The organism is Varibaculum cambriense DSM 15806, from assembly GCF_000420065.1.
GTDB classification, from domain to species: domain Bacteria; phylum Actinomycetota; class Actinomycetes; order Actinomycetales; family Actinomycetaceae; genus Varibaculum; species Varibaculum cambriense.
In genome coordinates, this window is sequence record NZ_ATUF01000007.1 from 1 (window position 1) to 57,506 (window position 57,506).

A 57,506-nucleotide genomic window follows, 5' to 3' on the forward strand; every position below is an offset into this window, starting at 1 on the left:
TGTCCTGGGTTTTGTTCCTACTCGTTTTTGAGAGGATTAGGGATATGTCTAAGAGGTATTCTCAGGAGTTTAAGGATCGTGCGGTGCGGTTGCTTTCTGATCGGTAGGCTGCTGATCGTTCGTGTTCGCAGTGGCAGGCAGTCCGTGAGATCGCTCCAAAGCTGGGGATCGCAAACGAGTCACTGCGCCGCTGGTATGAGCGGCATCTTGTGAACACGGGTGAGCGGCAGGGGATGGACCCGTGAAGAATGCGAGGAGGTCAAACGGCTCAAACGCGAGAATGCGGAGCTGCGCCGGGCGAATGAGATTTTGAAAACTGCTTCGGCTTTTTTCGCAGCGGATCTCGACCGACCGGCCCGATGATGATTGCCGATATTGACGAATATAGGGGTCGTTTCGGGGTCGAGCCGATTTGCCGGGTACTGGGTGTAAGTCTGGAAGGAGGGTTTATTACCTCTTGCGGCTACCGGCTAGCGAAGAGTAGACCAGCAAGCGCCAGAAGCATTCGTGATCGCATTCTTGCTGAAGAACTAGGCGAGATTCACGCACACAATTTTGGCGTCTATGGTATTCGCAAGATGTGGCACGCAGCCAGGCGCGCGGGCTGGGATATTGGTCGTGACCAGGTCGCTCGACTCATGAAAATCGCTGGGATTGCTGGTGTTCGCCGGGGACGCACAGCAATAACAACCAGACCCGCTCAAGTACCAGATTCTCGCCCGGATTTGGTGAATCGGCAGTTCACGGCCAGTAGGCACAACAAACTGTGGGTTGCTGATATCACGTATGTTCGAACCCTATCCGGGTTCGTGTATACAGCGTTCGTAACCGATGTTTATAGCCGAAAGATCCTAGGCTGGGCGACGCGATCCTCAATGAAAACCGAGGCTCTACCGCTGGAGGCGCTCGAGCAAGTCATCCAGGCAGCGAAACAAACTCTCGTGAATCTTACGCATCACTTAGATCATGGCTCGCAGTACACGAGTATTGCCTATAACGAGAAACTGGCTTATTACGGGATCAAGCCCTCCACGGGGAGGGTGGGTGATTCCTACGATAACGCGCTAGCCGAAGCGGTCAACGGCCTATATAAGAGCGAGCTGATCTATTCACAATCATGGGCTTGTTTGACCGAGGTCGAGTTCGCCACCATGAACTGGGTTCACTGGTGGAACAATGAGCGCCTACACGAAGCGCTCGGATACCGCACTCCAGCCGACATCATCGATAGGTATAATTAAACTCGGGTCAGCGAGCTGACCCCCGTATAAAAAGCGGAACAAAACCCAGTACGCTTCATCGGCTTCTTTCTTCACGTTGATGTTCGTCGAAGAGGTAAGCCAGAAGTCGAGACGGAGGTTTCCTCTTCGTCCATACGTAATAGGGTGGGCTCAGTCTTCAATATAGGCTGCGGATTCCTGGGAGAAGCCTGTGTACTGTGAATAGCGATAGCTAGTTCATTGGCGGTGCCGGATTTGATGTAGTCGTACTAGTTGTTTGGGAAGCTCTGGATATAGTGGATCTTCTTGTATTTATTGGAAAATCGCAGGAAATAGAGGGAGAGGCTGAAAGGCTCTGCTCTTAGCTGGATGCCTTGCGATTTTGGGCAATATTTTATGCGTATTGATGATTTCTCTTGTTCACGGGTTCGTTAGGCGTTTTCGCGAGGCAAGATCGCTATCTCTAAACCGGCGAGTACGACTTCTATGATGATTTCAAAGTATTCCTGGCTCATGCGGTCTTCGTTTTTCGGGTTGGCTAGCGGAATTAAGTAGCCCTGGATGATGTCAGCCAGCGTTGTGGAGCAGGCAGCTAGGGGCTGAAGTTGGGTAATCATTTGGCCTAGGTCGTGGCGCTGTTCCTGCTTGGTTGGACTGCGCAAGTTGCGAGCAGTAATGCTCCACAGCATCGTGTTGATGATAATTGAGTATGCGATGTGAATGTACTGGCTAAAACCAGCATCCCGTAGTTTTTCGTAAGCCACCTCCAAGATTGGTATAAACGCGGCGTTCATATGTCCATACATCAGTTTGTCGGTGACTCCGGGGAATTCAAGAAAGACGGGCCTGACTTTTTTTGCTAGGGAGATGAACCAATCTTTCCATTCCAGCTGCTCGTCCGGCAGCTCGATGGTGCTAGTGATCTCGCCTATTACAGAAGCGGTAATGGCGTCACGGTTTTGGTAATGGTGGTAGATGACAGAGGGAACTACTCCCAGACGCTGCGCAAGGTCACGAATCGACCATTTTTCTAGACCGCACTCTCGGGTCAGTTCCATTGCGGTGTGCATGATCTTTTCCTGCGTCAGCCAGGCGCGTCTACCCGTGTTTACCCGCTTGTCTTTATTTCCCACGAAAACAGCATACCCTCAACCTCGACAATACTAGAACATTGTTCTAGTATTGTTTCAGCTTGATTGGCTGCTCACTTTGGAAAGGATGTTTTAATGTGCGCCACTAATGAACGAAACCAGAAAGTCGAATCAAGAATAACGGGACTGTTTCCCCTGTTTTTGACGGTGTTACTGGCATATATGGGGCAAATGATTCTTAATCCAATTCTGGCTCCGCTATCGCGCGAAATCGGGCTGAAGGAATGGCACATTGGCGCCACCATTTCGTTAGCAGCCATAATGTTTTCTCTTACCTCCACCAGGTGGGGACGGGTCTCATTGCGATGGGGATCTCGGCGTATCTTGCTTATTGGCATGCTTGCCGGAATCCTGGCTCTAAGCGGATTCGCTATGGTGGTGTGGCTAGGATTTAAGGGTCTGCTCACCGGCATAGCGTTGATCATAGGAGTAGTTATAACTAGGGGCGTGCTGTACGGCGGTGCCATCGCATCAGTTTCCCCAGCCGCGCAAACCTACGTTGTGACTCATACCTACAATGAGACGCAACGGGTAAAAGGTCTGGGAGTCTTGGGCGCTGCACAAGGATTCTCTTCTATTCTTGGAGCCTTATTGGGCGGCAGCCTTGCAGCTATAGGAGGTTTCATGACGCCCTTGCTGGTGATGCCTCTGGTCATGCTTTTTGGCGTTGCCGTTTTGCTGCTAACATTCAAACCCACAGGTGGCGAAGAAAAAGTCGCTCAACCGGCAAAAGTTTCCTATTTTGATTCAAGAGTATTCGTGTTCCTGGCTTGCGGTTTCCTAATGTTTACTGCTTTTTCTACCGTGGCTACACTTTTCGGCTTTTTACTGCAGGATGTTTTGAAGCTAGCGGCCGGCGCAACAGCAGGGCTCACCGCTTTGTGCATGTCAATAATGGGGGTGGTGATGATACTGGCGCAGGCCTTGGTGGCTCCAAGGTTAAACTGGGGTGCTAAAAAACTCTTTAGAAGAGGATTAATAATCGTTCTTCTCGGGTTACTACTCTTGGTTTATCCACTAAATCTTGGACTGTTCATCGTGGCCAGTATCTTGACAGGCTTTGGTCTAGGCCTGGCGATGCCTGGCTACAACACGGCGCCTACTTTGCAAATGAAGCCCGAAGAGCAAGGTGGGCTGGCCGGGTTGATTAATGCTAACAATGGTGCAGCCTATGTAGTGGCACCGATAGCCTCCACCGCACTTTACGGACTCTCTCCGTGGCTACCAATGACATGTTGCACAGTCCTGATAGCTGCGGCAATTTTGCTGAGTTTTTACCATCCCCAGTTCCGCGAATAATCTCTTTATGATTAGAAGCAAAAACCATAAAAATCCCTGCTAAAGCGGTGTTGACTTCAGCAGAACTATGATGTCTAGTCGCTACGAGATTCAAACAAACTCAAACGTCTCAAAAACCCCATGCAAACACGGGGTCATTCAGCTCAATCGCTTGTAATGGTGTGTATATTCCTCTTGGGAATGACCCTGAAGCTATTGAGAACACGTGGTGCTATATAGGCAAGACAGAAAACTTTGTAGAGCGTTTAGGCGATCATGACAAAAAACGAAACTGCAGTGGGAAAAGGTCGGGTTAATATCCAAAAGTTATTATTGCTAGCTTGCAACGATCTTTTAACGAGGGACATTGGGGTTATTTAGAAGCCCGTCTGGTTGAAATCGCTAAGAATACTGAGCGCTGTTCTATGCCTGATAACAAGCAAACCCCTCGGGTTAGGAAGCTTTCTGAAGCGCAACGAGCATCAGCCGAGTCGTTCTTAGATAATGTGAAGCTGATTTTGCCAATCCTGGGAGTCAATGTTTTGCGTTCCCCAGAAAATACTGTGCAACCAGATAACGCTCAGATAGCTTCAGCTCCTGTTTTCCATCTACATAGACAAAAAGATGGGATAGATGCCTCGATGCAGCTTATCGATGGCGAGTTTTTCCTCCTCAAGGGATTAATAGTGGTTGCGAATTGGGAAACCAGCAAAGCCAGAAGCCAGGCAACGGTTAACTCCTATACGGCTATCGCTAGTCGTCACCAAAAGCTAGTTAGTGATGGGTTAATCCGCATAGAAAATAAGCGGGGCGTGGTCACCCGGGATATTGCTTTTACTTCTCCTTCTGCCGCAGCTGCCATAGTGTTAGCTACTTCTGCCATTGCTGGAGCGGGTTAGGCTGGTGCGAAAATAGCTGTATGACTAAAATCGGAGCTTCGCATTTGCCTGTGTTAGGTGTAGGTCCGATATATGTTTCGGGTATTTTTACCGTTACGATTGCAGCGAGTCTTGTCCATTTTTTAGGCTGGATCGCAAACGGAACTATCGGAAATAGTTGGGTGCATAACCTCATGATTGCGGCGGGTCTGGTGGTGATGGTAGTTGCGGTAATCGTGTGGGTTTCAGCTGTTTTTGGCTCTCACATGGTCGAAAGCGTTAAAACTGGTCAGCTTATGACTAGCGGGATATACGCTTGGGTTAGGCATCCCGTATATTCTTCCTTCCTGCTATTAAACTGCGGTCTGCTGCTCATACAAGTGAACTGGTGGCTACTAACCCTCCCGTTGATTTATTGGGTCGCGTTGACTGTTTTGGTGAAACACACTGAAGAACGCTGGCTTGAAAATGAATTCGGGGATGAATACATCCAATACGCTGCCCGCGTTAATCGGATTTTTCCTTGGCCGCCCCAACGCCTCAACAAACCCCGCGAATCATAAACTGATCCACTAGCGGGTGTTGCGGCGCAAGCGGCAAACAATGCTGCCGGCGGCCCCTAGCAAGCAAGCTAGAAGTGCGATTTGGCCAACCAAACTCCCGGTCTGAGGCAAAGTGGAGATCTGGGTTACCTGAGTAGGCTCAGTTTTCTTCACTGGAGCAATTATAGGGACTGGCTGCACAGTGGGGTGCTTACCAGAATGCTCTGTGGGCTTAACGGAAAGCTGGTTTCCAGGTTGGTTATCAGCGCATATGCGGATTTCTTGGTCGGTCATATTCCGCGATTGACTCTCAGTTTTTTCCTTCGCGTTTGCAGTATCTAAAACCCATTCATGTTTATTGCTATCCCATTTATGAGGGGTAGTGGTGATGGTCCTACTTTGGGATACCTTTCGATCGGCACAATTTTTAGCCCCCGGGTGATTGTTATCAGCCCAATTAGAAGTATCAACTTTAGCTTCCGGTTGCTCTGGGCGAGCATTAACATTGAGAATTCCTGCGGTAAATTCTAGTGAATATGCTCCGGTTACTGCGTCTTTAAGTTTTAAAGTTCCTTGCTTAATCGCAACCTGTCCCGCCGGGGTCTCTGCCCCATAATCAGCGCTTAGGGTACCGGTTAGTAGATCTTTGCTATGAGCCGTATCCACCTGGTAATCAAAGACTGGCAGTGGTTCGCCTTGCCAAACCTGTGTCGGAGTTGCCGTTACTTTTACTATTTCATTAGGGCGAATTAGGTAGGTGGCCTTATCCGCAATTTTGTCTTTAACCGAATCCAACATGGCAGAAACTGTTTGCCCATCACCCGGGGTAGCGTTTAACACCGTGCCATTGTCAACATTACGAATATGGTAAGGGCCGGCTATAAACTTAAACCAGCTAGAAATATTACGCTTTAAAGCAGCGCCTTTGATCCGTACACTCGTGCGCCCCTCAGTAGCGAAAACGTCTGCGACGGTCTCTTCCTCAACCTGGCTAATATCCCAGCCAGATACGTCCAAATTTTCTATGCTGCTGGCTCCGGCAAACATATTGTGCATATTGGTAACTTTGTTGGTCTTCCACTTTGACACATCTGGTTTCGCGGCAGTGGCCGCAGCAAAAACACTTTCCATCTTGGTGACTTGGCTGGTATCCCATTTGGCGACATCTGGGGTGGCAGCAGTAGCTCCGTTGAACATGTCGCTCAAGTCGGTGACTTGGCTGGTATTCCAGTTTGATACATCTGGATTAGCTACTTTCGCACCCTGGAACATTCCATTCATTCTGGTGACTTGGCTGGTATTCCAGTTTGATACATCTGGATTAGCCACTTTCGCATTCTGGAACATACCGCTCAGATCAGTAACCCGTTCGATGTTCCAGTTAGAGGTGTTCGGACTCGCGGCAATTGCTCCGTTAAACATGCCATGCATATCAGTGACTTGGCTGGTATTCCAGTTTGATACATCCGGATTAGCTACTTTCGCACCCTGGAACATTCCATTCATTCTGGTGACTTGGCTGGTATCCCACTTTGCAGTATCTGGATTAGCTGCTTCCGTAGCGCCGAACATTACACTCATATTGGTGACCTTGCTGGTATTCCACTTTGCAGTATCGGGGTTTGCGGCTGGCGCTTTATAGAACATGGCGCTCATGTTGGTGACATTTTCGGTGTTCCAGTTAGAGGTATTCGGGTTGGCAACCGCAGCCGTATGGAACATTCCGTTTGTAGTGGTGACCATGCTGGTATCCCACTTTGAAGTATCGGGATTAGCTGCTTTGGTGGCGCCGAACATGCCGCTCATACTGGTCACCTTGCTGGTATCCCAGTTAGAGGTATTCGGGTTCGCCAGCGTCGCCTTATAGAACATATGGCTCATCGTGGTGACTTTGCCGGTATTAATACCAGTATCCGGAAAGTCGATGCTGGCCTTGTCACAGTGGGAAAAAAGGAAGCTGGAATCTTGTGGGAAATCTATGGTGGTGCCCGGATCAGGAATAAATTTTATTTCCATTGGCTGCGGTTCGGCTGGCTTGGCGTTGCCGTTTGCATCTTTAACAGTTCCGCAGAATCTACTATTGGGCTCATTGTAGATAGCCGGAGTTTTAGACATCCATTTGTCTCGATCTAGCTGGCCATGCCCGCTGACGGTCAGGGTCTTGGCTGTCGGATCCCAGGAGGCAGTGAGGTTATCTCCTACACTGGTCGTTTCGGTATCTGCTGCATGGGCTACTGCAACTCCTAAAGAAGTTAAGAATAGGCTGGCGGCAGCAGAAATAGTGCCCGTAATAAACAGGAGACGAGAAATAGTAGTTTCCCTAAAATTAGATGTATACCTCATGATTTCCCCCAAATCCTTCAGTGAATTCATCAATGCCGAATCACTATAAAAATAATTGGCATTAATCTCTAGACTTTTTCCTTAAATATTGAAGTAATAGCCATTGCAACGACCTCTAACCAGAAAATACTTGCAAATAATTCCGGGTATGCTACCTACCTATTCCGAACTATTGTGCGGATATTTTCCATCCAGAGGCCGCCTGACGCTCATCCCAAAAATCTCGGTAAATCCCCTCGCAATTTACAAGTTCATTGTGGGTACCAACCTGAGCCACTTGCCCCTGATTGTTTAGAACCACAATCTGGTCAGCCCGAGTAATCGTGTGGAGTTTATGCGCGATTACCAACATGGTGGATTGGCGACGTAATACTTCGAAAGAGCGCAGCAGATTTGCTTCATTCTCGGCATCCAGAGCGCTGGTAGCTTCATCGAAGAGCACGATCGGAGCATTTTTTAAAATAGCGCGAGCAATCGAAACTCGTTGGCGTTCCCCTCCTGATAATGCGCAGCCACCTTCACCAACGTTTGTATCCCAACCATCGGGAAGTCGGCTAACAATATCGTTGACACCTGCTAGTTCTGCTGCATGTAGTAGAGCCTCTTTGCTCGCATTGGAGTTACCGATACGGATATTTGCTTCCAAAGTGTCATCGAAAAGATAAACATCTTGGAAAACCATTGAAATCTGGCTCATTAAATCTTCGGTCGTTAGTTCTCTGACATCTCGACCTCCAACGAGTACTGCACCCGAGTTTACGTCCCAAAATCGGCAAATCAAGCGGGCAATAGTGGTTTTACCTGCGCCCGAAGGGCCTACAAGTGCGGTCATAGTGTGGGGAGCGACGGTGAAACTGACTTTGTTTAGTACCTGCTTATCATTCCCGTAAGCAAAATCAACCTCTCGAAGCGCAACTTGGTGGGGTAGTGGTTGGGGTAGCGAGGTTTCTGGCTCGGGCAGAGGGCGTGCATCCAATACTTCGTTAATAGTCGCCATTGTCGGGCCAACCGCCAGTAGTCCTGTTCGACAATCAGAAATCGTGGAAAGGTAATGAGTAATTTCTAGGCTTATCCCAATAACCGCCACCACTGCCAAGGGAGCAAAATTTCCGGTAAAAGCAAGATGAACGCTGGAAATAATCATTACAACGCAAATTGTTTGCGAGGCAATACCGCCGAGGAAATTTCCGATGCATTCTACCCATAGTCGGCGAGCGGATCTGCGACGATTTTCTGCTAAAGCCGTGGCCATTTGGGGGTAAGTCGTCTGATCACATGCACGGAGCATGGCTTGGCAGGTAGAAAATTCTACAATCCGATCAGCTAGTTCAGTAGCCGCCGGTGCCGCGTAGGCGCTGGCGGCACTGTCGAGGTAGGTTAGTGCCCACATCAAGACCAGGTAACAAATTAGGCACAACGCAAAAATTGAGCCCAGGATGGGATACCACCAGAGCAGACCAGCAAGCAGCGTCAGCAAAGTGACGGTTGCGGCAGACAGTTCCGTGAGCAAATGGGCACTCAGGTTTCCGAGCTCATTGACAGTAGCTGCCCCTAGACGGGACAAACGCCCGGTAGTATCAGTGGAGAACCATCCCAGGGGCAGTTTTGCCAACTGATCCCCGACGCGGCGATGGACAGAACGCATCACCGAAAACGCGCCTTCGTAGGAGAACCGATCTCGTATGTAGATACTGATCGCTCCGATAATCGCCGTGACGAGCAGGGTTAAGATCCAGAGGTTAGCGTTATTGGCGGTTTCTTCCTGCCTGCTAGCCCAGGTATTTGCGAGCTGAATCAGCGCAAGTAAGCCTACCCCCTGCGCAATACCGCTGATGATCCGAGCTGCCCAGCTGATACTCCTGCTGTGATTTTGAGAGTTGGCGCTGAGGCGGAAATTTGTTCGAATTATGTCGATAGCTCCCGTTGACTTAGCCATTTCAGTTTCGTCCTCCTTCCGTAAACTCAACATTAGATGCCGACCACAGGCGGCGGTAGAGTTCTATATTTTGTAGCTTCTGGTGATTACCGCAGGCCACCAGCTCTCCTTTATCAAGGAGGACGATTTGATCGACGTTCTTGACTGAATCTGGGCGGTGATCAATAACCAGAACAGTACGTCCGGCCATCAGATGGTTAATAGCTTTTTGGATTTGTGCTTCACATTCCGGATCTACCATGGCTGCTGCCTCATCCAATATGAGTATCGGCGCATCCAATAGTAAGGTTCTGGCGATGGCAATCCGCTGAGCTTGCCCTCCCGATAGCTTCAGATCTTCCCCGACGACGGTGTCATATCCTTTAGGTAGTGCCATGATTTCGTCATGAATCTGTGCCTGGCGAGCAGCGTTAATAATCTCGGCTTTATCTGCATCGTGTCGCCCGATAGAGATGTTGTCGCGAATGGAAGCCCGCAAGAGCTGCGCATCTTGCAAGACGAACCCGAGATGATGGTAGAGGTCGCTTCTACTAAGTTCTTTAAGGTTGACTCCACCGATTAGTACTGTTCCCGTATCGGGATCCAGGAAGCGGGCGGCCAATTTGGCTAGGGTGGTTTTCCCGGCTCCTGATGGCCCCATGAGAGCGGTTACGGTACCGGGCGCACAACGTAAGGAAACATTATCCAAAGCTAGCGTATGGCCATAGCTGAGCGATACATTTTTAAATTCGATGCTTGCGTCTTGGGGTAAATGCAGTGACTGATCCGGGCAGGAGAGGGGCTTTACCCCAAGAAGATCAAGAATCCTTTTGGCCGCGGCACCTGCTAACTGGTAATTCCAAGCAAGCTGGGTTATCAGGTTAATTGAGGAGGGCAGCGCGATGGCAATTAAACAACCGGCAACTACTTCTACCGGACTAACCCAATGTTTGGAGACGAACCAGGGGCCGACAATCCCAAATAAGAGAACTACCAATGGGGTAGAGGTGAGGGCGGCGGTCAGGGAAGCCGCATGCACCATTGGCCGATTCCATTCCTCCATATAGTCACAGGCTTCATTGGCGCTGTGGGCATACTTGCGGTGTGCTTTTCCGGTGATCCCAAAAGTTTTAACCACCTGGATGCCTTTTACGAATTCCACCATTGCGGAGGAAACCTGATCAAGTTTTGCATCAAGTTCTAAGGATTTATCGCTCATTCCTCGCATCATCACTGCGTAGGCAATGATGTAAATCGGCACCGTAACAATTACTAAAAGTCCGAGTCTTAAATCAATAGTGAAGGTATAACCCGCGCAAAATATGGGCACTAGGGTAGCGATCAGTGAATCCACGGGGCGGTGTGCTACCAGCACATGTAGATTCTTTACATCGTCTTGCAGTACTTTACGCACATGGCCGGAAGTGTTATCGCTAAACCAAGTTAAAGGAGCTTGCCCCAGAAAATGAATAATTTTTTGCTGAATACTTGCCGATAGGCGATTATCGGCAATATGGGTAACCAGCAAGCCCACAAAATAGGCGAATAGACCTCCACAAAATGTTCCGATTAACACCTTTACCCAGAACATAATGACGCTTTGGTTGGGCGATACGCCATTACCTAGTGAAGTCAGGAGTTCGTTGCCGATCCCCACTAAAGCAACGAAAGGAAAAACTCGCAAAATAGCGGATATAACCGCCATCACTTGACCGACTCGCAGCGCCATTTGCACGGGAGCTAATAGTTCTCGTAATGCAGCCCTACCTTGTTTGCTGCGCAGCTTGATATTTTCCGCTGTATCTTTTCCTGGTTCGCTAACTTGGTGATCAGTCACTTGGCATCCTCTTTCATTGTTTCTCTTGGTCAGGCGCGGTAAGTTGCACGTTTATTTCGTTATCGAGGGGCTGAAGCAATAGCTGGTAATCGGCAACTTCATTGATGAACTCCAAGTCGTGACTAATAATCAGGATCGCTTTGTCCTTTGCGGCTAGTGAGCGAATCTGAGAACTGATCGATAGTAGGTGCTGGTAATCAACCCCCGAGGTGGGTTCATCGAATACGTAAAGCTCTGCCTGGCTCGCCAGGGCGTTGGCAATAACGAGACGTTGTTTTTGTCCTCCGGAAAGAGTCATTGGGTGCCGTTCAGATAATCCTTGCAACCCCAGATCGCCTAGAAGCGCCTGCACCTGCTCTTTACTAAGATTGTCATTTCCTAGTACGACCTCTGCCGCTACCGTTTCAGCAAATAGTTGCCGGTTTACATCTTGCATTACTAGCACGCTGCGTTTTTGTCTGTCTGCCGCTCGGCAGGATTTGCCGCTAAAACTAATAACGCTGCCTCCTTCCGGGTGAGCTAACCCGATGAGGGTACGCGCAAGAGTAGTTTTGCCTGCTCCGTTCGGGCCGACTAGCGCAACTACTTTTCCCTTCGGTAAACATAGGGAAGGAATATTGAGGACGCGGTGTTTGCCGTAACTGAACCTTAAATTTTTTGCGGTGATACCGTCCGCCTGCTGATCAGGAGTGGTGTTAACGCACATTTCCGGTTTTTCCAGGGTACGCAACCCTAACTCTTTACGCTGTTTAGAAGACAAACTAAAAAACTTATCCGCAGTATACAAATGCTGGATTCGTCCTTTATCCATGATCGCGACTTGATCTGCGAGACCCTTTAGAGGGTAAACGCGGTGCTCGGCTACTACCAGGGTCCAGCCCGCGATTTTTAATCTTTGTAAGACTTCGCTGAATGCGGAGATTGCTTCAGGGGAAAGATTAGAGGTGGGCTCGTCTAAAAGCAGGATTTGCTGCGGTCCGGCAACTGCTGCTGCGCAAGCAACCAGCTGCAATTCACCTCCGGAAAGCTTACGTAACTCGTTGCCTAGCAGACGCTGAATGCCCCAGGCGTTTACAGCTTCCGCGATCCGGTTAGCAGTTGTTTTGGGAGTATCTCCGGCATTTTCGCTCGCGAATGCTAACTCTTCTAGTACATTTGCCGTAAAAAACTGGGAACGGGGATTTTGAAAAACTGTCCCGGCGGTACGCCCTAATTCTTGGATATCTGTTTGCACGGTATCGAGACCAGCAAGGGTAGTGCGTCCGCTGAGATTACCCTTATAAAGTTCGGGTATTAAACCGTTCAGAAGTTTTAAGAGGGTCGACTTGCCTGCTCCGGAAGGACCGGTGATTAAGGTACAGGATCCTGTAGGGAAATCGAGATTGATATCGCTGACTGCGCTAACGTGAGCTGATGAGGTTTCTTCGTCCGGGTTGAACTGGTAATCGAAGGAGACATTGTCGATTAAGGTGCTCATTTGAATCCGCCCGAGAGTATAGCTAGATGGTCTGAGTAGGGGATGAGAGCAATCAGGGCGATTAGCGTCAGTATCCAGAGGGCATCCAGTCGGTTGAATCGAAGCTGTTTCAAAGTGCTTGGGCAAATAGTGGACCCTAAACCGCGCACCATGCCGGCGGCGGTCATTTCATCAGCGGTTCGGGCGCAGGATGCCAGTAAGGGAACTAAAACCATTTCTAGAAAATGGAGGGGATGTAAGAGGGCGCGCCATCCCATTTGTAATCCCCGCAGGGACATTGCTTCTCTTACTGCACGGTATTCCCGAAATACTGTCGGTATGAATCGTAATAGCACTACCAGGGGAACGGTTACAGCTATCGGTATGCGTAAGCTGCGAAGACCGGCTACGAGTTCTCCGGGTACGATAGTTTTAATCGCGTAACCTGCCAGACCGCCAACAGTGCAAATCCTTATCATCCAGTAGCCTAAAACCATTAGGAACGCGGTGAGGGCGCTTGGCCAGATTCTGGGGAAAAGATAGATGCAAGCGACCCAGGTTCCTTCCACGGCGAGAAAACCTAGCGCCCATGAATAGCAGCGTGACAATAGTAAAGCCAAGAGCGCAATACCGGCTACCAGGAAAGTGATCACTATGGGTAGTCGCGACATTACCAGGGCATTTAATACGAATATAACCAGTATTACGGTGCGCGGATCTGGCCGGGAATGCCGTTGGTTAGCTGCTAAGATTTCAGCGCTGGTGACCTGATCCTGGTGATAGCTTGCTGCTGATCCGGGGGTGCTAGTTTGGCATTGAAGGCTCATTACTTTGCGATGCCAGCTTTACGGAAGTGCCGCGCCATTAGAGAATTCCCGAAGACTCCGCCGATAAGCCCGAGAATGAAAACTCCCACGCCCCAGGCCACAATCATCCATGGTGACAAGAACCAGCGTAATGAATCTGCATAGGCGGTCCCCATAGAGTCAGCAATATATTTGTAGTAGCCCTGAGCGTCAATGAATACCGGGAACCAGGGCAGCACGTACCAAATGGACATGACGGCGTATCCTAGGACCCGAAAAACCGCTGATTTTTTAGCGAAGAGGAAGTCGGCGGCTAGTCCCAGCAAAGGTGTAAGCAGGGCAACAATCCAGGGGTGCCCGGTAATTACCATTAAAATCCCGACTAGTAGTCCCATTAATGCCAGGGCGCCAATCTTTGGCACCCGCGACTTAAATAGCATGACTACGGCGCCGTTGGCGATAAGGCCTAAGGCATAGCCCACAAACATCATTGCCGGATTAATAATGCCTAGCATCCCAGTGCCGAAAACTAGCACAAAATAAATTGCGGTGAAAACGCCAATGTTGATGAAGTCGCGTGTTTTCATGCGATAAGTCCCTTCTCAATATTTAATTAGGTAAGCCTTGCCTAACAAAAGGGTAGCGTGGGTGCCCCCTGCTTAGTCAAGTAGCGTCCGGGTAATCTAGCTGACACATAGGCAGGGGGAGGGGAGGTAAGGGAGTAACTAGCCCACAGATGGCTCGCCTATTAGCAGATTTACTAGCCCATACTGCAGCGTCCCAGGTTTTGTTCCTATTTATTCCAGGCAGGACTTAAATCCGGGTTTGCTTCAAAAGTTTCGGGTATCCTAAATTTAATGTTCTACTACACGAAATTTTAGGAGTAATAAATATGGATAACATTGCCAAGATCCTCAGCGATGCCGGGCTGGAAAATCCCGCAGTAGCTGAGTATGTAGCGCATTGGGCCGGAATTACCGAACCCGCTGCCATCGAAGTCATTTCCGCAAAGGATGACGACCGACTCATCGCCGAAGGCCTAGCCACCGGTGAAATCGCACCTGCGGGTGATGGACTCTACTACTCCCGCTCCTACTACAAGGACACGGCGCGCAGCGAGGAACGCACCGTCGTCGCCACCCACAATCCGCAAGAAGCCGGAATTTACAACAACTGGCACGACGCCACGGAAGTAACTGCCCGGCAGTTGGAAAGCATGAAGGGCGCCTCCCGGAGTAAAACAATGTACGTGGTGCCCTACCTGATGGCACCGCCGAAATCGCCGCTAGAAAAGTGGGCTCGCGGGGTGGAACTTACCGACAACCTCACCGTGGTTCTTCACATGATCCGCATGGCCCGGGTTGGCGTAGAACACTTAAACAATTTGGAAAATCCGGCAGAATTCGTGCGCGCAGTGCACGTGACCGGCGACCTGAAGAACTTGGGGCAGGGCACCGATAAGGATAAGCGCCTGTTTGCCACGGTAGCCGACGAACGCACAATTTTGCACTTCGGTTCCTCCTACGGCGGCAACGCGCTGCTCGGAAAGATCGCCCACGGTCTGCGCCAAGCTTCTTACGACGGCTGGGCCTCCGGGGAATTCCTTTCCGAACAGTTCATGCTGATCGGGATTAAGGATAAGCTCAAGGATCACACCTACTACGTGTGCGGTGGTTTCCCCTCAGCTTCCGGTAAAACCAACCTCGCTATGATGCTAGCTCCGGACGCCTTGGGTGACCGCTACGAAGTTTACTTCTACGGCGATGACATCGTGTGGCTGCACGTTGGCGAAGACGGCAAGATTTACGGCATGAACCCCGAATACGGCGCGTTCGGCGTGGCAAAGGACACCAACTGGAAGTCTAATCCCACCGCCATGGACGCCATCAAAGAAGGCTCTAAGACGCTCTTCACCAACGTCGCTTACAACCCCGAAACCCAAGAGCTGTGGTGGGAAGGTAAGACCCCGGACTACCCCGAAGACGTTACTGGCTGGCGGGATTGGAAGGGCGAAAAGATTTCCGACCGCCCGGCCGATCGACAGCGCTGCGAGGCCAAGGGCGACGAGTGGGCGCATCCCAATTCCCGCTTCACCACATCTTTGGCTAACGTGCCCAACGTGGCTCCCGATTACGAAGAACCGCAAGGGGTGCCAATTGACGCCATCATCTTTGGCGGGCGAGTAAAGGACCGGGAGCCGCTTATCCGGGCAATCACCGACCTAGCCGAGGGCGTATACGACGGTTTGACCCTGGGCGCCCAAGCCACTTTCGCGGCTGAAGGCAAGGAGGGCGTGCTGCGTTACGATCCGATGTCGATGCGCCCCTTCATGTCCTACCCCGAAGGGGACTACGCGACCCACTGGTTGAAATTAATTGGCTCCGCGAAGGAACAGCCCATTTTTGCGCACGTGAACTGGTTCCAGCGCGATCCGGAAGACGGACACTTCCGCTGGCCTGGCTACCGCGACAACCTGCGAGCGCTGCTTTGGCTGCTAGATGTTAAGGAAGGGCGCGCTGAGGGCGTGCAAACACCGGTAGGTATTTTGCCGAAGAAGGAAGAGTTGAATCTGGATGGCTTTGAAGGTGACGACGCCGATCTGGATAAGCTTCTTTCCATCGACACCGATCTGTGGAAGAAGGAGATGGGCTACCGCCGCGAACACCTTGCACAGTTCAAGAATCTACCTGAGCAGATCTGGGCCGCGCACGAGCGCATAGAGCAGGCGTTTAACGCTTAATTGGTCTCCTGGTTTTGCACTAGCGACGGGTGGATTTTCTCTAGGCGGGTTAATTCCAGCGGGTAGCTATGGCTCCTGTTGGGATTAACCTGCCACTTTGGGTATTAACCCCGATCTTGTTGCTTCTATCAACCTCGTGGTGGAAGATTGACTGACGGTATCTCCCGGGTTAGCGCGGTAATGGCCCCTCGACCGGAAAAGAAATAAGAAGAGAGCCTAGCAGCGCTTGCGTCCGCTAGACACCCTCTAAGACATGATGGGAGACCTTGTTCCCACCTTCTGCACCTTCTACTTTACCGCAGCACTCGTAGTAGATTTGAGATCCCAAAATCCCCTGCAGGATTACGCGATAGATGAGCGTCCTCTGCGTCGCGCTACGTTCGGTAACCGGAAGCCCAGAAGAAGTCGGCTCAAATATAAACGGATAGGACGAGTTCATCTGATGGTTTTTAACGTCGCTTGGTTTGGGACGTAGCCAGTTTCCAAGCCCCATGGTTTTCCCCTTCTGGACATGAAAAAATGAGTGCATGCAAAGGTGGAAAAGACGCGGCACTTGGGCACGACTTGGCGGGCTTTTCGCGTGCTATCTTTTACATCCTGCTCTTACTAGAGCCGCCATCGGAGTATTCAGCGCCCCTGATTCAGGCATGATGCTGTTTATCTTGATGCTGTTCATAGTGTTTCCGCTAATCACCGTGACGTTAGCCGCCTGGGACGGAATCACGGAGGGCTTCACAGTTTTATGGATAGTGATGCCGATACTGTTTTTCATGGTGCCCATGCTGATCTTTTTCAACGAATCTGCACAGATCTACGGGGGCGCTTATTCATTGATAGCAGTGACAGCTAACAAGATTGGCAGCTTGTTTTACTCAAAACCTCACAGCACCAACAGTCCCCGCGAATCATAAACCGCACCACTACTTCGGTTATCGCCACTGCAATAGGGTCTATAGGGTCTGCGGAGGAAGTTAGCCCGGTTATCACTAGTGGCCGCGCTAGGGTAGCGCAGCTAGGGTCGGGGGGCGAGGCGGGCAAACTTTTCTACCTGTTTCGCGCCGCCGTAAATCTGTACTTGGTCGCCCTCGGAAAATTCTACTGCCCCGAGTACCGGTTGCCACTGGTTTTCTCGCAGTACCGCCACGATCTTTACCCCGTGCCGATTCCAAAGGTCAACCTCATCGAGAGGCCCGGCCGCGGACTTGGGAAGAATAGTTCTAACCATCGCGGTGCCGGAAGACAGTTCTACGTAGTCCAGGTTTACCCCGCGTACCAAGTGAGCAACCCTGCGCCCCATCGCTACCTCGGGGTAAACGATATGGGGGACCCCAATCTGTTCCAAAATGCGCCCGTGGGCAGTGCCCGAGGACTTTGCCCACAGGTTCTTAACCCCCATATCGGTGAGCAGGGAGCAGGTGAGGATAGAGGCCTCTACGTGGGGGCCGCCAATCCCGACTACTACGCCATCGCAATCAGCGACACCGAGTTCAGTAATGGAGGCAATATCGGTGGCATCCGTTTGCGCCACTTGGCTCAAGATGCCGTTATTGCGGTTCACTACCGTCTCGTTTAAATCGATACCGATAACCACGGCATAGTCGGACATGAGCTCGCGGGCGACGGCGCTACCAAAGCGTCCTAAGCCCAGAACCGCATATGTAGGTTTAGAGAAATTAACCAATGATCGGCCTTTCTGTGGGGAAGGAAATCTTAGAGGCGCTAGGTGCGAAAGCGAGTGCGGTAGCAACCGTAATCGGACCTAACCGCCCAATAATCATTAAAGCTATAAGTATTAACTGCGAAGGATTGTTAAGGAGCGGTGTTATTCCCGTAGATAGACCTACGGTACCAAAAGCGGAGAACACTTCAAATAGGGTTTGCGACAAGGTGAAGGGGGTTAAGAACATGATCGAAATGGTGGAGCTAACCACCAAGATGAATGCCAACACCACCACCGCGACTGCTTGATGCACCACCTCGGAAGAAATGCTTTTTCCAAACAATACTGCTTGGTTGCGACCGCGGATAACCGCAGCGACAATCGCCAAGAGGGCAAACATGGTGGTGATTTTGATACCCCCGGCCGTTCCGGCCGGTCCAGCCCCGATAAACATAAAAGTGTCCATCGCAAACAGGGTAGATTCGTGCATTTGCCCAATATCTATCGAGTTGAAGCCGGTGGTGCGGGTTTGAACTGCTTGAAAGATTCCAGCCAGGATCGCGTCTAGGGTGGGTAGTTTGCCCAAAGTTTTCGGGTTATGCCACTCGAAAGCTGTAACCAGTAGGGAAGAAAATATCAGCAGGCCACCGGTGCCAGCTATCATCATCCGAGTATGCAATGACCAGCGGTAAGGCTTGAATAGGCTGGTACGAAGTTGGAAGAGGACGGGGAAACCTAAACCTCCGAAAATGATCGCCACCATTATGGGGAGGCACACCCCCCAATCACCCACAAAGGAAGACATATTGTCCGAATAGAGGGCGAAGCCGGCATTATTAAAGGCCGAAACTGCGTGAAATACTCCATGCCAGAGGGCGCGCGGCAGCGAATACCCTAGAGACAGGAAGCGAATCGTCAGGGGAATAGCGGTAAGGAACTCAATCAAAAGGGACGTACCCAGTACCCGGCGCAACAATACGCCCAACCTGCCGGTGACGCTGCGCCGCTCGGCCGCTGAAGCCAGTTTGGCTCCATGGCTTTCTCGGCGGATTACTGCTTGGGCGAGCACCGCCGCAAAACTCATCACCCCAAAGCCGCCTACCTGTATTAATAGTAAAATCACGACTTTGCCGAAATCTGTCCAATAGGTGGCGGTGTCAACAATCGTTAAGCCGGTAACGCAGAGGGCAGAGGTGGCGGTAAATAAGGCCGGAAGTAGCGGCAGGCCCCCGACATGCACCGTTGATACCGGCAGCATTAGTAGGCAGGTTCCTATCAGCAGGGCGATAAGGAACCCGGATAATATCACTGCCGCATAGTTAAAATAATGCCGCTGCGTTTTGGACACGAACTGCATCCTACGCAGCATTGCCCGCTCCTGCAAGTGCGCGATTCTCGCCGAACATATTTGGCCGTTTTCCCCTGTCAAATGGGTAATATTAACTATTTATATTGCAGCTCTTTTCTGGTGGGTTTGTTCTTGCCTTCCAGGCAAACATAGTTGTGATGTTTTACGTCGCATTATTTTCAATATCCCCAGCGCGATATTCTGGAAACCGGTCAAAATACTGCTACCGCAAGTGGGGAATATGAACAGAAAAGCCGCGAATCTGTGTCTGATCGGCGTTATCGTCGCCCTGATCCTGGGGATGGCATTTTTAGCGCCCTTAGCGCAGGCTGCAGGTGATGAGGAGGAAAATGGCGCCGCCCTCTATGCCACTATCTATACCCGGGCTAACTGCACCGACCTAGAAATCCAAGAAGGTACCGGCTGGTTTGCTGACTCATACGAGATTGAAACTGCCGACGTCACCTCGGAGAAAACCCTAGAAAATGGGTTGCGAAAATGCGAGATTGAGTTCGGCCTCGAGGCTGAAGGTTACCCGATCGGCAAGCAAATAACTTTTTCGGTAAAGAAAGGTTTCTCGCAGGTAGGGGAGTCGGTAAAAGTCAAGGTCGAGGCCGCCAGTGATGGCACCCCGCAAATGCGGATGACTTTCAAAGAAAAAGTTTCTAAGCGCTACCCGGTAACGATGAGCGATGAAACGGGGGCAGCTATTCCGGGTGCCGCCGGATCCTTTAAACTCCCGCTATACAATACGGCTAGCCAGAAAAATGAGACTGTTACGGTCACAAAAGATTCTTCTGGTCACGGTTTCCTGAAAACGGCTGCTTATGACGATAACGGTAAGTTTGCCCCTAACTCTCTAGTTCCGGCAACACAGGTAGATTTGCCGACCGTAACCTTGCAGGACGGCGGGCAGAAAACGCCTTATTCGGTGCAAAAGGTGCTGGCCAAAGATGGCGGATTCGAGCTGGTTCTAAAGCAAGTAAAGCTGGTGGACCAGACCTATCACGTCACTATTAAGCGCCCGCTGGAGGTGCTGGCGGAAAGTGACACCTGGAAGTTTAATATCGGGGACAAAGCGGATCCCCAGGTAGAAAAACAGCTTTCTCTTCCTACTGCCAGCGGAGATTATTCTTTTGATATCAGCGCCAGTGGAGTCCCCGAGGGGGCGAAACTATCTTTGCCTAGCCTGCCGAAATCCTATATGTATTACGGGATTGCGGAGCAAAAATTTGATTCGGCGACCAACACCTTGACGGTTACCCTGGGAAAACAAGTTTACATCCTCACTTCTAATATCGATCCCGTCAAGTATGACTCTTTTGCAACTGAACACGCGAAAGCCGGGTTTACCTTGGGGCTTTATGACCAGCAAGGAATGCTGGTCGCAACATCTACCGCCACCAAAACCGCCTACGATTTTCCGGCAAGCCTATTTAAGGCAGTAACCCCGGGGGACTATACGGTTCGGATTGAGGACGCCTCGCCAGCGTTTAAGAAAGACTACGATCTGTCCCTACAGTACGGAGTTCGCCTGGCAGAAAATGGGCGCCTAACTATGAAGATGCTCCGCTCAGGCAGTGAGGAAGAGATATGGGCTAATCCCTATGGAGGTACCGATGACCGCTTTAAAGATGATGCCCGCTCGCGGGCTTTGATTGGTTACAAGACCCCGCTGCTATTGCTGGTACCGCAAAAACCGAGTTTTGCTAAAGTGATTGACCAAGCTAAGTATCCGATCGGTGAGGACGGTAAGAAAGCCTATGCCAGTAAGGGAGACCTGATCGACTACCGGATTAACGCTAAGGTACCCGGAGATCACCGCCTGGTGGTTAAGTGCGGCAAGTATGTGGACATGGGCTTTAAGAATACGGTCACGGTAGTAGATAATCTCGATGAACGCCTGGAACTGGTTCCCGGTTCCCTAAAAGTAATGGAGGGTGAAGCGGTTGCCACCGACTTTGAGGCGAGCTTCGACCCGACCAGCCGGGAAATCAAGCTGCTAGATCACGCCAAGCCCCAGGTAGCAGAGTTCGATTTTAGTAAGGCGATTAAGTTCCCCGCGGAGCGGAACCTCACGATTAAGTTCCAGGTGAAGTTGAAAAAGGTGGGGGAGCAGCCCCTATTTAACCGGATTCCGGATTCGGAAACCGAGATTGTCCCCTACCTGGATTTACTGGTCAAGAAACACTGGGAGGGCGGGGACGACCTGCTCAAAGATCTCGATATGCGGGACTATATCGATAACTTCCAGTTGGAAACTTGGCAAGGAAAAAACAAAATAGCGACCGAGCCGGTACGAAAGTACCTTCGCCCCGGTAGTTTCCAGCAGGGTGAGGGTAAAGATTTCCAATTTTCCCTCGAGAAGCTCCCTAAATATACGCCAGCAGATGTGGAGAAGAAACCGGAAGAGCGAGTGGCGCTTATCTATAAGGTGACAGAGACTTTACCGGCAGAACTTACGGGCAGGTTTAAAGTCAGCCAAGTTGCTCAAGCCGAGCAGAACGATGGGGTCAACCTGGTGTTCTTCACCAATACTTTGATTCCGCCCACGCCTCCAGCGACCCCACCCACCACCCCGCCGGTGCCGGAGAAAATAGTCCATACCGGCAGCGGCGCTGCTTCACTGTTGGGGATTTGCGCCCTCGGGGTCGCGCTGGGCGGGGCCATTATCCTGCGCCGCCGCTACCGCTAAGCTGAGCTGCCTAAAGTTAGCTGAGAATTACCGCTGCTTACGCGGCTTTAGAGAGGACAAGGCTGGGTTTGCGTAGCCGTTACTGCGGTGAAACCTTTCCGGCTTTAGGGGTGAGGATCCGCAGCCAACTGGGGAGGGTAATCGCGACTAGGATTAACGCAACTGCAAGCGTTCCTAGCCAACCGAAGTCTTCATGTAGCACGACGGCTCCGATTATCGCTGCTACCGCCGGATTTAAAGCTGATAGTAGTCCGGTCATTTCTGCCGATACCCGCGCTTGCGCAACCGGTTGGAAAGTGAAACCAAAAACTGTGCACACCACTACTAGCACTGTCAACATTCCCCATTGCGCGAGGGACGAGGGCAAACGCGGGGATTCCACGAAAACACTGGCGATAGCGGCTAGAAGTGCGAGCGTACCTAGCTGAATAATGCCGACCGTGAACCCTTCCTCGGGGCTATGGGTTACTCGATCGGTAACGATGATGGTTACTGCGTAACAGACGGCTCCCAGCAGGGCGATTAAGCGCCCGGTAGAAAGGTTCCCACCGGGCAGCGTCAGCATCCCCACCCCGGTAACCGCCAGGAAAGCCGATAACAACATAACGGGGTTAGGACGCATCCGCGCCAAAGCGGCAGTGGCGAGGGGTACCATCACGATGCTGGTGTGTTCGGTGAGCGCTACTGGCCCAGTATCTGCCATGGTCAAGGCGGTCAGCTCTAGCGACATCACCAGGAAATATAGGAATCCAATCAGGAATCCCGCTATCCACACTTTCCGGCTGGCGCGATAGAGGCGGCGGGCAAATAGCGCTGCCAGTACCAGGAAAGCGATCCCAAACCGTAGCGCTAGAACGTTGAAGGTGCTCATGGTTTCTAGCAGCAGTTTGCTGAAAATAAACGAGGTGCCCCGCGCCATCATTACCAGAGCTAACAGTATTTCCAGCCCGCGCGCACTCGTTTTCTTCATCTTCGCCACCCTATCAACGAAGAGGGTGAAGGCGCCGCCGAGATTCCAATACTGAAATTCTGGTTACGAACCTTGGGTTATCCCGCTAGCGCTGAAATACCCGCTGGCGAATGTCTTGCAACTGCTTGGGGGAGGGGGTGTCGCTGGCCAGGCCAAACGGCATCTGTGCATCTAGCACCCAGGTTTCGGGCAGGTCAAACATTTGCTTAACCGCGTGGTCAATCACCGGATTGTAGTGCTGCAGGGAAGCGCCGATTCCTGCCTCGCGAAGAGCTACCCACAGCGAAAATTGCAGCATCGCCAGGGATTGCGCTGCCCAATGCGGGAACTTGTCGGCATAGGTGGTGAACTTGCCCGCCATTTCTTCGGTGACTTCCTGGTCATAGAAGTAGAGAATAGTGCCGTAACCAGCCCGGAAAGAATCAACCTTTTCCCGCGGAACCTTCCCCTCGAAAACCTCAAAAACCCGGTTCCAGAGGGCGTCCTGATTCTCGCCGGTAACTACCAAGAGCCGCTGCGACTGCATATTGAAAGCATCCGGAACCTGCGCAGTTACCTCATCAATCAGATCAAGCAGTTCCTGGTGGCTTAGGGAAATCTTCCGATCCAACTGATAACGGGAGCGCCGATTCTGCAATAGTTCCAAGGTCTTCATAACTGTTCCTTTCCTCTGTTTCCCCTCAATCTTCTAGGAGAAATCTTCTTCGTGCTAGGGGAGACGCAAGAATTCAGCTTGAGGCACATCACCTATCCCCATGATGGGTACTAGTTCGTATCGTTATTTTCCATTAGCAGGGAACTGGCTAGTTCGGTTAGGGAGCCGGAAGATTTAACTACCGAAGTAAACAGGTCGCGCTTGCGTTGCTGTAACTGGGATACTTTTTCTTCGATGGTTCCCTTCGCCACCAAGCGGTAAACATTGACTGGGCGTTTTTGCCCGATGCGGTGAGCGCGATCGATTGCTTGCTCTTCGACTGCCGGGTTCCACCACGGATCCATCACAAACACATAGTCGGCGGCAGTCAAAGTCAGCCCCGTGCCCCCTGCCCGCAACGAAATCAGGAATGCTTGCGCGTCCCCCTCGGAAAACTCTTTCACTACCTGGTCACGCTGCCGGGTAGACCCATCCAGATAAGCAGTTTTTATTCCCGCCTCCTCTAGGGCTTCTTTAATCAACTTTAAATAGGAGGTGAACTGGGAAAACACTAGGGCTTTATGGTTAGGTATCGCTTGTAACTGTTCCACCAGGGCGTTAGTTTTCGCGCTAGTTATTCCCGTGCGTCCTCCTACCAGACGCAAATCTAAGCTGGCTCGCCGCAGCGCCGTTAGCGCCGCTAAAATCGACATCCGATCCCCAGATTGCAGCAACCCGCTAACCTGGCGGCGTGCCTGGGTTTCCAGTTCTCGGTAAGCGGTGCTATGTCCCGGCTCTAAATCAACCCGCAACACCTGTTCAATCTTCGGAGGTAAATCCGGTGCCACCTCAGCTTTAGTCCGTCGCAACATGTAGGGAGCCACCAGCGAACGCACCTGGTTTATCCCGCGCAGCTGCAGGGCAGTAAATTGTTCCCGCGAAAGCAAGGTACCTGGTTGCGCCAAAGATAAAATCGCATGCAAGTCCGCTAAAGAATTCTCTAGGGGAGTGCCGGTAGCACAAATCGTCCACTTTCTGTCCAAATCATTAAGGGCGCGCCAGGCTTGGGTACGCGGATTCTTCACCAGCTGCGCCTCATCACAAATAACCCCCTGCCATTGGGGTTGTAAGAAAGCTTCACTGTGGCGGCGCAGCAGACCGTAGGAGGTAACCACCAAATCTGCCCCGCTGAAACCGTCCTCAATCTCGGTGCCGCTACGCAGGGCCCGCACCTCCATCTCGGGATAAAAACGCTGCGCCTGCGACTCCCAAACATTGATCACCGAAGTAGGCGCTACTACCAGCACTGGATTCGAGGTGGGTAAGGATTTAATCGTCGCTAAAATCTGCAGAGTTTTTCCCAGCCCCATTTCATCAGCGAGCACCGCTCCGGGACCAATGGAGAGTTGCGCCAGCAACCAAGAAACGCCCGTGCATTGATATTCACGCAGCTGGGCGGTGTGGGGCGCAGCAATCGGTGGCAACTTTAGTTGGCGTGACTTCCACGCTTCCAGGCCGCGCACCTGTGCTTGCGTACCCTCCAAAATTTGGGAGAGGTCAATAATCGCCGGGTGAATACCGCGCCGATTAAGGCCGGCGCGCTCACTAAGCAGCGTCAGCCGATCCAGATCGGCTTCACTTAGATAAGTATCGGCATCGATTATCCCGCCCCGTTCGCGAATTTGGGCAATCTCGGAGGATGTAAAGTCGCGGTCTCCTAAACGCAGCCGCACCTTCGGGGTAAACCAGCCGTAAGTATTAGGGGCTAAATCCACGATTATCTCTCCGCCCTGTTGCGAAAATGAACGGGGAATCCCGCGGCGATTAACCTCTAAATCTTGACCCTCAAAAACGGTTTCCAGCTCATCTAACAATTGGTTAATGCGGTGAGCGGGACAAGAAAGAAAACTATCGAAAGTAAAAACTCCTTCTTGGCGGCGCAACCATTTCGTCACCTGGGTTTTCAGCTCCGCGATTTGGTTAGGCAGAACACTGGTTTCAATCTTTTGTCCCTCAAGCTCACGCATGGCGCGCAAATGAATCCGGTAAAGGTCTTCTGCCCGGGAAGTTCCCACTTCCAGCAGGTAGCGATATTTGGGGGACTCGAAACTGTTATCTAAAGAATGGACCGGGAAGCTATCGCTAAGGCGCGGAAAATCTTGCAACAAAAAATCCGCTAAATCCGCTTGCGGCACCCGCACCGGTTTCGCCCCCAACACCCGGTTAAGCGCTCCGAAACGATCATCCCAGAAGGCGAAGCACCCCAGCTCCGCGCTGGCCACCAGTTCTAGACCGGCCGCCACGCAAGTAGCGGCGACCGTGCGCCCCGCTGGATCTTCACCGGCGGAAAAATCAATCCCGAAGCGCAGCGCCAGGTCACCCGGGGCGCAAATATCTAGGAAAGGACGCGCAAGAATCGGAGAAAAGTGCAGCTGAGTGAGGGGCTCGGTGCCGAGGGCAAAAGAAAATCCTGCGCGTGCCAAGGTGTGAATCGCGGGGGATACCTGGGCCGCTTCCTCGGAAGATAGTCGCTGGGGAGCTTTTTCTAATAGCCCGGACACCTGGCGCAGGCAGCTGAGCTGCGTCCTATCTAGACCGGCAGAAACGGATTCCCATTTAGTTTGGCAAAGGTCGCGCCAACTGGCACGATTGCGGGTCCAAGCACCGGAAACTTCTCGGCGTAAAGGATGGAAACTACCATCTATTTCGATACAAATCCCCAGGTCGGCGCCTGGATTTATTTCGGGATGCGGGGAGGAGAACATTGCGGAAATCAGGCGTCGCCATGCCGGTTCCTGGTCATTATTACTCACGCGTTCCTCCTTGGCTCATCCTTTCTACTTTAGCAAGGAGGCTAGACTGGGCTCTATGAAGATTGTGCGATTTCGAATAGATGCCAACCCTATTTATGGAGCTTTAGAGGACGGAAGCGAGCAGCTAGTAGCCCTCAAAGGTGACCCCCTTTTCCAAAAGGCGGAACCCTCCGGGCAGCTTTATAACTTAGAGGAGGCGCGGCTGCTATCTCCGGTGATTCCCCGCTCGAAAGCAGTTAGCTGCTGCGCGAATCTGGCGGGTAAAGCGGCGGGAGCCGAGTGGCCACCGGTGGCTATCAAACCCAATACCGCGGTGATTGGCCCGGATGATCCCATCGCCATTCCTACTTGGGGAGGCGGCACCACACGCGCCTTCGTGGGACTGGCTGCGGTCGCTAAAACTATTTGTAAAAATGTGGCCCCGGAGCAGGTAGGGTCAGTGATTGCCGGCTGGACTATTGGGGTAGACTTCGCAAGCGGCGGGGAAGATATCAGTTTCTCTCAGGCTAGGGCTTGGGATACTTCTGCCGCGATAGGTCCGTGGATTGTAGTTGGCCCTGGTTTTAATCCCGATAACGTCACCATTAGCGCTAGTGTTTCCGGACAAGAGGTAGCCTCCGCTAGTAGCGCCGACTTTCCGCTCAATGCCGCCGAGGCTTTCGCTAAAGTGAGCGCCATGATGACCTTGCTACCCGGGGACGTAGTCATCGTAGGTGGAATCGAGCTGCCACAGCCGTTGCGTGCCGGGGAACGCCTAGAAAGCGCCATCACCGGGGTGGGGCAGATGGAAAATATGTTGGTTAGCGCGAACCGCTAACCCATTTACACCACCCGCTAGGCGGCATCCCTAATCATTTTCTGCTTCCCGCAGCGCGCTAGCTAGCCGCCGGGTCATCTCCAGGAACAGGTAGCGGGGAGTCGCGGCGTTAAGCCGCAATAGACCGGGGTAGCCACTCCCCAGGATTTCGCCCCCGTTTACCCCGACGCGGGCTTTCTCCTCTGCGATTTTGACGGGATTTTCGCCATAGCTACTCGCGTCCCACAGGGACAGGTAGGTGCCTTCCACTTCCGGGATTTGCAGCTGGGGAGCAATCTGCAGCGCCAAATCCCGGGAGCAGGCGAGGTTTTCACGAATATAAGCTTTGATTTCTTGCAGCCAAGCGCCACCCTCCTGATAAGCGGCGCGGGTAGCGAGTGCTCCCAGGGGAGTCGCGCCCATCGCTAGCCGGGTAGTTAGCCCTGATTCTTCAAAACGATCCCGCAAGGGCGAGGGCGGCAAAATCATTTGCGCGCAATGGAGTCCCGCCAAATTCCAGCCTTTAGAGGCCGCGTGCGCAGTCACGGTGATCTGGGAAAAATCAGGATCCAGGCTGGCAAAAGGAATGTGGCGAGCCTTATCGGTTAGCACCAAGGGAGCATGAATTTCATCCGCAAATACCGTTACTTTATGGGCAAGTGCCAGCTGCCCAACTTTTCTCAACTCGGCTTCGCTGAGAACTCTCCCGGTGGGGTTCCAAGGGTTACAAAGCACCAGCAGTTTAGCTTTTTCTTGACTAAGCGCATTTTCCAGCGCCGCAAAATCCAGCTCCCAACGTCCCTGATAATAGCGGCTTTTAACCTCGATTAGGTCCCGTCCTGCCTGGGTGGGGATAGTCAAAAATGGCATATAGGCCGGAGTGGGAACCACCACCGCCTCCCCGGCTTTAGTCGCCAGTTGGACTTGAGCACGCAGAATTGAAAGCACATCGGAGGAAATAAACACATCCTCGGCGCTAACTTGCCATCCATAGGATGCAGCAAGAAAACGCCCGGTCTCTCGCTGGACATCATTTGCCAGGAGCGGCGGCATATACCCAAAGAAACCGTCATCGATAGCGCGATGCAGGCAGCGTGCAACCGCAGGCGCGGTTCCAAAATCCATTTCCGCCACCCAGGCGCCCCATAAAGGCTCATTCTCGAAGGTTTTTCCCGTCCACTTTAAAGATCCTCTACGGCGTAATTCTTGCAGGGATAAGTGGTCAAAATCTTGCATGTATCCACCCTACGCCTCTAGCTATACCTCGGGGGGCTACTGCCTAGGGTAGGCCAGAGAAAACGAATCGGAAGCACGTAGCCAGTCCTGCCAATCTCGTAGGTTCGAGAATCAGGCGGGGCGCGAAGTAGAATCAAGAGGAACTAACGATTTTACGCAAGGAGATTATAGGTATGAATCCGGAAGCAACTTCCCCTATTCGGGTGCGGTTTTGCCCTTCACCCACTGGTACCCCACATGTGGGAATGGTGCGTACCTGCCTATTTAACTGGGCATACGCGCGCCATACTGGGGGAACTTTCGTTTTCCGGATCGAGGACACCGACGCCAAACGCGACTCCGAAGAATCCTTCCAGCAGATCCTAGAGTCGCTGCGCTGGTTGGGGCTAGATTGGGACGAGGGCGTCGGCAAGGGCGGCCCCTACGGTCCCTACCGGCAAAGCGAACGCATGGATATCTATAAAGAGGTAGCAGATAAGCTGCTCGCCGGGGGGTATGCCTACGAATCCTATTCCACCCCCGAGGAAATCGAGGCGCGCCATAAAGCTGCCGGACGTAACCCGCATCTAGGCTATGACGGTTATGACCGCAACCTGACCGAGGAACAAATTGCTGCTTTCCGCGCAGAAGGTCGCCAGCCGGTGCTGCGCATGCGGATGCCCGATGAAGATATTACTTTCCATGACCTAGTGCGCGGAGACATCACTTTCCAAGCCGGTTCAGTTCCGGACTATGTGATTGTGCGCGGTGGCGGCGACCCCCTATACACTCTGGTAAACCCGGTAGATGACGCCCTAATGCATATCACGCACGTGCTGCGCGGCGAAGACCTACTTTCATCCACCCCTCGCCAAATTGTGCTCTACCGTGCCCTCATTGAGTTGGGAATCGCCGATTGCGTCCCCGAGTTCGCGCACCTGCCGTATGTGATGGGGGAGGGCAACAAGAAACTGTCTAAGCGGGATCCCGAATCCAACCTGCTTTTGCATCGGGAAAACGGGATGATCCCCGAAGGGCTAGTGAACTATTTAGCCCTCCTAGGGTGGTCTTTATCTGCAGATCAGGACGTGTTCAGTAAAGAAGAAATGATCGCAGCCTTCGATATTGAGGACGTCAACCCCAATCCGGCGCGTTTCGATTCCAAGAAAGCGCTGGCGATTAACGCTGACCATATTCGGATGCTGGAGGTGGGGGATTTCACCGAACGGATCGTTCCCTATCTACACACCGGCGGATTCGTAGGTGCCGATAGCCTGGTTGATTTAACCGATAAAGAAAAACAGCTTTTGGAGGCTGCCGCTCCGCTTGCCCAAAGCCGAATGCAGGTACTTTCCCAAGCTAAGAGCCTGCTGGGATTCCTGTTTATTGCCGATGACCAAGTGGAATATCAAGAAAAGCCGTTACGTAAACTCAAAGATAACGCCCCGCAGGTGCTCGAAGCCGCGGCTAAAGTAGTAGCAGACCTGCCAGAAGGGAAAGTAGGGCAGACTGGCACCATTGGTGATCCCGAGGCCGTTAAAGCCGCTATGAGCCAGGTAATGGTCGAAGAAATGGGGCTCAAACCTCGAGTGGCTTTCCAGCCGCTGTTTATGGCGATTACCGGCTCTAACGTGTCGATCCCGGTGTTTGACTCCATTGGAATCCTGGGGAAAGAGGCCACCATAAAACGCCTGCATAAACTACAAAACCATCTGGAACAGGCATAACGTCAGGTGATTAGTCACACAAGGAAATTATTTGAAGCTGCCTAAGTGCCTGCGTTAGAGTAGATGACTGCAGCCCGGCGCAAGCCGCGGTTAGCAGCCCTTGGGGTATGGTGTAATCGGTAACACAGCTGATTCTGGTTCAGCCATTCTAGGTTCAAGTCCTGGTACCCCAGCAAAAATGGGAACCTGATGGTTCTTGTTTCTGGCCCCCATAGTCTAGAGGCCTAGGACACCGCCCTCTCACGGCGTAGACACGGGTTCGAATCCCGTTGGGGGTACCACCGGCACTTTTATCTTTTTAACTTTTATTTACTTTGAAAGTCATAACCTTTTTAGTCCCAAAGCCGAAACTTGCGCCAATGCTAAAGTTATAGCCATGTCTGGAAAAATTGTTGCCACTCGCGGGATGCGAGACTTTCTGCCCACCGAAAAAACTTGGCGTGAACGCGTCCTCAGTGTCTTGCGCGAAACCTATACCTCCCTGGGGTTTATGGAAATCGAAACCCCCGCCCTGGAGCCGATTGAGCGGCTGCAATCTGGGCAAGGTGGGGAAAACGAGAAAATGATTTTCCAGGTAATGCGACGCGGCCTGGATCCCCAAACCGGTATCCTGCCTGCGGAGGCCATAGACCTAGGACTCCGCTATGACTTGACCCTTCCCTTAACCCGCTACTTCGCGAGCCACCAGGCCGAGCTTCCCAACGTGTTCCGCGCCTTCCAAACCGGTCCGGTATGGCGTGCTGAGCGCCCGCAAAAGGGTCGTTTCCGCCAGTTTAACCAGGTGGATATCGATATTTTGGGGGAGGCTTCTTTTAGCGCAGAAGTCGAAATCATCGTGACCATGTGGAACGCGATCGGCAAACTGGGGCTAGATAAGGACTCCACGATTTTGCTCAACGATCGCCGGTTCCTGCGGGAACTAATGAAAGCAGCCGGGGTGGCCGAAGAGAAGCACGATAGTGCCTTCATCACCCTTGACAAGCTGGAAAAAATTGGGGAAGAGGGCGTTATAAAAGAACTAGTCGGGCAGGAAATCGCGACCGACTCCCAAGCCAAAGCCCTGGTGGAGGCAGTAGGCAGTATCGCCGAGCTGGAACTGGGCAGTGACGTGGAAACCGTGAAAGTTCCTGCGCTAGACGCCGAACTGCCACTGTTCGACTTGGGAGCCATCGCCTCCCAAGTGCGGCAGATCGCTCCCGATATCAAGATTTCTTTCACCCCCACTTTGGTACGCGGCATGGGGTATTACACCGGCCCGATTTTCGAGGTTTCCCACACCGCCTCCGGATCCTCGATATGTGGAGGCGGACGCTATGACGGGGTAGTAGGGCGCTGGCTGGGGAGAGATGTCCCTGCCGTCGGTTTCAGTTTCGGGTTTGAACGAATCGTGGATCTGGTCTCTCTTCCTGAGGAAGGACAGCAGCTAAAAGTGGCGCTGGCCTATCAAAAGCCTCATGAAGCCCTAGCAGCATTGCATTTGCGGGAAGGACTGCTATCAGCCGGAGCCAGTAACGCCGGCCTGTTAAAAGCCCCGCGTAAAATGTCGGCCGGCTTCTTCGAACAGGCAGCCTCCCTCGGCTATAACCGGGTTCTCTTGCCCAGCCGCTACCTAGAGGCTGCCGAACAAGACAGCCCGGACTTTGCGGCTTTGTTGGAGCAGGCGCGCGTCCTCGAAAACTAGCACGAGGAGCAAAATCGCTCTAAAAGCCTCCCTAGCACCTGCTCCAGCAGGAATAGCTAGGGAGGCTTTAGGCTTTAGCTTTGGATTTTTCCGGCAGCTTTTAAATGCCGTACCCGAATTTGCAGGGCGATGGCCGCCAGAATCACGGAAGCGAAGGTTCCCATCAGTACCCCCAAAGATCCGGCCTGGGTGAGCTCCGCGTCCCCTCTAAAGGCAAGGTGGGAAATCAGTAGCGCCACCGTAAAGCCAATACCAGCGGTTAACGAAACCGGGAGTACATCTCGCAAGCTTACGCCCTCACCTAGAGTCAAGGGAGTCACCTTGGTGAATAAGGCTACGGAACCGAAGATTCCCAGTACTTTCCCGAGCGGCATCGCCAGCATGACCGAAAGCGCGATCGGGTGAGTAATCACGTTGAGGGGGCCGCCGGCCACATCCACCACATTTACCCCAGCAGCGAAGAAAGCGAAGATCGGCACCGCCAGTCCCGCGCTAAAGGGGTTGACCGCTTCCGTGAGACGTTCAGTTTCCGGTTCACTCTCGCCGGGGAGTTGTTTGGCGGGAACCGTCATTCCCAGTAGTACCCCGGAGATAGTGGCGTGAACCCCGGAATCAAACATGAAATACCAGGTCACAATGCCCAGGGGAACTAGAATCCACCACCGTCCCCAGCGTTTTTGGGCTAAGAAACCAAAAATTGCGGCGCAAACAAACGCCAGCAGCAGGGAAATAAATTTCATTCCGGTGGCATAGAAGATGGCGATTACTAAAATCCCGCCCAGGTCATCGGCGACTGCCAGGGTTAGCAGGAAGGTGCGAGCTGCTAGGGGGAGGCCGCGACCAAAGATCTGCAAAATCGCCACTGCAAAAGCAATATCGGTCGCGGTGGGGATTGCCCAGCCGTGCCAAGCGTTATCCCCGGAAATAGCGGTTACAACCAGGTAGACGGTGGCCGGCCCGATCATCCCGAAAACGGCAGCGATAATCGGCATGGCCGCAACTTTAATATTGTGCAGGGATCCTATCGCGAACTCTTGCTTTAGTTCCAAGCCCACCGCGAAAAAGAACAGGGTGAGAATCCCATCTTGCGCCCATTCGTGTACCGGCAGGTGTAATCCTAAGGAGCGCGGCCCAAACTCTAAGTTAGAAAGCGCCATATAGCCTTCCCGTACCGGGGAAGGGGCATTCGCTAGGATTAACGCCAAGATAGCGGCGGAGACCAAAATCATACCTGCCACGATGTCATTCGCCAGCACTCGCTTAATGGAGGTAGCGATCCCGTGGGGAGATTCCTCGCTGTAATCCTTAGGGGAAGGCGCCGCTAGATCCTGATAGTCAGGGGGACTAACCAGTTCTTCAACCTCTTTTTCCAGGGGGAAGTAATGAATGTCCCGCTGCGTTTCTTTTTTCTCGGATCCTCTGCCTTCGTCTCCATGTTTTTCGCGCATGCCTCTATGCTAGCGGTTATTCGTTTCGACAATCGGGGATGCCTGAGGTTTAATATGGAGTGGCGCTTTACAAAAGGTTTTCACTTTTGGTAAAACAAAACTTGCCCGGTGCGCGCTAGCGTACCCCAGGGAAGAAAAAGAGGCCTGGTAAAGCCCCCGTAGCCCAATCGGTAGAGGCAGCTGACTTAAAATCAGTCCAGTGTCGGTTCGAGTCCGACCGGGGGTACCACTCATTATTTTTGCGGAACTCATCCAGAAAGTTTTAAGAATCATTCACTAATAATTTGATTAGTGGCCTGGCTTCCGTCTCTGAAAGTTACAGGGCGCGACTAATGTAGTTGCCAAACGGAAGTGGCCGGTATCGGAAGAAGGAGAGATCTAGATGGCAAATCCGGTTATGAATCAAGTAGGCGAGCAGATGCGCCGCACTCCCGCCGGCTATCCCGAAATGCCTGGCTACCAGGTAGGCGGGGACGCGCGGCCTGCTAATCCGTCCTATCCGCAGTCCGCTACCCCCGGCGTTCCCGGACAAAGTACCTCTATTCCCGGACAAACTACTTTTGATCAGGGTCAGCAACTGGGCGAGCAGCAACGAGTGAGTCGTCCCATGACTTTAGATGATGTGCTGGTGCGCACCGGCGCAAGTTTTGGGGTAATGGTACTAGCCGCGGCGGCGCTATGGTTTTGGGGCGTAAATGACTTAACGGCTAACGCGGGAACTATGCTCACCATTTCTTCAGTCTCCGCTTTGGTGGCTTTTGCGCTGGTGTTGGTTTCTTCCTTCCGTCGTAAGCCTTCAGCGGCGATCACTTTGGGATATTCCTTCTTTGAGGGGCTGTTCATCGGGGGTGTTTCTGCGTTCTTCGAATACAGCTATCCCGGGATCGTGGTGCAGGCCTTGATCGGGACAGTTGCTGTATTCGTTACCTGCCTGGTGCTGTTTAAATCGGGACTGGTGCGGGTCAATTCGAAGTTCATGAAGATCTTGCTGCTCGGTATGGTTTCAATCATTGTTTATCGCCTCTTGGCGATGGTGTTAGCAATGGTTACTCCCTCCAGCGCGGTAGGTAACATTGATCAGATCACCGTGATGGGACTGCCCCTAGGGTTGTTGGTGGGGCTGTTTGCGGTGATTTTTGGAGCCATGTCCCTGATCTCGGACTTCGATATGGTTCGCGAGGGCGTGCGCTTGGGGGTGGATAAAGATATGTCCTGGAGCTGCGCCCTGGGGATTATGGTGACCGTGGTTTGGCTCTACGTGGAGATCCTGCGAATCCTAGCGATTCTAAGAGACAACTAAATAAAAACTTTACTTCGGGGCGACTACAATAGGGCTAGTCGCCCCGAAGTGCTTTTAGAGAGGAAATAGCTGTGCCGGTGATCGTAAGAACCCCCACTCTGGTTGATGCTGCCGGCGCGGCCATGGCACATCACCGGATTCTAACCGAAACTATCGGCAGCCAGGCTCCAGAGACCTTTTGGGAAAAACATACTGAAGAGGCACTGCTTAGTTATTGGCACCAGCAGATTTTACAGACTAAAGGGCGGCGAATAGCCTTTGCTTTGCGGGGACGCCAAGTGGTGGGAATGGCTTACGTTACTCCCTCTCCCCAAGACGACCATCAGTTGGGGCCGGCTCCTCGTAACCTAGATATTGCTTTTTTCGGTATTATCCGCGGGGCCTATTCTCCGGATATTGCTCAGCGGCTCTTAGACTTTGTACTCGATGCTGGTACCCCTGCTCAAACCTGGGTATTGCGTTCGGATCAGGTAAAACGACGTTTTTTGCGAGTAAATGGCTTTACTATGGATGGTCTTAGCGTCGTTGATGAAGATTCGGGACAAACAATATCTCGGATGACCCGTTAAGCGAACCCCAATTGGCGGAACCTAATTACCGAATTTTGCAACTTACTAGGCACAGTGTGGGATAGCTGGTTTGTAAGCTACCTCAAGGACGCTGCTAGGCTTGAACTATGAAATCTCGTCTTGAACGAATACAACAGACCGGTCGCAAGTGGCTTAGCAACCTGTCCCGTCCTCAGCCTGAGGCTTCCCCGGCTCCGATAGACGTCGAATCCTATAACCAGGATCTATCGAAAGTGAAAGCCAATACTGAGCCCGTCTCAGAAAAAGAAGCGGTTCCGCTCACCTTGCGGGTAGCGGCAGATTGGTCTTGGCGCTTATTGGTGATTACGGTTGCTTTTGCGGGATTTCTATATGTAGTCGCTAAGTTCCAAGTAATTGTGGTTCCGGTAGCGGTAGCGTTGTTATTATCGGTGCTGCTAGAGCCGGTACTGCGAATTCTATATGTAAAACTGCATTTTCCGCGGACTTTAGCGGCGGCGGTTACTCTGATTATTGGGTTAGGGATCGTGACCGCGATGATCTCCATCTCTAGCACCCAATTGGCTAGCGAGCTTCCTAATCTAATCGCACATACTAAAGAGGGCGTGGATGAAGGTATCCACTGGCTAGCTACTGGTCCGTTAAAAATGGATACCGAGACGGCCACGAGGCTATGGGAGCAAGCCCAAGACCAAATTCAAAGCTATGCCCGCAAGAATGCTTCTTGGCTGGCATCCAATGCCTTGGGCACTATGTCAGCGGTGACGGGAGCCTTCACCGGGGCGCTAGCCGCCTTATTCTGCCTGTTCTTCTTCCTGAAAGATGGCCGTAAAATTTGGCAATGGTTCTTGCGTCTGCTTCCGCGTTCGGCGCGCAATCCCCTAAACGAGGCAGCTATTCGCGGTTGGGTTACTCTTGGTGCCTATACGCGTACCCAGTGCCTAGTAGCGGCAATTGACGCCGTAGGTATTGGTGGGGGTGCCTACCTGATTGGGGTGCCACTAGCGATTCCCCTGGCGATTTTAGTGTTCCTGGCGGCCTTCGTGCCTATTTTGGGTGCGATCCTCTCCGGCATGATGGCGGTAGCTATCGCTTTGGTAGATAAAGGTTTCACCACCGCTATCGTGATGCTGATTATTATTTTGGTAGTACAGCAAGTGGAATCTAATCTGTTGCAACCGGCTCTTATGTCTAATGCGGTCAGTCTGCATCCAGTCGCAGTGCTCTTGGCAGTGGCTGGGGGCGGTGCCGCTATGGGAATCGTGGGGGCAGTTTTCGCGGTTCCGATCTTGGCTTTCGTGAATACTACCGTACTCTACCTGCGCGGTTATGACAGCTTTATTCGCCTCAGCTACCAGAAGGATCGTCCGGGTGGTCCTCCCGGATCTTTAGATCGCGAACTCGCGGAAGCGGCTCGACCTAGCGAACAAAATCTGGCAGAAGCTCGTCAAGCGAAAGCAGAAGCAGAAAAGGGCGGGGATCAGCGTACTCCTCGCGAGCATGCGGAGCAGGCTGAGAAAGTACAAAAAGAAATTCAAAACACTCTTTCAGAGTTTGCCAGTGCCGATCCTAACCAGATGCTGCCGGGAGACGCTAAAACTGATTTTGAGGTAGGGGCGACCACTAAAATCGAAAAAGTTGCCCAGGCGGAGCAGGCAGCCCACGAAGAGGAGCGCGGTGTCTCCTGGCAGGGAGATAATTCGGAAACTGCCGGTAGCAACGAATAAGTTTTTACTTACCCATCCGCCGTTCCCGGAGGGCAAAGTCGCGCAGTGCGCGGTAGAAGTCGATTTTCCGGAAATCGGGCCAGAAGGCTTCGCAAAAATAGTATTCAGAGTGAGTGGACTGCCACATCAAGAATCCAGACAGACGCTGCTCCCCAGAAGTGCGAATAACCAAATCGGGGTCTGGTTGCCCGGCGGTATAAACATGGGAAGTTATTTCGTCAACAGAAAGTTCCCTGGCAACGGTTTCTAAAGTAGCGCCCTCTTGTGCTTTTTCCAGTAACAAGTTGCGCACGGCCTCGGTAATTTCTTCGCGACCGCCGTAGCCGACTGCGATATTTACGGTCAGGGGAGAGCCGGTACGCGTTTGGGCTACCGCCCGCTGTAGACGCTGTTGTACCTGATCTGGTAGCAGAGAAAGATTTCCCAGCAACCGCAAGTGCCAGCGGTCTAGGGAAGCTATTTGCTCTACCACCCCGCAAATAATGTCAAAAAGTTTCGTGAGTTCGTCTCCAGAACGTCGCAGGTTATCGGTAGAGAGCATCCAGAGGGTAACTACCGGGATCCCAACCTCTTCACTCCAGCCTAAAAATTCAAGAGCCTTGTCGGCACCAACTCTATGGCCGGTTTCAGATTGTGCCCCCACCTGGTGAGCCCAGCGTCGATTCCCATCGAGAATAACCCCCACGTGGCGCGGCAAAGAATCAGTAGGGAGTGCCTTTTCTAGGTTGCGGGCATAGAGTCGATAGACCAGATCTGTAAGGTGAGTCAAGCTTGCTCCTTTAGGGTAATAGTTGAATTTTACCCCCTAGGGAGTGTTGTTGACAGTATTGCGCCCCTGCAATAGCGTAGGTCGCAAGTAAAATATTCTGCCGTAGCTTTTGGGGCTGGGACAGGTTTCTATCTGACCTGAGGAGGACGGATGACACCTGATGAAGGAACATACACCCAGATGAAAAGACGGGTAACTGATTCTCTTAATGTCTTGCCCAAACCCAAAATGCGGGGATGGATTCACACCGTTACGGTACCGCTTTCCCTGGCGGCAGCGATTGTGCTGATTTGTTTAGCCAATACTGCTAGCGAACGCTGGGCGTGTGCGGTATATCTGGTTTGTTCTCTACTGCTTTTCGGGGTTTCTTCGCTGTATCACCGCATAGATTGGGGTAAACGTGCCCATAGTGTGATGCGTCGCCTTGATCATTGCAATATTTTCTTGTTGATCGCCGGGTCTTATACCCCGATAGCAGTCTCCCTCTTGTCTTACCCACAGGCTAGAAACCTATTGGTGCTGGTGTGGCTGGGTGCTTTGGCCGGAATCTTGCTTTCGATATTTTGGCCCGGTGCCCCCCGGTGGCTGTATGTTCCTATCTATATTTTGCTGGGTTGGGTAGCTTTGGGCTATATGGGACCGCTTCGGCAAGCTGGGGGATTAGCCTTGATATGGCTACTAGTGGCCGGCGGACTTTGTTACTCGGTAGGAGCGGTTTTTTATGGGCTGCGTTGGCCGGGTAGGAACGCTCGCTACTTTGGTTACCACGAGATTTTCCACGCCGGTACGGTGGCAGGGTGGACATGTATTTGTATTGCCGCTTATTTCGCGGTTTTGGCTTAATTAGAAAGTTTATGCCGGTAGTTCCCTCAGGTTCCCTCTGATAGCAACTTTACCGGCAATTTGTTACACTGATACCTGCTGTTTTACTGACCGCGCTCGGCGTGGTCAGTCTTTTATTTATTAGCTGAGGAGAACACGATGGCAGACAAGACCTGGATGACCCAGGAATCATATGATCGTCTAAAAGAAGAGCTACGCCATCTCGAAGAAGTAGAGCGCCCGGCGATTGCCCGGCGAATCGATGAGGCTCGCCAAGAGGGAGACCTAAAAGAAAACGGTGGCTACCATGCAGCTCGAGAACAACAGTCTTGGAATGAAACTCGGATTCTGCAGCTAAAAGAAATCATGGAAAATGCCGAGGTAGGCGAGCCTCCCGCAGATGACGGCATTGTGGAACCCGGGATGGTAGTGAAGGCTACTCTGGGGCGGCGGGAAGTGAAGTTCCTAATGGGGTCGCGCGAGGCCAGCCCGGATGTGGATATGGATGTCTATTCCCCGGATGCTCCGCTGGGGCAAGCAATTATGGGGCATAAAGTAGGCGAAACCGTGGATTATTTAGCTCCTAACGGCAAAAATATTAAGGTAAAGCTGCTAGAAGTTACCCCTTTTGAATAGGGGTATTCCTGGTCAAGGAGCTTTTGCGGGGAGTATTTGCTGGTTACTCTACCTTCACCCAACGCCGCGCAGCCGGGGAAGTAATCGCTAAGATTGCCAACACCGATAGGGTAGTGGAAGTAATCCAGAGGGGGGTGCCGGAAGCGCCCTCAATCCCCAAAGACTCCATCATCCGCACAAACACCGTTGCGGTAAGTACCAACAGCAAGCCTAGGCGCATCCATTTTTGGTGAAATAAAGTTCCCACGATTAGCGCCGTCAGTAACACCGCTAACGCCATGAAGCCGTAGCCTGCCAAGCGAGTCTGGTAGAAAGAAAACCCCAATTCAACAGCGTATTTCGGGTTGGTAGCTAAAATGTAGCCCACAACCGCCAGTTCTAGGGCATGTAGCGCTGTTAAAGTAATTCCGCAAGCCAAAGAAGTGGCTGGCACCTCGCGGTCACGCAGTAGCCGGCGCTTCATTTTCTTTTCTGTCTGTTCGCGGGAAGAACGCAGATACCCTTTGTGTTGCAAAGCCAGATTTTCATGTGGATTTATGTGTTCTTCACTTACCAGGTTGGCTTCAATAACCGGCAAGCTGCCATCGGTTTGTACCCGGTCGCCTCCGCCGTTGCGTGAGTGATAGGCACTGGTAGCGTCGGGAATCACCTCTACCTCTACGCTGGTGCAGGCTTCGCGGACGGTGTCCACTACATGGTCACGTTCAATGTCGATGTTTTCGTCTATCTTGTGAGTAATCTGCAAAGTAAAAAGCGATAGGCCAACCGCCTTATCGAAAGTTGCAGCTGCCAGCCAATCTACCTGGATTCCTCCCGGTAGTTTCCAGCCTTCCGGAACCTTCCAAAAACGCACATGGTGCCGCTGACTGGGATTGCCATCGACCTCTTGTTGATAGGCAAAATCTTGTTTCCTACCAAAAAGATAGAGCGGAGAAACCGGTGCCGCCGGGTAAGAGCGCTTAAAAACACTGGCAAAAATAATTTTCCAAGAAGAAGAAAGCGTGATCTCGTCAGCCAGCGTCCAACCGGCTGCCTGCATCGCCAGGTGGATGTCCTCCTCTTCCCCCAGCCAAGCCAGGTTAACGGGATCGCCCAGAATCCCATCCCCAGTTTTAGAACGGCCGATGTAATAGTCCGGAACATAGAGCGAAGACATTATTTGATGCAGGCGTGGCAGCGCCAGATAGGCCAAAAGAACCCAGAAAAAAGTTAAATAGATCAGGATAACCAGAGAAAACTGGAAACCATGCTTGAGGAGGATCCACGCCAGTCTCACGGTGAGAACCGCGGCGATTACTACAAAAATATAATCGATGATCTGGTAGAGGCTGAGGGGAGCAGAGCGGTGATAACCCAGCTTTTGCCCCAATTCAAAGGGCAGGTGCTCGCTGACTTCTGCTCCTTTCTGCGGGGTATGCTCCTGGTCTTTAGTAGCCGTATGGGCGCCCGAGTCTGCGCCCTCCGGTAGTAGTTCCTTAACCTCGGTATTGAGTGCCGACTTATCTTCGCTGGTAGTCATGGCTATTCTGATTTCTTAGCCTGTTCCAAACGTTGCTTGGCCGCATCTAAGAAGGATTGGCAGTGACTTGCGAGTTGTTCCCCGCGCTCCCACACCTTCAAAGATTCCTCCAGGCCTAGCTTGCCCGACTCTAGCTGGGCAATCGCGGCCACCAACTGCTCACGTGCCTGCTCATAGGAAAGTTCTGCCACTGGAACTTCTATGTTTTCTTCACTCATCACTGCCTCCTAAGCTTTTTTCTGATTCGTACCAAAAACCTTGGTTACTGCGGTTCCGTCAGCGAAAATCGCCTCTAACAGATCCCCTTTGCTTACCTGCGATACCGATTTGATGACCCCACCAGCAGGCGAGCGCAAAATGCTATAGCCACGCTCTAAAATGCCTTGGGGAGAATAGGCTTTCAAAGCATCGCGCCATCCGCGCAGAGAAGTTAGCTGATTTTCCAGCTGGGTTTCAAAACGAAAACGCAGCCGCTGACCCTCTAGTGCCAAAGAATGTTCCTGAGCCGCAATAACCGCGCTAGGATCGGCCAGGACGGGGCGGGCGCGCAACTGGGCTAACTGCCCTAAATGTTGATCTAAGAGAGCGAGCATCTGGGTGCGCAAACGGGAGCGGGCGCCCTGGACCCCCAAAAATTCCTCCTGTAAATCCGGCACAATCCGTCGCGCCGCATCGGTAGGGGTAGACGCCCGATAGTCAGCCACGAAATCTAGCAGCGGCGCGTCCTCCTCATGGCCGATAGCGGAAACTATAGGGGTACGCGCCTGAGCCGCTGCCCGCACTAGGGATTCCTCGGAAAAAGGTAGTAGATCCTCGACCGCTCCGCCCCCGCGGGAAATCACAATTACCTCTACCTGGGGGAGGGAGTCTAGTTCGGCTAGCGCCCGAGTTACCTCCGCGGCGCAAGTAGGGCCTTGTACTGCCACTTCGCGAATTTCGAATTCGGCTAGTGGCCAGCGTGCCAAAGCATTCACCATTACGTCCTGTTTGGCTTTAGCATTGCGCCCCACAATCAAACCAATTTTGCGGGGAATCACCGGCAGGGGGTGCTTGTTTTCCTGGGCAAATAGACCTTCTGCGGCTAGTTTCTTGCGGAGCGCCTCAATCTGGGCAAGCAGGTTTCCTACCCCGACTGCGTGGACTTCCTTAGCCATCAGCGAAAGGGATCCTGAGCCCTCATAAAAATCGGGTTTGGCGTAAATAACTACCTGCGCCCCCTCGGAAAAATCTCCCCCGACTGAGTCCAGAACCGTAGGCCAACATTTCACCGTCATGGAAGTACTTTGGTTGGCGTCCCGCAGCACAAAGAAAGCCATGCGCGCGCCCGGACGCCGTTTATACTCCACAACCTGCCCGCTCACCCACAGCGGTGACATTCGGTTCACATATTTCTTGATATTAGCGGTCAGCAAAGATAACGGCCACGGGTTTTCCCGAGTGGTTTGGGCAGCCGTGGGAGCCAGCGGTGTTTGCGGACCCTGAGGATTTGTGCGCACCGCTTCATTCTACCCACAGGTACTGCCCAGTAGTCACCGGTTCGGCGGGAAGCAAAATACCTGAGTAGGATAGGGGCGTGGTAACTAAGAAGGTACTCTTGGCATCCCCGCGCGGTTACTGCGCGGGAGTAGATCGCGCAGTCGACGTAGTAGAAAAAGCCTTAGCGCTCTATGGAGCCCCAGTATATGTGCGTAAAGAGATCGTACACAACAAGTTTGTAGTGGAGCAGCTTAGCGCTAAAGGTGCGCGTTTTGTAACTGAGCTAGATGAAGTTCCCACCGGGGCGCGGGTAGTGTTTTCCGCCCACGGAGTATCTCCGGCGGTGCGCGAAGAAGCCAAGCGGCGGGGCCTGAAAACCGTAGATGCTACCTGTCCACTGGTGACTAAAGTTCACCGCGAAGCCCTGCGTTTTGCAAAGGCTGATTACGACATTGTGCTGGTAGGCCACGAAGGTCATGAGGAAGTCGAAGGTACCCAAGGGGAAGCCCCAGACCATATTCAAGTAGTAGGCGACCCCGAAAGCGTAAACCAAGTCCAGGTGCGCGACCCGGAAAAGGTGGTGTGGCTTTCTCAAACCACTTTAAGCCTTGATGAAACTAGAGAAACTGTAGATAAGCTGCGGGAACGATTCCCAGGGCTCAGCGATCCCCCCAGTGAGGACATTTGTTTCGCCACTCAAAACCGGCAGGGGGCAGTAAAAAAGATTGCGGAACAGGCCGAGGTAGTAGTGGTCGTAGGGTCAGCGAACTCCTCCAACTCGGTGCGGTTAAAAGAAGTAGCCGAAGTAGGCGGGGCTCAGCGCGCCTATCGCATTGATAAGGCCTTAGAGATGGAAGAGCTCTGGTTCGAAGGGGTAGAAACCGTGGGGCTAACCTCCGGTGCCTCCGTGCCTGAAGTGCTGGTAAAAGAGGTATTAGCACAGCTGGCGCAATGGGGATTTGCGGAAGTAAAGGAAGTGGAAACCGCTCAGGAAACCGTAACTTTCGCATTGCCTTTACCCTTGCGTAAAGAACTGACAGAAGCGGGAATCATAAAAACCAATAACCGCCGACGCACCAACGATCCGGGGCATACTTGTTAGAGGTAACCGTGCTGACTTCTATACCTTTCGTAGTTGCAATTTGCCTATTAGCTTTGGCATTAGTTTTTGCCTTACCTTTCCTGATCACAAAGTCGAAGTGGCAACTGAGCGCGATCGTAAAAGTGGTGGCAGTATCGCTGGTACAAGTAGTGGCGGCCGGGTTAGTTATCAATTTGCCGATGCAATACGTGTCCACTCCTACCGAGCTGTGGCAGATGCTTAGCAGCCAACAAAACACCAAGGTGAAAATTACTGATACCCAGCGGGGAAAACAGCTTAAAAACCGTGAGCCGGTTGCCTCAGAAAAAATAAATCCCTTAACCGCGCCCGCCTTACCTGGACAAGAAGAATGGATACCCCAGTTCAAACCCCGAGGAAAAGCCGGCGCAATCACCGTGTTCTCGGGACCAAAATCCGGGGTGAAAGAAAAAGTCATGGTGTGGACCCCTGAAGGCTATGACCCGGAAGACCGCAGCAAAACCTATAACGTAATAGAGTTCCTGCACGGTTACCCTGGTTCTCCAGTATCGGTCGCCCTCGCCCTCGATTTTTCTGGCAGCTTACAAAAAGCCATCGACAGGGGAGAGATCGCCCCGACCATCGCGGTGATCCCGGAAGGAAACGTAAACCTCAAAGCCCCCACCTGTGCAGATGTAGAGGGGAAGGCGCAAACTGCCACCTGGCTCAGTTTCGATATTCCCAAAATGGTGCGCTCTAGCTTCCCGAATGTATCCGATAAAAGAAAAGACTGGTTGATCACCGGGAACTCATCCGGGGCGTATTGTGCTGGGCGTCTAGGAATCGCCTATGGAGATGTTTTTGGTGCTAGCGCGATCCTCTCCGGTTACGATCAGCCGATTGTGGGGTCTTGGGGAGGGCACACCTCTGCTGCATTCGCGGAAAACACCCTGTCTAACCTGGTGGGTGAGTCCCGTCCTTGGCCCCTAAACATATATGTTTTTGGGGCACAAATGGATCGAGATTCTTTGCATTTAGCAAAAAATCTGGCGCGGGCTCCCTTTAAAAGCGGTGACCGGCTGCAGCTAAATATAAAAGCGGAGGGCGGGCACAACTGGGCAACCTGGCGTGAACAAATGCCGGATCTATACCGCTGGTGGGAACAGATACGTACCACTAAGGCACCGAGCAGCCTCCTGATAAAAGGGGCTGATTCTGCGCTCTTGCCCGAAACCACCCCGGGAGTATTTTCCTTAATGGGCTGGGGCACGATTATCGTTACTGCTTTAGTGGCTATTTTGGCTCTAGCCACGCTGATTCGCCGAGTACCGAAAGTGATGAAGGCTGGCACCCGCGTAGCCTATTTAAAGGCTCTCGTTGGATCGCTTGCTGCCATGATCTTGGTGATCATAGCGGTGATGCTGCCTATAAACCGGTGGGGGGAGTTCTACACCTCTGTCATGGAGATTGTGCGCACCATTGCCGGAGGAGCCTGAGCCTAGGATTTTTAGGGCCAGATTTCCTGCCGCTTTCGCCCTTCGATAGGGTAGAGGCGTGGCTTTAACAATTGGGATTGCAGGATTACCTAACGTTGGTAAATCAACTTTGTTCAATGCGCTTACCCGCGCAACCGTACTCGCCGCGAATTATCCGTTCGCGACTATCGACCCCAACGTGGGGGTAGTGCCGCTGCCGGATCCGCGATTGCAGAAACTGGCGGAAATGTTCCAGTCTGTCAAGACCGTGCCCGCCACGGTTTCTTTCGTAGATATTGCGGGAATCGTGAAAGGGGCTTCCCAGGGGGAAGGTCTGGGTAACCAGTTCTTAGCTAATATTCGGGAAGCTGACGCTATCTGCCAAGTCACCCGGGTATTTAGCGACCCGGACGTGGTGCACGTAGACGGCAAGATCGATCCCGCCTCCGATATTGAAACTATCTCTACCGAGCTAATCCTGGCTGACCTGCAGACTCTAGAAAAAGCAGTGCCACGGCTAGAAAAGGAAATCCGCGGGCGTAAAACTCCGCCAGAGGTGCTAGCGGAAGTAAAGAAAGCACAAGCGATATTAGAGGACGGTCAGCTGCTATCAGCGCATAAAGAGCTGGATAAAGAGCTACTAAAAGAATTCCAGTTAATGACCGCGAAGCCGTTTATCTATGTGTTCAATATGGATGCCGAGCAGGTACTGGATCAAGGCCAGCGCCGCGAACTCGAAAACTTGGTAGCGCCAGCGAAAGCGATTTTCTTAGATGCCCAGTTCGAGGCCGATCTAGTGGAACTGGATGAAGAGGACGCCCGGGAAATGCTGGAAGAATCCGGGCAAAGCGAATCCGGCCTCGACCAGCTAGCCCGGGTAGGCTTCGATACTTTGGGGCTGCAAACCTACCTGACCGCCGGGGAAAAAGAAGCCCGTGCCTGGACAATCCATAAAGGCTGGACCGCTCCCCAAGCCGCCGGGGTAATCCATAGTGATTTTGAACGTGGCTTCATTAAAGCCGAGATTATTGGCTTTGACGAGTTAGTGGAACTCGGGTCGATCCACGCCGCCCGCGATGCGGGAAAGCTGCGCCAAGAGGGCAAAGAATACGTAATGCAAGACGGAGACGTAGTGGAGTTTCGTTTCAATGTAACCTGAGGCGCGCTAGTGTTAGCGGCATGACAACACGTGCTGCTATTTACCTCCGTATCTCGCTCGATGCTGCCATGGACGGCCTCGCCATCGACCGGCAGCGCCAGGACTGCGAAGCCCTTGCCGAGCAACGCGGCTGGGACGTCGTGCATACCTACGTCGATCAGTCGATCTCCGCGTCGAAGAAGGACGTGGACCGCCCCGACTACGACGCGATGGTGGCGTCCTTTGAGCGCGGCGAGATCGACGCGATCATTTGCTGGGACCTCGACCGCCTCACACGGCAGCCCTGGCAGCTCGAAGAGTGGATCGACAGGGCAGAGGAGCAGGGGCTGAAACTCGTCACTGCGAACGGTGATGCTGACCTTGCCACCGACGGCGGCAGAATGTACGCGCGCATCAAAGCAGCCGTGGCACGCGGCGAGATCGAGCGAAAGAGCATGCGCCAGTCTCGTGCGCAACAGCAACGCGCCGAGCAGGGCCGCTGGTACTCCGGCGGTGTGCGCCCTATCGGCTACACCTCCACCGGCGAGATCATTCCATCCGAAGCCGCCGCCGTGCTCGGTATGTTCCGCGCTGTCGAGAGGGGCAACTCCATGCGCGACATCGCACGCGCCTTATCTGGGGTCGATCAGCCAGGCTTGCCGGATATCCCGACCACGCCGCGCCATATGCACACCGTGGTCACAGAGCGCAACGCTCGACGCCGCGCTGAAGGCCAGGAAGAAAAGCCGGTTCCCGACGCGCAGCCGTGGGCCTACACGTCGTTGCACTCGATCCTGCGCAACCCCGTGTATGCGGGTTACTCCACTTATAAGAAGGCCAAGCGCAAAGGCGTGAAGAACAAATACCGCCGTGTCACGCATATCGTCCGCGACCCCGATACCGGCGAGCCGGTGAAAGGGCAGTGGGAGCCGATCGTCACACCCGATCTGTGGTGGCGCGTGCAGAACGTGCTCGATGATCCCGACCGGCTGACCAACAAGGAGCGGCGTAATACTCGCCGCCATCTTGGCTCGGGTCTGTATGTCTGCGACGAGTGTGGCAATCCCGTGCGCACGCATGCCGACCGCTACCGCTGCGCCGCCTGTGGCTTAGTGCGCACGCATAGCGTCGATGATTTTGTGCTCGCCGTGATCCGCGCCCGCCTTGGTCGTGACGACCTAGCAGACCTGTTGCCGACTGCGGATGACGACGAGGTCGACGCCATCGACGACGAACTCGCTGAGCTTCGCGCAAAGCTCGCCCGCGTCCAGGCTGACTACGACGAGGAGCTTATCGAGGCCCGTGACCTCAAGCGCGCGCGAAACCGTTATGAGCCGCAGATCGAGAAACTCGAAACGCGCCGTGCCCGCCTTGCTGGCGCATCGGCGCTGCTCGACACAACCGGCTACGCCTCGCCCGTGGACGCCTTCGACAACGCAGAGCTTGCCGTGCAGCGCCGTGTCATCAACACCCTGTGCCAGGTGCGCCTGCGCCGTGGCGTGCGCGGAAGCAAGACCTTTAACCCCGAATCAGTCCAGATCGTGTGGAACTAGGTTGCAGTGTGTGACACGTCAACAATCGCGCGCATGTGCTGCGACGCGCGACGCTCCTACGAAGGAACGCCACGGAGCCGGCAGTTCGGGGGAGATCTGCCTTCGTGTATCGGGGGTGACACTGCTCAACCGTGGCGTTCGGGGAAAGTATTACACGACTGTTTCCACCCCGCATGTCGAGCGCCGAAAGCAAGAACCCGGGTTGTACGGTAGCGGTAATTTGCGTTTTTGTTACACGCCGCGTTTCACGCAACGATCCCGGGCGGCTTCGCATCCTGCCATGTGTACATCGTTACATCTCAGGGGCGAGATGTGGAGGATCGGCCAGACTTGGATAGGGAGTGCCCGCATGGCAAACGAGCGGATTACAGAAGACTTAGTCGATGAAAAGCTCCGCAACCTCGGATATTACGAGGATGCAGAGAAGATCATCGTTGAGAAGCAGCAATCCGCCATTGAGCTGGTTCGCAAGTCTTTGTCGAAGGCGTCGAAAACTGGCGGCGGCGGTGGTGGTTTCCCGGAGTTCATCATCACTGCCCCCGACACCCCCGACATGATCGTGGTTATCGAGTGCAAGGCAGAGACACGTTGGCACGAGTCGGAAAATCGTGATCGCCCTAAAGACTTCGCGGTTGACGGTGTTCTGCACTACGCAAGTTTTCTGACACACAAATACACCGTGATCTCGATTGCAGTCTCGGGCACGCCTGCACATAGTGAATGGTCCTTCTTTGTCACCACCAAAGGAGAGAAGGAAGCACGCCCGCTTAAGGCCCCGAGCGGTGCAGCGATTACCGAACTTGTCAGCCTTGATGACCTCATTACCGCCGCATCGTTCGATCCTTCTGTTCAGGCAAAGCGAACAAAAGACCTCATTTCGTTCTCTCAGGAAATGCACGCTTTCATGAGGGATGAAGCGGAGCTAGAAGAGAAAGAGAAGCCTCTCGCCGTCGCGGGTAGCCTAATCGCGCTCAACGACCCTGTCTTTGCAAAGACCTACGAAGCATATGGTGCGAAAGACTTGCCCGACTTCTGGATGCAAACGATCCAGAAAGTCATCGGGTCTGCGCAAATCCCGTTCGCCAAGATAACGAACATGACCCAGCCGTTTACTGGCATCCAAGTGCACCCAGAGCTGGGTAAAGCTACCAAAGCCTATCCGCAGGGCTTGTTACACGAAATCGTGACCCTGCTTGCGGAGAAGGTGCTGCCCTTTATCACCGTTTATCACGACTTCGACGTTGTGGGAGCTTTCTACGGTGAGTTCCTGAAGTACACAGGCGGTGACGGCAAAGGGTTGGGGATTGTACTCACGCCGAAGCACATCACTGAGCTGTTTAGCCTGCTTGCCAACGTCGATAAGGACAGCATCGTGCTTGACACCTGCGCTGGTACTGGAGGCTTCCTAATCTCGGCAATGAACCAGATGGTCCGTACTGCGATCACGCAAGACGAGATTGAGTCGATCAAGAAAAACCAACTGATCGGCGTCGAACAAAACCCGAGCATGTACGCCCTAGCGGCTTCAAACATGATCCTGCGCGGTGACGGGAAGGCCAACCTCTACCAAGGGTCTTGTTTTGACACCGCCATCACCAAAGGCGTCAAGTCCCACAAAGCGACAGTTGGTTTGATTAACCCGCCTTACGCCAAAACTAAGGAAGACCTGCACGAGCTGCGATTCGTGGAACACATGCTTGATTGTCTCACTCCCGGGGCGATCGGTATTGCCATTGTCCCTATCTCGTGCGCAACTGCGCCTAGCATCCGCAAGCGCAGCCTCCTGAAGAACCACACACTGGAAGCAGTCATGTCAATGCCACCGGAAGTCTTTTACCCGGTTGGTGTCGTCACTTGTGTGATGGTGTTTACTGCACACATTCCACATGAAAGATCTGACCGGAAAAGCTGGTTTGGTTATTGGCGCGAAGACGGGTTCGTCAAAATTAAGAATCTCGGCCGCGTCGATCGAAATGGAACCTGGCCAGAGATACGCGACCACTGGGTTGAGATGTTCCGTAATCGAGAAGTCAAGCCTGGTGAATCTGTCATGCAAAAGGTGGATGCCGAGGATGAATGGGTCGCGGAAGCTTACATGGAAACGGACTACTCGACTCTTACCCAGTCGGACTTCGAGAAGGTCCTTCTCGACTACGCACTGTTCACCTTGCGCGGGGTCGATATCGAAGAAGGCGGGGACGCGTGACTCGCCAACCTTTAGGTGACCTATTTCATGTTGAGTACGGAAACAAACTCGACATGAACAAGATGACACCAACCGATCCACGGACAGGCATCGCATTTGTAGGACGAGTGGGTGGCCTGAACGGAAAATCAGGTGTCTCCGGGTACGTCGAGGCACTACCTGACCTGACCCCTTATCCCACAGGTTTAATCACAGTTGCCCTCGGAGGGTCGCGACTGCTGTCTTCCTATGTTCAGCAGCGCCCGTTCTATACAGCTCAGAACGTGGCAGTCCTTCGTCCAAAGCGAGACACCATGAGTCTCAACGAGCGTCTCTTCTACGCGATGTGTATTCGCAAGAACGCCTTTCGTTATAGCGCTTTCGGAAGGGAAGCAAACCGCACTCTAGCGACTATTGAGGTTCCCACCGAGATACCCGATTGGGTCGAAATTAGTGAGGTTCCGACTCATGAGGGGCTTCGGGCAGCTACAGGCGATCCCGTGGCTTTGACCGACCCCAGTGGCTGGTGCGATTTCCCGATAGAACAGCTATTTGAGATCAAGAAGGGTAAGCGAGTCACCAAAGCAAATAGGCAACCGGGAACAACACGTTTCATAGGTGCTTCGGACAGTAACAATGGGATTACCGATTGGAGCGCGCTTGAACCACTCTTCCCCGCAGGGACCATCACAGTTCCCTACAACGGATCGGTTGGTTATTCCTTCTACCAGGATCAACCGTACTTCGCCTCAGACGACATTCAGGTGTTAATCCCTAAACAAGAAGTGTCCTACTGGGCAATGCTGTTCATCTCAACCATGATTCGTCACGAGAAGGACCGATTCACGTATGGGTATAAGTGGAATTTGGCTCGAATGAGGAAGATGACACTTCGGTTGCCAGCTGCACCAACCGGGAAGCCTGACTGGGATTACATGGAAGGCTTTATGCAAGGATTACCGTTTTCTGCCGCGATCACTGGTGAGGTGGGTGTCTAACGCTCATCGGTTACGCCTACGTTCCAACCTCCAAGCAGAGACAGTAGCTCGACACTCAGCGTGACCTTCTTGTCCAGCGCACCCGTGAGGGCGTGGCGCACGCCCGCGCCCAGGGCAGGGTCGCCGGCCCCAAACCGAAGCTCGACCAAGAACAAGCCCAGATCGCCAAGGAGCTTATTGAGGGCGGCAAGTCCGTCAGTGCAGTAGCCAGGACATTCAACGTCTCGCGGCCGACGATCTATCGCGCTCTCAAGCGCATCGAAGCCGACGCCTAAGCACAGGCTGCGTCGCTAGCGCTCGCACCCGGCGAGAAGGCACCAGGCTGCGCTAGCGACGCCCGGCGCACAAAGGCACTGTACTGCTGGGATACGCCTGCGACCGGCAGAGCCGGGCCGAATACGGGATTGACCACATACACCCCGTATTCGTGCAAAGGAGCACTGCCATGTCCACTCATTCCCACACGCTTGCATCTCACGGCGAGATCCTTGCGAACCTCCCCGGCATCCTCGGCTTCTACCCGAACAACTCGCTGATCCTCGCGTTCTTCGTCGACGACGAGGGCGTCGACACCGTCCGCCTCGGCCCGGTCGCACGGTTCGACCTGGACGAGGCCGTGGAGAAGCTCAACGAGAGCCGCGAGCGGTTCGCAGCGTGGGTCCACCACCTCGAACTCGACGCAGTTATCGCGTACATGATCAGCGATGACATTGCGCAACCGGTCTTCGACGAGACGGCCACGTACCTCACCAGCGGGGCAGTGCACCTACCGCCGCTGCTCGGGGTGGTGCAGGTGCCCGAAATCGTCACCGGGGCCGCGTGGTGGTCTGTGTACCAGCATCCGCTCATCGACGAGCCACGCCACGGCGTTGTCGGCGAGGTCGCCGCATCGGCGGCGCTTCAGCAGATGCTAGAGCACACCGGAGAGCTGCCGGAGCCGAGCAAAGACGACATCGAAGCACGGTTGAACAGCACCGATCACGGCATCGACGCTGCCGAGCACGCCGACATCATCGAAGACGCGCTGGCGTATATCCCGCCCATGTTCGCGGACGTGCTGCAGCGTGAATACGAGCAGGCGGCGGCAGGGATCACCCAGCCGAGCACTCGCGCTGTTCGATCCGCGCTGAAATGCTTCACCACGCCGCGCTTGCGAGACACGCTGCTCGCAGCGCTGCTCGATGACCCGCAGGCGGGCCTACGGTTCGCGGAGCAGGTTATGCGTGCTGTCCCGACCAGCTGGCCAGGGATGCGCGCGCAGCTCACCGCAACTGTTGCCGTGCTTGCGCACGCCACAGGCCAGCCGGGGCTAGCTGGCGTGGCTGCGCAGCGAGCCACCGAGATCGGGCCAGACGAGAACTTCCCGTCGTTGGTCGCGAAGCTGACAGACATCGGCCAAGGCGAGCGGATGGTTGAACTCGTCCGCGAGGGCGCCGAGAAGACCCGCACGATCTTGTTCACCGAGTAGCACCACACACCCCGTTGCAGCGATGCAACGGGGTTTCTTTTTCTCGCGGGGCCGTGGCCTGCAGAGATGCACACCTAGCGGGGCGGGGGAGAACCCCCTAGACAGCAGAGCTGTCTCCAACAGACGGATTGACCATCAATCCGAACAAGGAGGCACGTGATGCGCGACATCACCCACACCGACCTGGAACTGCTCTACCAGCTCGCCGACGGCATCGACGGCGAGGACGCCGATCCGGGCGCAGCACAAGAACTGCGCGACCTAGAGGCGGCAGGCACACCGCTGCCCTGGGCAGTGCTGTAACGACAGCGCAACCACCCCGCAGCAGCAAAGCAGCTGCTTCAACACCCAAATTGCACGGCAATTCACACCCACTCACGTAAGGAGAACCATCATGTCCAACCCCTTCAACAACGGCACCATCGTCGGCAACGCAGCTCGCGCACCGAAGCTGTTCGAGCACGCAAACGGTGGCGCGACGGTGAAACTCAGCGTCTATGCGCGCAACACCTTCAAGAACAAGGCCACCGGCAAGGTGGAAAGCGAGATCGTGGAGCTGACCGGCTACGTCCAGGACGCCGCGAACCCCGGTGTGTTCGGCTGCATCGGCTCCGGCGATCGCGTTGCGGTGAGCTACTCGCTCAAGACCGACGTCTACACCGACAAGGACGGTGTGAAGCAGTACCCGCTGGTGGCGCGCATCGACACGGTGCAGCTGATCGATTCCAAGAAGGAGTCCGCTGCTCGCGCTGCCCGTCGCGGAGGCGAGGCGGCGACCGCCGCCCTGGCTGGCGCTGAGGGCGAAGAAGTACCGTTCTAACTACGAAACCCCGCAGGGAAACCTGCGGGGTTATTTTTTCAACCATTTCACACGCCAATTTGCTGCGAATCACTTGTGCAGTTTTACGGTGCAGTGGTGCGGTGCTTTTACTGGCGTTTCTGCTGCGCAACTCACTGCACTATGTAGTGTCTGTGACATTTCATTAACACGTAGGTTGCACTGTGTATTGGGCACCCATTTCATCGACACGTTTACTGCGCAATCAAATGCCCTGTCACTTTAATGACATGTGAATTGGGCAGTGAAGTGGTTTGTCATCCTATTGACACCTTTACTACGCAACAGAATGACAACGACATTCTGTCGGCCCTTCTACGGACATCTCTTCTGCGCAGCACATGCCCCGTCGTACACACCGACGTGCTGCGCACTATCTCCGCCACTCAACAGGCCAATTCACTGCGCAACGTAGTGACACCGGCCCCGCCTAGCCGAGATTTCTTCGATTTTCGCTGAATATCAGCCGTTTACCCGCCGCCAATGACCTACGACGCCGACGGCCCCCTGTTAGGCCCGCAGAAGGCCGTACAGGGCAGGGGAGAGCAGTGCTACAACTCCATACCGCCATCACGATCACGCTGCTGTTGCTGCTGGCGGCGCTTCTCGATGCGCTCGCGTGCACGCTGCTGCGCCCCGCCCTTCTTGCCTGAGGTCTGCGACTGCCTGAACAGCGTGTAACGCTCAAGCAACTCTGGGCTGCGATGCAGTTCTTGCACCAGGAACTTCTTATCCAAGTGCTCCAACTGTTGTCCTGACTTCACCGCTTCTTCGATGATGATGGCGGCTTCATCTTCGGCGTCCGTGTGCGCGTTGCGGCGGATCTGATCAGCCTCATCGCGGGCATCCTTGCGCGTTACTGCAGCGTCGCGTGTGGCCTCGTCGCGGATGCTCGTGGCCTCATCTCGTGCTTTGCTGCGGATCGTCTCGGCGTCGCGCTCAGCCTGCTTACGGGCCTCGTCGGTCTTGCGAGTGATCGTCTCTGCTTCGCTGCGAGCTGCGGCTGTAATATCGCCCGCCTTGGCCCGCGCAGTCTCTTCGGCTCGTTCGAGCAGCTCGTCTGCTTGCGCTTCGGCCAGGCCCAACTCCTGCTCAGCATCCTTGCGTGCTTCGCTGCGGATCTCTTCGGCTTCTTGCTCGGCCTTCTCGCGTGCTTCCTTGAGCACACGCTCGGCAACCTCGCGAGCCTGTGCTTCAGCATTCTCCTGTACGCGCTGGGCTGCTTCGCGGGCTTCTTGCGCCTGTTCAAGTTCCTTAGCAGCCTGCTCGCGGTCACGATCAATTGCGTCCATGTCGCGCTGCACGGATCGCTTCTTGACTTCCACATCATCCTCGCGCTTGGCGAGATCGCGCTCCCGGTCTTGTTGCTCGGTGTAGCGGTCGAGGTTGAGTGACTCGTCATGACGTTCGGAGACTTCTAGTTCCACCGGATAGCCGAGCGAGTGCATGTGTTCGCGCAGGCCCCGTTGCGCGTCGATGAACTTCTGGTTACCCGAGATCTGCTTGCCCTTCTTCGGGCCGGATGTGTACCGCACTGAGGTGTCAGTGTTGTACGCGATGCCGGGGCGGCAACGGAGCTTGTCGGGATCTTCGGGCTTCGGTGAGAACGTATCCGCCTGGAACTGGATGTGTGGCGTTGATTCGTCAAAGTTCATATCACCGCCAGCGACTGCGTCGATACCGCCGGGAATGAAGTTCTCGGCGAGCCAACGCATTGACTCTTCGGGGTACTTCTTTGCTTCTTCGTAGTCGCGGGCGACATAGCGCGGACGTTTCACTTCGCGCCCGTCCACCTCACTGGTGTAGTAGTCGGGGATCTCCTTGCACATCGACTTCGGCAGATACACGACGAACAGCGACGTCTCGAAACTGTTCTTCTGCACGCACACTCCGTCCATCCGAGGCGTACAAAACTGCCACGGGGCCGTACAGCCGCTGCCACAAAGATGAACCAATCGAGTCGCGGCGCTACACATTTGCATCAACAGCTGCCGCTGGATCTGCTGCGAGCGGGCGCTCGCGAAACACACGTCGCTGGCGGTGCTCATCACATGCGCTGTCGCGCATATGGCCGCCGCGAACGTGATACGTCTGCACCGATAGTGTGTCTGTTGCACGGGCCGATATGGAGTGTGTTAACCAGGCCCGTTTCTCAACACCCGCAGCAGCATCAACACCGCCTTGCGGCGGATGGCTCGCTGCGGGATTTTCACCACCCTGCAATGACCGCCTGACGGCGGTACCAGAGTGCAGGGTGGAGCTGTGCGCACCACGTAAACGATGTCGGTCTTGCCGTGCGGTTAGACACCTTGCGCTCGCAGGCTCGCTGCAGGTGTCTCGATGACGCGGGAAGACGCCGCAAGCGGCGTTTCCACCCGTCATCGGCCCTTACTTTAAGACCGACATACAACGGCTGACGCCGCATGTGGTGCGCACAGCGTGGCGACCTGCAGGTTTTGCGTAGGCACCATGTGCGCTTCGCGCATCAACGGGCCGTTTCGGGTAAGGGTCGAAGACCACTTTAAGACCCGAAACACGCAGGTCGCAGCCCCCTTCTGTGTCAAAACCCCTATATGTTTGTCGTTATAGGGGTAGAAGGGGGAAAAGGGCATAAGGGGGTGCGACGCCTCCGCTGCGCTCCGGCGCTCGGCATAGCCGAGGCACTGCACCGGGTATTACTACTCGCTGGCGCTCGCATAACCCGGTGCCCGGCGCTGGCGCGCCGCCCCTTACAGCCCCAGTCTCAGACCTCGCTCGCTCGGTCTGGCTGGGTCTACCTTTCCCTCCGCTGCGCTCCGGTCAAGGTGCCCAATAGTGCAGCTGACGCTGCACCTTGTGTGATGACCCATGCTTTACGTCACGACACTGCTGGCAATCCGATATATCTTGTCGATATACATTCGGATATGCCAGCATCGATGTGTCGTGTTTGGGTCATCACGAAACGCTCCATCACGGCAAGCCTGCCGAGATGGATATTGGCGTATCTCACGACGCGTCCATGATGCGGCGTCCGCCGCATACCATCTGCCGTCGCGGTTGCATCTTCAGCAGCACAGCTGCTGAAATCTGCTCTGTCCACGCTGCTGTCTTTGCTGCACCCACGGCCCCGTCTTCGGCATATTTCAAGTCCACACAAGACTATGCCGGCCAGAACCGCGCATAACAGCAGCGCGACATACCGCCAGCCATGTGGCGGATGATCCAGGCGACGGGGCAGACGTGTATATGCCCCGTCGCCGATACCGGCGCAAGCATCGTGACAGTGTCACGTGTAGCGGTGCCGCAGCCACCCGCACACACGCGAAAACCCCGCCCTTGCGAGCGGGGTGTGTGGCGACATCAAACGTGACGGCTGTACGTCGTCACGCCGCGTGGCCGTACACACATGAGGTGATTGCGTGTACGGCTAAAGGGTTAGTCGGGTACAACTTCTAGATGCCGCTTCGGCTTACTGCCCTCGGTGCTCTCAGGCTTATTGCCGTCACCGTTCTTAGTCGTATTGCCGTCACCGTTCTTCGGCGTATCGCCGTCATCTTCGGTCCCGGCGGGCTTGTCGTCGTCGAGTTTCACCTCGAACTCTTTGGCGTACTTGCGCAACTGCGCAAGACGCTCCTTTGCTGCTTTGTGTGCACGGCGCGCCTCGTTCACGGAATCTTTTGCTCGCTGCTCATCGCGGAGCGCGGCTGCGTAATCGTCTCTGAAAGACATGGTTTGTTCTCCTTGATTGAGTGAATTCTTTGTTTGGGCTCGGGGCACGACGGTGGAGCGCGCGTGTGTTGTAGCACGACCATCACCCATCAGCCCTCGCACTCAGCTCAAGACCCAGCCTGGCTAGCTGAGCTAAGCGGCGGGATCTCGTCGTAGGTGGGTTTGTCCGCACTAGTGCTTCGCACCACCCAGCACCGTGACGAGCTGCTGGCGCTGCTCATCTGTCAGTTGGGGCGCTGCATCCACGACGGCATCGACGAAGCCGTCAAATAGCTGCGGGGCAGGGCGGCGTGCGGCCGCGAGGTAGGCGTCGAGATCGTCTTGGCGAATCCGATAGGCGGTGCCGAAACGGTGGAATGAAAGACGGCCCTCTTTAATAGCTTTTCGCAACGTGGACTCAGAGCCGACACCGAGATCGGTGAGTTCTTGCAGCGTGTAAAAGCGTGGCGCGACAGCGGTAGTCGTGTCCTTTTCGGACATAGAAAAACGCTCCTGGGCAGATTGATCTGTCCCGGAGCGGGGTGCTTTACCGGCTTGCTATTCAGGCGGCTTGGAGTGCCGTGCTCAACTCGCTAGAACGGTGGTCTGCCGTCCCATTGCTTTACGGGAGCGCTTACTCCCTACCTGACCGCTTTTGTGGTTGGCAATGCCGTTGCCAACCGGTCTATCTCGTCGGAGGAACCGCGCCTATCACGGTCGAGAGACTATCTCTTTGTGAATTATCCTCGGGGTTATCCCCCGTATGCGGCTGGCTAGACCAGAAACGAATTAAAACGCCACATACGGTCTAGAGGCCATCGTACGAAACTTATGCGTCGCGCACAATAGCCTGCGACCTGAACTTTAAAGACAGATCCGAGTACGTCTCTACACGCCACGTGACACGGCTGGGGTGTTGTGGTGGGGCAGCTGTTGTGTGGCGGCATGGTGACACGCAAGGGGCGCGCCTTTTTGTGACCTGTGACACGTCTGTAGTGTGCTCGTTTCGTAGTTTTGGCCTCGTTTCGTAATTTGCCGATCAAAATACGAAAAAAATACGAAACGCTCTACCTGCGGTTTCGTGATTTCCGCAAACGAAAAGAACAAAACTACGAAACACGCGATAACGCTGTGACCTGCATAGACACGTC

At 53.7% G+C, this 57,506-nt stretch carries 46 protein-coding genes, 3 tRNA genes and 1 pseudogene; 28 read left to right on the forward strand and 22 right to left on the reverse strand.

The annotated features are described in order from the left end of the window. The first annotated feature begins 44 nt into the window (after nucleotides 1-44). Nucleotides 45-1,241, forward strand: a pseudogene (locus F605_RS0108375) (IS3 family transposase). Nucleotides 1,242-1,651: 410 nt separating this feature from the next. On the opposite strand, the gene F605_RS0108380 reads toward F605_RS0108375, so the two are convergent. After that, nucleotides 1,652-2,353, reverse strand: a complete 702-nt coding sequence (locus F605_RS0108380; RefSeq protein WP_022865429.1) for a TetR/AcrR family transcriptional regulator — start codon at nucleotides 2,351-2,353, stop codon at nucleotides 1,652-1,654. A 93-nt stretch (nucleotides 2,354-2,446) separates the two neighbouring features. On the opposite strand from F605_RS0108380, the gene F605_RS0108385 reads away from it, so the two are divergent. The 3 genes from F605_RS0108385 to F605_RS0108395 all read left to right on the forward strand — a co-directional run bounded on the left by F605_RS0108385 (nucleotide 2,447) and on the right by F605_RS0108395 (nucleotide 5,090). Then, the gene (locus F605_RS0108385; RefSeq protein ID WP_022865430.1) at nucleotides 2,447-3,670 is read left to right on the forward strand and encodes an MFS transporter; all 1,224 of its coding nucleotides are present in this window, start codon (nucleotides 2,447-2,449) and stop codon (nucleotides 3,668-3,670) included. A 404-nt stretch (nucleotides 3,671-4,074) separates the two neighbouring features. After that, nucleotides 4,075-4,548: a DUF4357 domain-containing protein gene (locus tag F605_RS10610; RefSeq protein ID WP_156005362.1), complete on the forward strand. Its 474-nt coding sequence runs from the start codon at nucleotides 4,075-4,077 to the stop codon at nucleotides 4,546-4,548. Nucleotides 4,549-4,568: 20 nt separating this feature from the next. Next, nucleotides 4,569-5,090: a methyltransferase family protein gene (locus F605_RS0108395; RefSeq protein WP_022865431.1), complete on the forward strand. Its 522-nt coding sequence runs from the start codon at nucleotides 4,569-4,571 to the stop codon at nucleotides 5,088-5,090. Between the two features lie 9 nt (nucleotides 5,091-5,099). Here F605_RS0108395 and F605_RS11150 read toward each other — a convergent pair whose 3' ends face one another. The 6 genes from F605_RS11150 to F605_RS0108425 all read right to left on the reverse strand — a co-directional run bounded on the left by F605_RS11150 (nucleotide 5,100) and on the right by F605_RS0108425 (nucleotide 14,013). Beyond that, on the reverse strand, nucleotides 5,100-7,412 hold the full coding sequence (locus F605_RS11150; RefSeq protein ID WP_022865432.1) for a BspA family leucine-rich repeat surface protein: 2,313 nt from the start codon (nucleotides 7,410-7,412) through the stop codon (nucleotides 5,100-5,102). Nucleotides 7,413-7,581: 169 nt separating this feature from the next. Further along, nucleotides 7,582-9,348, reverse strand: a complete 1,767-nt coding sequence (locus tag F605_RS0108405; protein ID WP_244865202.1) for an ABC transporter ATP-binding protein — start codon at nucleotides 9,346-9,348, stop codon at nucleotides 7,582-7,584. Nucleotide 9,349: 1 nt separating this feature from the next. Then, nucleotides 9,350-11,164 carry an ABC transporter ATP-binding protein gene (locus tag F605_RS0108410; protein WP_022865434.1) on the reverse strand — a complete coding sequence of 605 codons (1,815 nt, stop codon included), beginning with the start codon at nucleotides 11,162-11,164 and terminating at the stop codon, nucleotides 9,350-9,352. 13 nt (nucleotides 11,165-11,177) lie between these two features. Further along, nucleotides 11,178-12,641: an ABC transporter ATP-binding protein gene (locus tag F605_RS0108415; RefSeq protein ID WP_022865435.1), complete on the reverse strand. Its 1,464-nt coding sequence runs from the start codon at nucleotides 12,639-12,641 to the stop codon at nucleotides 11,178-11,180. Then, the gene (locus F605_RS10620; protein WP_022865436.1) at nucleotides 12,638-13,447 is read right to left on the reverse strand and encodes an energy-coupling factor transporter transmembrane component T; all 810 of its coding nucleotides are present in this window, start codon (nucleotides 13,445-13,447) and stop codon (nucleotides 12,638-12,640) included. The genes F605_RS0108415 and F605_RS10620 overlap by 4 nt, the downstream gene beginning before the upstream one ends. Beyond that, on the reverse strand, nucleotides 13,447-14,013 hold the full coding sequence (locus F605_RS0108425) for an MptD family putative ECF transporter S component (protein ID WP_022865437.1): 567 nt from the start codon (nucleotides 14,011-14,013) through the stop codon (nucleotides 13,447-13,449). The genes F605_RS10620 and F605_RS0108425 overlap by 1 nt, the downstream gene beginning before the upstream one ends. Nucleotides 14,014-14,318: 305 nt before the next feature. Between F605_RS0108425 and F605_RS0108430 the strand changes: the two genes are divergently transcribed. Together F605_RS0108430 and F605_RS0108440 are read left to right on the forward strand one after the other, a co-directional pair. Continuing rightward, entirely contained in the window at nucleotides 14,319-16,166 is a 1,848-nt protein-coding gene (locus F605_RS0108430) for a phosphoenolpyruvate carboxykinase (GTP) (protein ID WP_022865438.1), read from the forward strand. A 527-nt stretch (nucleotides 16,167-16,693) separates the two neighbouring features. Next, the gene (locus F605_RS0108440; protein ID WP_022865440.1) at nucleotides 16,694-17,077 is read left to right on the forward strand and encodes a hypothetical protein; all 384 of its coding nucleotides are present in this window, start codon (nucleotides 16,694-16,696) and stop codon (nucleotides 17,075-17,077) included. A 101-nt stretch (nucleotides 17,078-17,178) separates the two neighbouring features. Here F605_RS0108440 and F605_RS10630 read toward each other — a convergent pair whose 3' ends face one another. Both F605_RS10630 and F605_RS0108450 read right to left on the reverse strand, forming a co-directional pair. Further along, nucleotides 17,179-17,847 carry a potassium channel family protein gene (locus F605_RS10630; protein ID WP_022865441.1) on the reverse strand — a complete coding sequence of 223 codons (669 nt, stop codon included), beginning with the start codon at nucleotides 17,845-17,847 and terminating at the stop codon, nucleotides 17,179-17,181. Beyond that, on the reverse strand, nucleotides 17,840-19,174 hold the full coding sequence (locus F605_RS0108450; protein ID WP_027723728.1) for a TrkH family potassium uptake protein: 1,335 nt from the start codon (nucleotides 19,172-19,174) through the stop codon (nucleotides 17,840-17,842). Before F605_RS0108450 ends, F605_RS10630 begins: the two co-directional genes overlap by 8 nt. 241 nt (nucleotides 19,175-19,415) lie before the next feature. Between F605_RS0108450 and F605_RS0108455 the strand changes: the two genes are divergently transcribed. Continuing rightward, on the forward strand, nucleotides 19,416-21,869 hold the full coding sequence (locus F605_RS0108455; RefSeq protein WP_022865443.1) for a hypothetical protein: 2,454 nt from the start codon (nucleotides 19,416-19,418) through the stop codon (nucleotides 21,867-21,869). Between the two features lie 79 nt (nucleotides 21,870-21,948). Here F605_RS0108455 and F605_RS0108460 read toward each other — a convergent pair whose 3' ends face one another. The 3 genes from F605_RS0108460 to F605_RS0108470 all read right to left on the reverse strand — a co-directional run bounded on the left by F605_RS0108460 (nucleotide 21,949) and on the right by F605_RS0108470 (nucleotide 26,286). Beyond that, the gene (locus F605_RS0108460; RefSeq protein WP_022865444.1) at nucleotides 21,949-22,839 is read right to left on the reverse strand and encodes a DMT family transporter; all 891 of its coding nucleotides are present in this window, start codon (nucleotides 22,837-22,839) and stop codon (nucleotides 21,949-21,951) included. An 85-nt stretch (nucleotides 22,840-22,924) separates the two neighbouring features. Next, nucleotides 22,925-23,494: a nitroreductase family protein gene (locus F605_RS0108465; protein ID WP_022865445.1), complete on the reverse strand. Its 570-nt coding sequence runs from the start codon at nucleotides 23,492-23,494 to the stop codon at nucleotides 22,925-22,927. A gap of 110 nt (nucleotides 23,495-23,604) precedes the next feature. Beyond that, nucleotides 23,605-26,286 carry a DEAD/DEAH box helicase gene (locus tag F605_RS0108470; protein ID WP_022865446.1) on the reverse strand — a complete coding sequence of 894 codons (2,682 nt, stop codon included), beginning with the start codon at nucleotides 26,284-26,286 and terminating at the stop codon, nucleotides 23,605-23,607. A gap of 55 nt (nucleotides 26,287-26,341) precedes the next feature. On the opposite strand from F605_RS0108470, the gene F605_RS0108475 reads away from it, so the two are divergent. Then, nucleotides 26,342-27,103: a fumarylacetoacetate hydrolase family protein gene (locus F605_RS0108475; RefSeq protein ID WP_022865447.1), complete on the forward strand. Its 762-nt coding sequence runs from the start codon at nucleotides 26,342-26,344 to the stop codon at nucleotides 27,101-27,103. A gap of 30 nt (nucleotides 27,104-27,133) precedes the next feature. Here F605_RS0108475 and F605_RS10635 read toward each other — a convergent pair whose 3' ends face one another. Next, nucleotides 27,134-28,318, reverse strand: coding sequence for a MalY/PatB family protein (locus tag F605_RS10635; RefSeq protein ID WP_022865448.1), 1,185 nt, complete (start codon nucleotides 28,316-28,318; stop codon nucleotides 27,134-27,136). A gap of 173 nt (nucleotides 28,319-28,491) precedes the next feature. Between F605_RS10635 and gltX the strand changes: the two genes are divergently transcribed. The 4 genes from gltX to F605_RS11340 all read left to right on the forward strand — a co-directional run bounded on the left by gltX (nucleotide 28,492) and on the right by F605_RS11340 (nucleotide 31,705). Then, a complete protein-coding gene (gene gltX, locus F605_RS0108485; RefSeq protein WP_022865449.1) occupies nucleotides 28,492-30,024 on the forward strand; it encodes a glutamate--tRNA ligase in 1,533 nt (510 codons plus the stop codon). A gap of 101 nt (nucleotides 30,025-30,125) precedes the next feature. Beyond that, nucleotides 30,126-30,197, forward strand: a tRNA-Gln gene (locus F605_RS0108490). 32 nt (nucleotides 30,198-30,229) lie between these two features. Next, nucleotides 30,230-30,305 (forward strand) — tRNA-Glu (locus F605_RS0108495). Between the two features lie 95 nt (nucleotides 30,306-30,400). Then, entirely contained in the window at nucleotides 30,401-31,705 is a 1,305-nt protein-coding gene (locus tag F605_RS11340; protein ID WP_060920678.1) for a histidine--tRNA ligase, read from the forward strand. Nucleotides 31,706-31,779: 74 nt separating this feature from the next. Here F605_RS11340 and nhaA read toward each other — a convergent pair whose 3' ends face one another. Further along, nucleotides 31,780-33,153: a Na+/H+ antiporter NhaA gene (gene nhaA, locus F605_RS0108505; RefSeq protein WP_022865450.1), complete on the reverse strand. Its 1,374-nt coding sequence runs from the start codon at nucleotides 33,151-33,153 to the stop codon at nucleotides 31,780-31,782. 152 nt (nucleotides 33,154-33,305) lie between these two features. On the opposite strand from nhaA, the gene F605_RS0108510 reads away from it, so the two are divergent. From F605_RS0108510 to F605_RS10645, 4 genes are all read left to right on the forward strand, one after another. Further along, nucleotides 33,306-33,382: transfer RNA gene (locus F605_RS0108510), tRNA-Leu, on the forward strand. A gap of 153 nt (nucleotides 33,383-33,535) precedes the next feature. Beyond that, a complete protein-coding gene (locus tag F605_RS0108515; RefSeq protein WP_022865451.1) occupies nucleotides 33,536-34,453 on the forward strand; it encodes a Bax inhibitor-1/YccA family protein in 918 nt (305 codons plus the stop codon). A 71-nt stretch (nucleotides 34,454-34,524) separates the two neighbouring features. Further along, nucleotides 34,525-35,022, forward strand: a complete 498-nt coding sequence (locus F605_RS0108520; protein ID WP_022865452.1) for a hypothetical protein — start codon at nucleotides 34,525-34,527, stop codon at nucleotides 35,020-35,022. Between the two features lie 107 nt (nucleotides 35,023-35,129). Continuing rightward, nucleotides 35,130-36,728 (forward strand): AI-2E family transporter, encoded by a 1,599-nt coding sequence (locus F605_RS10645; RefSeq protein ID WP_022865453.1) that lies wholly within the window; start codon nucleotides 35,130-35,132, stop codon nucleotides 36,726-36,728. 4 nt (nucleotides 36,729-36,732) lie between these two features. On the opposite strand, the gene F605_RS0108530 is transcribed toward F605_RS10645, so the two are convergent. Next, a complete protein-coding gene (locus F605_RS0108530; protein ID WP_022865454.1) occupies nucleotides 36,733-37,497 on the reverse strand; it encodes an isoprenyl transferase in 765 nt (254 codons plus the stop codon). A gap of 150 nt (nucleotides 37,498-37,647) precedes the next feature. Between F605_RS0108530 and trhA the strand changes: the two genes are divergently transcribed. Continuing rightward, entirely contained in the window at nucleotides 37,648-38,340 is a 693-nt protein-coding gene (trhA, locus tag F605_RS0108535) for a PAQR family membrane homeostasis protein TrhA (RefSeq protein ID WP_022865455.1), read from the forward strand. Nucleotides 38,341-38,478: 138 nt separating this feature from the next. Further along, nucleotides 38,479-38,955, forward strand: coding sequence for a transcription elongation factor GreA (gene greA, locus F605_RS0108540; protein WP_022865456.1), 477 nt, complete (start codon nucleotides 38,479-38,481; stop codon nucleotides 38,953-38,955). Between the two features lie 43 nt (nucleotides 38,956-38,998). Here greA and F605_RS10650 read toward each other — a convergent pair whose 3' ends face one another. The 3 genes from F605_RS10650 to xseA are packed head-to-tail and all read right to left on the reverse strand — an operon-like array spanning nucleotide 38,999 to nucleotide 41,970. Continuing rightward, nucleotides 38,999-40,474, reverse strand: coding sequence for an LssY C-terminal domain-containing protein (locus F605_RS10650; protein WP_022865457.1), 1,476 nt, complete (start codon nucleotides 40,472-40,474; stop codon nucleotides 38,999-39,001). A gap of 2 nt (nucleotides 40,475-40,476) precedes the next feature. Next, nucleotides 40,477-40,692: an exodeoxyribonuclease VII small subunit gene (locus F605_RS0108550; protein ID WP_022865458.1), complete on the reverse strand. Its 216-nt coding sequence runs from the start codon at nucleotides 40,690-40,692 to the stop codon at nucleotides 40,477-40,479. A 9-nt stretch (nucleotides 40,693-40,701) separates the two neighbouring features. Next, complete coding sequence (gene xseA, locus F605_RS0108555; protein WP_022865459.1) at nucleotides 40,702-41,970, reverse strand: exodeoxyribonuclease VII large subunit; 1,269 nt, start codon at nucleotides 41,968-41,970, stop codon at nucleotides 40,702-40,704. 77 nt (nucleotides 41,971-42,047) lie between these two features. On the opposite strand from xseA, the gene F605_RS0108560 reads away from it, so the two are divergent. The 7 genes from F605_RS0108560 (at nucleotide 42,048) to F605_RS11345 (ending at nucleotide 50,634) form a co-directional block, all read left to right on the forward strand. Then, nucleotides 42,048-43,052: a 4-hydroxy-3-methylbut-2-enyl diphosphate reductase gene (locus F605_RS0108560; RefSeq protein WP_022865460.1), complete on the forward strand. Its 1,005-nt coding sequence runs from the start codon at nucleotides 42,048-42,050 to the stop codon at nucleotides 43,050-43,052. A gap of 8 nt (nucleotides 43,053-43,060) precedes the next feature. Next, nucleotides 43,061-44,506 carry an alpha/beta hydrolase-fold protein gene (locus tag F605_RS0108565; protein WP_022865461.1) on the forward strand — a complete coding sequence of 482 codons (1,446 nt, stop codon included), beginning with the start codon at nucleotides 43,061-43,063 and terminating at the stop codon, nucleotides 44,504-44,506. A 58-nt stretch (nucleotides 44,507-44,564) separates the two neighbouring features. Beyond that, a complete protein-coding gene (gene ychF / locus F605_RS0108570; RefSeq protein ID WP_022865462.1) occupies nucleotides 44,565-45,644 on the forward strand; it encodes a redox-regulated ATPase YchF in 1,080 nt (359 codons plus the stop codon). 20 nt (nucleotides 45,645-45,664) lie between these two features. Further along, nucleotides 45,665-47,176, forward strand: a complete 1,512-nt coding sequence (locus F605_RS0108575) for a recombinase family protein (protein ID WP_022865463.1) — start codon at nucleotides 45,665-45,667, stop codon at nucleotides 47,174-47,176. 349 nt (nucleotides 47,177-47,525) lie between these two features. Next, the gene (locus tag F605_RS0108580) at nucleotides 47,526-49,382 is read left to right on the forward strand and encodes an HsdM family class I SAM-dependent methyltransferase (RefSeq protein ID WP_024058955.1); all 1,857 of its coding nucleotides are present in this window, start codon (nucleotides 47,526-47,528) and stop codon (nucleotides 49,380-49,382) included. Next, nucleotides 49,379-50,359, forward strand: coding sequence for a restriction endonuclease subunit S (locus F605_RS0108585; protein ID WP_022865465.1), 981 nt, complete (start codon nucleotides 49,379-49,381; stop codon nucleotides 50,357-50,359). The genes F605_RS0108580 and F605_RS0108585 overlap by 4 nt, the downstream gene beginning before the upstream one ends. 92 nt (nucleotides 50,360-50,451) lie before the next feature. Next, nucleotides 50,452-50,634, forward strand: a complete 183-nt coding sequence (locus F605_RS11345) for a helix-turn-helix domain-containing protein (protein ID WP_022865466.1) — start codon at nucleotides 50,452-50,454, stop codon at nucleotides 50,632-50,634. Here F605_RS11345 and F605_RS11445 read toward each other — a convergent pair. After that, nucleotides 50,631-50,816: a hypothetical protein gene (locus tag F605_RS11445; RefSeq protein WP_156005365.1), complete on the reverse strand. Its 186-nt coding sequence runs from the start codon at nucleotides 50,814-50,816 to the stop codon at nucleotides 50,631-50,633. The two genes, F605_RS11345 and F605_RS11445, sit on opposite strands and share 4 nt — an antisense overlap. Here F605_RS11445 and F605_RS0108595 point away from each other — a divergent pair. The 3 genes from F605_RS0108595 to F605_RS0108605 all read left to right on the forward strand — a co-directional run bounded on the left by F605_RS0108595 (nucleotide 50,805) and on the right by F605_RS0108605 (nucleotide 52,647). Further along, the gene (locus F605_RS0108595) at nucleotides 50,805-51,827 is read left to right on the forward strand and encodes a DUF4192 domain-containing protein (protein WP_022865467.1); all 1,023 of its coding nucleotides are present in this window, start codon (nucleotides 50,805-50,807) and stop codon (nucleotides 51,825-51,827) included. The two genes, F605_RS11445 and F605_RS0108595, sit on opposite strands and share 12 nt — an antisense overlap. Nucleotides 51,828-51,986: 159 nt before the next feature. Next, the gene (locus tag F605_RS11475; RefSeq protein WP_016456431.1) at nucleotides 51,987-52,130 is read left to right on the forward strand and encodes a hypothetical protein; all 144 of its coding nucleotides are present in this window, start codon (nucleotides 51,987-51,989) and stop codon (nucleotides 52,128-52,130) included. 91 nt (nucleotides 52,131-52,221) lie between these two features. Next, on the forward strand, nucleotides 52,222-52,647 hold the full coding sequence (locus tag F605_RS0108605; protein ID WP_022865468.1) for a single-stranded DNA-binding protein: 426 nt from the start codon (nucleotides 52,222-52,224) through the stop codon (nucleotides 52,645-52,647). Nucleotides 52,648-53,216: 569 nt separating this feature from the next. On the opposite strand, the gene F605_RS0108610 is transcribed toward F605_RS0108605, so the two are convergent. The 3 genes from F605_RS0108610 to F605_RS0108620 form a co-directional block, all read right to left on the reverse strand. Then, nucleotides 53,217-54,548 (reverse strand): coiled-coil domain-containing protein, encoded by a 1,332-nt coding sequence (locus tag F605_RS0108610; protein ID WP_027723731.1) that lies wholly within the window; start codon nucleotides 54,546-54,548, stop codon nucleotides 53,217-53,219. A gap of 1,534 nt (nucleotides 54,549-56,082) precedes the next feature. Then, on the reverse strand, nucleotides 56,083-56,376 hold the full coding sequence (locus tag F605_RS0108615; protein ID WP_022865470.1) for a hypothetical protein: 294 nt from the start codon (nucleotides 56,374-56,376) through the stop codon (nucleotides 56,083-56,085). Between the two features lie 171 nt (nucleotides 56,377-56,547). Further along, the gene (locus F605_RS0108620; RefSeq protein ID WP_022865471.1) at nucleotides 56,548-56,856 is read right to left on the reverse strand and encodes a helix-turn-helix domain-containing protein; all 309 of its coding nucleotides are present in this window, start codon (nucleotides 56,854-56,856) and stop codon (nucleotides 56,548-56,550) included. Nucleotides 56,857-57,506: the final 650 nt, after the last annotated feature.

What these genes read in the sequence shown, in the direction of transcription:
- F605_RS0108385 (WP_022865430.1), top strand. Translation starts at nt 2,447, where the DNA reads ATGTGCGCCACTAATGAACGAAACCAGAAAGTCGAATCAAGAATAACG.
- F605_RS10610 (WP_156005362.1), top strand. Translation starts at nt 4,075, where the DNA reads ATGCCTGATAACAAGCAAACCCCTCGGGTTAGGAAGCTTTCTGAAGCG.
- F605_RS0108395 (WP_022865431.1), top strand. Translation starts at nt 4,569, where the DNA reads ATGACTAAAATCGGAGCTTCGCATTTGCCTGTGTTAGGTGTAGGTCCG.
- F605_RS11150 (WP_022865432.1), bottom strand. Translation starts at nt 7,412, where the DNA reads ATGAGGTATACATCTAATTTTAGGGAAACTACTATTTCTCGTCTCCTG.
- F605_RS0108405 (WP_244865202.1), bottom strand. Translation starts at nt 9,348, where the DNA reads ATGGCTAAGTCAACGGGAGCTATCGACATAATTCGAACAAATTTCCGC.
- F605_RS0108415 (WP_022865435.1), bottom strand. Translation starts at nt 12,641, where the DNA reads ATGAGCACCTTAATCGACAATGTCTCCTTCGATTACCAGTTCAACCCG.
- F605_RS10620 (WP_022865436.1), bottom strand. Translation starts at nt 13,447, where the DNA reads ATGAGCCTTCAATGCCAAACTAGCACCCCCGGATCAGCAGCAAGCTAT.
- F605_RS0108425 (WP_022865437.1), bottom strand. Translation starts at nt 14,013, where the DNA reads ATGAAAACACGCGACTTCATCAACATTGGCGTTTTCACCGCAATTTAT.
- F605_RS0108430 (WP_022865438.1), top strand. Translation starts at nt 14,319, where the DNA reads ATGGATAACATTGCCAAGATCCTCAGCGATGCCGGGCTGGAAAATCCC.
- F605_RS0108440 (WP_022865440.1), top strand. Translation starts at nt 16,694, where the DNA reads ATGCAAAGGTGGAAAAGACGCGGCACTTGGGCACGACTTGGCGGGCTT.
- F605_RS0108455 (WP_022865443.1), top strand. Translation starts at nt 19,416, where the DNA reads ATGAACAGAAAAGCCGCGAATCTGTGTCTGATCGGCGTTATCGTCGCC.
- F605_RS0108460 (WP_022865444.1), bottom strand. Translation starts at nt 22,839, where the DNA reads ATGAAGAAAACGAGTGCGCGCGGGCTGGAAATACTGTTAGCTCTGGTA.
- F605_RS0108465 (WP_022865445.1), bottom strand. Translation starts at nt 23,494, where the DNA reads ATGAAGACCTTGGAACTATTGCAGAATCGGCGCTCCCGTTATCAGTTG.
- F605_RS0108475 (WP_022865447.1), top strand. Translation starts at nt 26,342, where the DNA reads ATGAAGATTGTGCGATTTCGAATAGATGCCAACCCTATTTATGGAGCT.
- F605_RS10635 (WP_022865448.1), bottom strand. Translation starts at nt 28,318, where the DNA reads ATGCAAGATTTTGACCACTTATCCCTGCAAGAATTACGCCGTAGAGGA.
- gltX (WP_022865449.1), top strand. Translation starts at nt 28,492, where the DNA reads ATGAATCCGGAAGCAACTTCCCCTATTCGGGTGCGGTTTTGCCCTTCA.
- F605_RS11340 (WP_060920678.1), top strand. Translation starts at nt 30,401, where the DNA reads ATGTCTGGAAAAATTGTTGCCACTCGCGGGATGCGAGACTTTCTGCCC.
- nhaA (WP_022865450.1), bottom strand. Translation starts at nt 33,153, where the DNA reads ATGCGCGAAAAACATGGAGACGAAGGCAGAGGATCCGAGAAAAAAGAA.
- F605_RS0108515 (WP_022865451.1), top strand. Translation starts at nt 33,536, where the DNA reads ATGGCAAATCCGGTTATGAATCAAGTAGGCGAGCAGATGCGCCGCACT.
- F605_RS10645 (WP_022865453.1), top strand. Translation starts at nt 35,130, where the DNA reads ATGAAATCTCGTCTTGAACGAATACAACAGACCGGTCGCAAGTGGCTT.
- trhA (WP_022865455.1), top strand. Translation starts at nt 37,648, where the DNA reads ATGACACCTGATGAAGGAACATACACCCAGATGAAAAGACGGGTAACT.
- greA (WP_022865456.1), top strand. Translation starts at nt 38,479, where the DNA reads ATGGCAGACAAGACCTGGATGACCCAGGAATCATATGATCGTCTAAAA.
- F605_RS10650 (WP_022865457.1), bottom strand. Translation starts at nt 40,474, where the DNA reads ATGACTACCAGCGAAGATAAGTCGGCACTCAATACCGAGGTTAAGGAA.
- F605_RS0108550 (WP_022865458.1), bottom strand. Translation starts at nt 40,692, where the DNA reads ATGAGTGAAGAAAACATAGAAGTTCCAGTGGCAGAACTTTCCTATGAG.
- F605_RS0108575 (WP_022865463.1), top strand. Translation starts at nt 45,665, where the DNA reads ATGACAACACGTGCTGCTATTTACCTCCGTATCTCGCTCGATGCTGCC.
- F605_RS0108580 (WP_024058955.1), top strand. Translation starts at nt 47,526, where the DNA reads ATGGCAAACGAGCGGATTACAGAAGACTTAGTCGATGAAAAGCTCCGC.
- F605_RS0108595 (WP_022865467.1), top strand. Translation starts at nt 50,805, where the DNA reads ATGTCCACTCATTCCCACACGCTTGCATCTCACGGCGAGATCCTTGCG.
- F605_RS11445 (WP_156005365.1), bottom strand. Translation starts at nt 50,816, where the DNA reads ATGAGTGGACATGGCAGTGCTCCTTTGCACGAATACGGGGTGTATGTG.
- F605_RS11475 (WP_016456431.1), top strand. Translation starts at nt 51,987, where the DNA reads ATGCGCGACATCACCCACACCGACCTGGAACTGCTCTACCAGCTCGCC.
- F605_RS0108605 (WP_022865468.1), top strand. Translation starts at nt 52,222, where the DNA reads ATGTCCAACCCCTTCAACAACGGCACCATCGTCGGCAACGCAGCTCGC.
- F605_RS0108615 (WP_022865470.1), bottom strand. Translation starts at nt 56,376, where the DNA reads ATGTCTTTCAGAGACGATTACGCAGCCGCGCTCCGCGATGAGCAGCGA.
- F605_RS0108620 (WP_022865471.1), bottom strand. Translation starts at nt 56,856, where the DNA reads ATGTCCGAAAAGGACACGACTACCGCTGTCGCGCCACGCTTTTACACG.